Origin of the sequence: Streptomyces luteosporeus (assembly GCF_039532865.1) — a bacterium.
GTDB classification, from domain to species: domain Bacteria; phylum Actinomycetota; class Actinomycetes; order Streptomycetales; family Streptomycetaceae; genus Streptomyces; species Streptomyces luteosporeus.
In genome coordinates this window covers 113,420-154,643 of the sequence record NZ_BAAASL010000017.1, presented here as the reverse complement: position 1 = coordinate 154,643, position 41,224 = coordinate 113,420, and the positions used below count along the sequence as shown (strand labels likewise).

Sequence of the window (41,224 nt, the reverse complement as noted above, 5' to 3'; positions counted from 1 at the left end):
GCCGCGGCGGTTGCCTGGCGGGCCAGGTAGACGCCGCGGCAATCGCCCGGGCCCCCGACCGTGCCGTGGACATCGCGCGGGACGCGGCGCGGATCGCCCGGGACACCGGCTCTGCACGGATGCGCCGGGAGCTCGGACTCCTGCGGCGGGCCGCGCGGTACCACGGCGCCCCGTAAGGGGCGCGGGGAACTGCGCGACAAGCCACGACGCGCCCGCAGACGGAGTGCCGGGCTTCGCCCGGGCGCCGGGGTGGTGCCTCGCCTGCGGGCCGTCGGTGGCCGGTCGCGCAGTTCCCCGCGCCCCTTACGGGGCGCCGTGGTACCGCGCGGCCCGCCGCAGGCTCACCGCAGCGCCGGCAGCACGCGCTCGCCGTACGCGTCGATCGTCGCCTCCTTCGCATCGTGCATCGCGTACACCGCGAACTGGTCCACTCCCAGCTCCCTCAGCGCGCTCAGGCGTTCGATGTGGGCCTCGGCCGGGCCCAGCAGGCAGAAGCGGTCCACGATCTCGTCCGGGACGAAGTCCGTCGACGGGTTCCCGGCGCGGCCGTGGTGGCTGTAGTCGTAGCCCTGGCGTTGCTTGACGTACGCCGTGAGCGCCTCCGGAACCGCTGCCGAGTGCTCGCCGTAGCGGGCGACGAGGTCGGCGACGTGGTTGCCGACCATGCCGCCGAACCAGCGGCACTGTTCGCGGGCGTGGGCGAGGTCGTCACCGATGTAGGCGGGGGCGGCGACGCAGATGGTCAGGGAGGCCGGGTCGCGGCCGGCGTCCGCCGCGGCGGTGCGCACGGCCTTGATCATCCACTCGGTCAGGTAGGGGTCGGCGAGCTGGAGGATGAAGCCGTCGGCCTCGCGTCCGGCCAGGGCCAGCGCCTTGGGCCCGTAAGCGGCCATCCAGACGGGGAGCTTGCCGTCGCGCACCCAGGGGATGCGCAGGGTGCTGCCGCCGACGTCGGTCTCCCGCCCCTCGGCGAGGTCGCGGATGATGCGCATGGAGGTGCTGAGCACGGCGAGGGTGTTGGGCCGGCGCCCGGCGACGCGCATGGCGGAGTCGCCGCGGCCGATGCCGCACACGGTGCGGTTGCCGTACATGTCGTTGAGGGTGGCGAAGGTGGAGGCGGTGACCTCCGGGGTGCGGGTGGAGGGGTTGGTCACCATCGGGCCGACGATCAGGCGCTCGGTGTGCTCCAGGATGCGGCTGTGAATGACGAAGGGCTCCTGCCACAGCACGGCCGAGTCGAACGTCCAGCCGTGCGTGAAGCCGGCGCGTTCGGCGCGGCGCATGAGCTCCACGACGGCGGTGGCGGGCGGGTCGGTCTGCAGGACGAGGCCGAAGTCCACGTGCGGTGTGCTCCTTACATGACGTACTGGCAGGTGGCGCGGGGCAGGTAACGCCCGTGTCCGGCGCGGCCGGTGAACGTGCCGCGGTCGAGGACGACCTCGCCGCGGGAGAGGACGGTCTCCACCCGTCCGGTGATCTGTTTGCCCTCGTAGACCGAGTAGTCGACGTTCATGTGGTGCGTGGCGGCGGAGAGCGTCTGGCGGGCGTGCGGGTCGTAGACGACGACGTCGGCGTCGGCGCCGGGGGCGAGGGTGCCCTTGCGGGGGGCGAGGCCGAACATGCGGGCGGGGGCGGCGCAGGCGAGCTCGATCCAGCGGCGGCGCGTGATGCGGCCTTCGACGACGGCCTGGTGCAGGAGGTCCATCCGGTGCTCCACGCCGGGCAGGCCGTTGGGGATCTTGGAGAAGTCGCCGCGGCCGAGCTCCTTCTGCCCGCTGAAGCAGAACGGGCAGTGGTCGGTGGAGACCACCTGCAAATCGTCGGTGCGCAGGGCCCGCCACAGCGCGGCCTGGTGCTCCTCGGGTCGCAGCGGGGTGGAGCAGACGTACTTGGCCCCCTCGAAGCCGGGCTCGGCGAGCCGGTCGGAGGAGAGGAACAAGTACTGCGGGCAGGTCTCGCCGAAGACGGGCAGGTCCATCGCGCGGGCCCGGGCCAGCTCGGCGACGGCCTCCTGGGCCGAGACGTGCACGACGTACAGGGGGCTGCCGGCGACGCGGGCCAGGGCGATGGCCCGGTGGGTGGCCTCTGCCTCCAGCAGGGCCCTGCGCACCTCGCCGTGGTAGCGGGGGTCGGTGCGGCCGGCGGCCAGGGCCTGTTCGACGAGGACGTCGATGGCGATGCCGTTCTCGGCGTGCATCATGATCAACCCGCCGTTGGCGGCGGCCCGTTGCATGGCGCGCAGGATCTGCCCGTCGTCGCTGTAGAAGACCCCCGGGTAGGCCATGAACAGCTTGAAGGAGGTGCAGCCTTCGGAGACGAGGTGGTCCATCTCCTTGAGCGTGGCCTCGTTGACGTCGGAGAGGATCATGTGGAACGCGTAGTCGATCGCGCACTGGCCCTCGGCCTTGGCGTGCCAGGTGTCGAGCCCCTCGCGCAGGGCCCCGCCGCGCTGCTGCACGGCGAAGTCGACGACGGTGGTGGTGCCGCCCCAGGCGGCGGCGCGGGTGCCGGTGGCGAAGGTGTCGGACGAGGCGGTGCCGCCGAAGGGGAGGTCGAAGTGGGTGTGGGCGTCGACGCCGCCCGGCACGACGTACTTGCCGGTGGCGTCGATGGTGCGCTCGGCCGTCCAGCTCTCGGCGCAGGCGCTGCCGTGGGCCGCCAGGGCGGCGATGCGGCCGTCCTCGACGAGGACGTCGGCGCTCGTCTCCTCGGCGGCGGTGATGACGAGCCCGCCGCGGATGAGGGTGCGGGTCATGATCCGGCCTTCCCGTCGAGGTCCTGCTGGGTGCGGCGCAGGGCCTCGCCCAGGGCCGTCGCGCCCTCCTCGGCCTCGGCCACGGTGAGGGTCAGGGGCGGGGCGATGCGCAGGGCGTTGCCCTCGCGCCCGCCCCGGCCGACGAGCAGACCCAGCTCACGGGTGTGTTCGAGGGCGAGGGAGGCGGCCTCGGCCGAGGGGGTGCCGTCCGGGCCGGCGAGCTCGATGCCGATCATCAGGCCGCGGCCGCGCACCTCCCGGACGACGGGCAGGCCGGCGGTCAGGGCGCGCAGCCGCTCGATCAGCAGGCCGCCGACGCGGCGGGCGTTGCCCTGGAGGTCGTGCTCCAGCAGGTAGGTGAGGTTGGCGAGGCCGGCCGCCATGGTGACGGGGCTGCCGCCGAAGGTGGAGATGGAGTTGGCCCCCAGGCAGTTCATGACCTCGGCGCGGGCGACGACGCCGCCGATGGCCATGCCGTTGCCGATGCCCTTGGCGAAGGTGAGCAGGTCGGGCGGGCCGCTCGCGCCATGGGCCTGCCAGCCCCAGAAGTGGTCCCCGGTGCGGCCCCAGCCGGTCTGGACCTCGTCGCTGATCCACAGGATGCCCCGCTCGGCCAGCACCTCGCGGAAGGCGGCGTACAGCCCGTCGGGCGGGGCGGTGAACCCGCCGACGCCCTGCACCGGTTCGGCGACGAACGCGGCGACGGTGCCGTGCGCCTGCCCGAGGACGTCCTTCAGGTCCGCGACGCAGGCGTCGATGAATCCGGCGTCGCTCAGGTGGGCGTAGGGGCCGCGGCTGCGCACGCCGCCGTGGACGTAGAGCGTCTGCAGCGGCGAGAGGCTGGTGGGCGACCAGGCGCTGTTGCCGGTGATGGCCACGGTGGAGAAGGAACGGCCGTGGTAGCTGTTGCGCAGGGCCAGGATCTGGTTGGAGCGCCGGTGCGTGGTGGCCAGGAGCAGGGCGGCGTCGTTCGCCTCGGTGCCGGAGGTGGTGAAGAAGACCCGGGCGTCGGGGATGCCGGACAGGGCGGCGATGCGCTCGGCCAGCTCGACCATGTGCCGGTCGAGGTAGAGGGTGGAGGTGTGCAGGATGCGCCCGGCCTGTTCGGCGACGGCCTTGGTGACCTCGGGCAGGGCGTGGGCGGTCATGGTGGTCAGGACGCCGCCGAAGAAGTCCAGGTAGCGCCGGCCGTGGGCGTCCCAGACGTGGCGGCCCTCGCCGTGGGTGAGTTCGAGCGGCTCGGCGTAGTACAGGGCGAGCCACTGGGGCATGACGGCCCGGTGCCGGTCGTGGAGCGGGGCGGCGGAGTGCGTCACGGCTGCACCAGCCCTTCGTAGGCGTCGGGCCGGCGGTCCTGGTAGAAGGCCCACTGCCGGCGGACCTCGTCGATCAGGCCCAGGTCGAGGTCGCGCACGACCAGCTCCTCCTTGGTGTCGCTGGCCGGCTCGCCGACGAACTGTCCGCGCGGGTCGACGAAGTAGGAGGTGCCGTAGAAGTCGTTGTCCCCGTACTCCTCGCGGCCGACGCGGTTGATGGCGGCGACGAAGTACTCGTTGGCGACGGCCGCGGCCGGCTGCTCCAGCTGCCACAGGTGGGCGGACAGGCCGCGCGAGGTGGCCGAGGGGTTGTAGACGAGCTGGGCGCCGGCGAGGCCGAGGGCCCGCCAGCCCTCGGGGAAGTGGCGGTCGTAGCAGATGTAGACCCCGATGCGGCCGACGGCCGTGTCGAAGACGGGCCAGCCGAGGTTGCCGGGCCTGAAGTAGTACTTCTCCCAGAACCCCTTGAGCTGGGGGATGTGGTGCTTGCGGTACTTGCCGAGGTAGGTGCCGTCGGCGTCGATGACGGCGGCGGTGTTGTAGAACACGTGCGGCTGCTCGACCTCGAAGACCGGCACGACGATCACCATGCCGGTCTCGCGGGCGAGGTCCTGCATCCGGCGGACGGTCGGCCCGTCGGGCACCGGCTCGGCCCACCGGTAGTGCTCGCTCTCCTGCACCTGGCAGAAGTAGGGGGCGTTGAAGACTTCCTGGAAGCCGATCACGTTGGCGCCCTGCGCCGCGGCGGCACGGGCGTGCTCCTCGTGCTTGGCGATCATGGACTCGGTGTCGCCGGTCCAGGTCGCCTGGACCAGTGCTGCGCGGAGGACGTCGGTCACAAGCAGCTCCTCAGCCGGGGCGTCAGCCGGGCGGGCACGCGGCAAGCGAAGATCCGCGTGTGCAAGCGACCGTAGGACCCGTCACAGCGCGTGGCAAGACCGTCGCAGAACCTGTGGAAAACCTTCGCTGCCGGCCCGTCAACCGGTGAGGGCCACGTAACCCACCATCGCCCCGGCCGTCAGGACGTAGAGCACGAACGCCACCAGTGCGCCGCGGTGGTGGAACCGCTCGGCCACGGCCGGGTCGCCGCCGTGCACCGTCCACCGCCAGGCGAGCACGGTTCCGATCACGGCGACCAGCAGGTAGATGAGGGTGAGCAGGTGCAGGCCGTCGACGAGCGTGAGCCCGTCCGCGCTGGTGACCACCGAGTTAACTTGCTGCATGTTGAGCATGACGACCAGCAGACCGCCGCCGAGCACGCCCAGGCGGCTCTGCAGCGCGTCCAGCCGCTCGGCCATGCCCAGCTCATTGCTGTGCGAAGGCAGCAGGAAGGTGGCCGTGGCCATGAGCAGGACGAGGTAGAGCGGTCCGGTCAGCTTCCAGAAGACGGTGGGGTCCGTGCGCACGACGTCGACCTCGACGCGCACGCGGCTGAAGGTGCTGCCGCCGTCCGACGCGCTGCCGAACTCGCCGAAGCCCGTGGGATAGCGGTGCGGGGCGGCGACCACCCGGTAGCCCGTGACCCGCCAGCCGGGCGGGGCGATGGCGGGGTTGTACGCCGAGTCGTCGCCCACGGTGAACGCGAAGTGCCGCATGTCGTCCCCGGCGGTGACCAGCATCTGGAGGCGGTGCTTGTCGAAGGGGAAGGCCCGCTCGTCCCACCTCTGCCGGAAGGAGCCCTCGATGCGGACCAGGTCCCTGGCGCGGCCCGCCCGGGTGGACAGGAGGGGGTCGCTCTTCTTGGGGTCGTCGGCGTTGGTGAAGGACGCGGTGGGCAAAGGGTCCTGGCTTTTGTCGGCGCACTCCGACCACAGCCACAGCCGCGCTGAGAACCGGTTCTTGACGGCGTCCAGGTCGTACAAGTCACTGAGGTAGGCCCCGAGGGAGCAGCGCACGGGATCCGAGCGCGCGGCACCCGAGCGCGCGGCACCCGGACGCACCGTACGCGCATGTGCGCTGTGGGCACCAGCCGCGAGCCACATCACGCACACAGCCAGCAGGGCCAGGACGGCCGCCCTGCCCGGGCGCCCGGGGCCCCTCCGGCGGGTCGGTCCGGGTGAGACGGCAGCCATATGCCTGTCGTCTCTCCCGGACCGGAGCGGAGGAACCGGTACCGCCGGCCGGTTCGCCCGTGTGGGGGATGGACCTCGCGTGCCCGCCGGTCAGCCGGCCGGCCGCACCACCATGGCCGAGCCGCCGCCCCGGCGGGTGCGCTCGGCCGCGGCGAGCCAGCGGCCGTCGGGCAGCCGCTGGATGCCGGTGGCGGCGCCGATCTCCGGATTCTCCTTGAAGACGTGCCCCTTGGCCTCCAGCCGGCCGCGCAGCGGGCTGTTCCACAGTCCCGGCTCCAGCTCGGTCGCCGCAGCGTTGCGCTGGCTGGCGCGCGGCGCGGCGATGGCGTCGACGAGCGGCATGCCGCGGTCGACGTGGTTCAGCAGGGTCTGCAGCACGGTGGTGATGATCGTGGCGCCGCCCGGTGAGCCGAGGGCGAAGGCCGGCCTGCCGTCGTCCAGGACGATCGTGGGCGCCATCGAGGAGCGGGGCCGCTTGCCGGGCCCGGGCAGGTTGGGGTCGTGGGTGCCGGGGCTGACGGGGGTGAAGGAGAAGTCCGTCAGCTCGTTGTTGAGGAGGAAGCCGCGCCCGGGCACGGTGATGCCGCTGCCGCCGGTCTGCTCCAGGGTGAGGGTGTAGGAGACGACGTTGCCCCACTTGTCGGCCGTCGTCAGGTGGGTGGTGTTCTCCCCCTCGTACGGCGTGGGCGCGGCCGTGCCGTGCGCGTCGCAGCCCGCGTCCGGCCGGCGGGGGTCGCCGGGGGCGAGCGGGCTGGTGAGCACGGCGTCGTCGCGGATGAGGCAGGCGCGCGCGTCGGCGAACCGCTGGGAGGTCAGGCCCCGCACGGGGACGTCCTCGAAGGCGGGGTCGCCCACCCACCGGTTGCGGTCGGCGAAGGCGATGCGGCTGGCTTCGAGGTAGCGGTGCAGGTAGGTGGCCTGGTCCGCGTCCTGGAGGTCGTCGTTCTGAAGGATGTTCAGCGCCTCGGCGACGGTGGTGCCACCGGAGGAGGAGGGCGGCATGCCGTAGACGTCCAGGCCGCGGTAGGAGGCCCGGGTGGGGCTGCGCCGCTCGACGGCGTAGGAGCGCAGGTCCTTCTCCGTCAGGTCGCCGGGGCGCGCGACGCGCCCGGAGCCGGGGGCGACGGGGGGCTTGCGCACGGTGCGCACGAGGTCGCGGCCGATGGCGCCCTTGTAAAGCGCGTCCACGCCCTGCTGCTGGAGCTCCTGGTAGGTGCGGGCGAGGTCGGGGTTGCGCAGGGTCGAGCCGACGGCCGGGGGCCGGCCGCCGGGCAGGAAGATCCGGGCCGTGTCGGGGAAGTCCTTGAAGCGGTCCTGGTTGTCGGCGGTCTGCCGGGCGAAGGTGGCGTCGACGGTGAAGCCGTCGCGGGCCAGGCGCCGGGCGGGTTCGAGGAGCTGGGCGAGCGGGCGGCTGCCCCAGCTGCGCAGGGCGGCCTGCCAGGTGGCGGGCGTGCCCGGGGTGCCGACGCTCAGGCCGCTGGTGACCGCGTCGGCGAACGGCAGGGGCCGGCCGTTCTCCAGGAACAGCTTGTCGGTCGCGCTCAGCGGGGCGCGCTCGCGGCCGTCGATGGTCGCGACCTTGTGGGTGCGGGCGTCGTAGTGGACGAAATAGCCGCCCCCGCCGATGCCGGCCGAGTACGGCTCGGTCACCCCGAGGGCGGCGGCGGTGGCCACGGCCGCGTCGACGGCGTTGCCGCCCTTGCGCAGCACCTCGATGCCGGCGGCGGAGGCGTCGGCGTCCACGCTGGCCACCGCGCCGCCGTAGCCGACGGCGACGGGGGTCTTGGCGGGCGTGCGGTCGGGTGCGGGGGCGGTGCCCGCGGCGGCGGGCACCGCCGCGCCGGCGATCAGTGCGACGGTCGCGATGAGGACCGGCAGTCTCCGGCGCCGGACGAGGGGTCCGGGCCGGCGGGCGGCCGGTCTTGCGAGGGCCGGATCTGCCATGTCTGCCTCCGTTTCGTCGGCATCTTCGTCGGCATCACGCCCGGTGGGGCGGACGGGCCCCGGAGCCTACCGGCACGGCCCGTCCGCCGACAGGTCATCGGCTCAGTGGCCGCGCAGCTCCTTCAGCACCGCGCCGGCCATGGCCTGTTCGCCCTTGGCGTTGGGGTGGAAGGGGGCGGCGGGGCTCTCGGGGTTCGCGCCCTCGATCCAGCGATCCGCTGCCGGGGTGCACACGTCGTGGCCGACGGTGGGGCCGTAGGTGTCGGCGTAGTGGACGTGCGCCGCGCGGGCCTGCTCCTGGAGCATGGTGTTCAGGCGCTGCTCGGTGTCGCGCAGGTAGGGGGCGTCGCCGGCGGCGATGGGCACGGCCGGGAAGCAGGAGGTGCCGCTGTCGGGCATGATCGACGGGTAGCCGACCAGGACGACGTCGGCGTAGGGGGCGCGCTGGTGCACGGCCTGCAGCACGCGGGCGATCCTGGGGGCGGCGTCGTTGATGCGCTGCGCGAGCCGGTCGCCGCCGTCGGGCGCGGTGTACTGCTTCTTGCAGGGCGCTCCGGCGGGGTCGCTCGCCGACAGCTGGGCGCAGGTGCCGATGATCGTGCCGAAGCCGATGTCGTTGCCGCCGATGCCCACGGTGACCAGGCGGGTCCGCTTGCCGAGGGCGTCGAGCTGGGGGGCGTTCTCCCCCTGGGTGCGCCACATGTCGTCGGTCGTCGCGCCGCTGCAGCTGACGTCCTTGAAGGCGGAGACCTTCAGGGCGGCGGCCGTCAGGGAGGGGTAGTTGACGCTGGAGCGGGCGCAGTCGCCGCCGCTCTGCTGGGGGATGCCGGGGCCGGAGGTGTAGGAGTCGCCGAGGGCGACGTAGCGCGCGCCACTGGCGTACCCGGTCGCATCGGCCGCCGTCGCGGGGCCGGTCGCCACCGCCGTCAGGGCCGCTGCCGCACCGAGCGCCGCCAGTACTCTCCCGTTTCGCGCACTGCGTTCGCGCTGTGCCACAAATTGCTCCAAAGGTGAGGGAATCATGCTTGGTTGATGATCGAACCGATCATGCGGGGGTTCAGACTCCCCGCCGGGTTACCGCCTGTCAATCCGGCTACCGATCAGTACGGGGTGGACACCCCACTTTCGGGGCCTCACCCCCCACCACTCCCTAATCCGACTCCCAGATACCAATTAGGTAGAATCGTCGGCGTGCGACTGACCAAGAGCACGGACATCGCCCTGCGCATCGCCATGCGCCTGGCCGTGGCCCGGGACGACGAGGCGCCGACCACCCGCGAGGTGGCGGCTGCGATCGACGTGCCGTACACCCACGCGGCCAAGGTCGTCAGCCGGCTGCAGCACCTGGGCGTCGTCGAGGCCCGCCGGGGCCGCGGCGGCGGTCTGAGCCTGACCACGGCCGGGCGCCTGGGCTCGGTGGGGCGGCTGGTACGGGAGCTGGAGGGCACCGGGGACGTCGTCGGCTGCGAGGACGAACCCCCGTGCCCCCTGCGCGGGGCGTGCCGGCTGCGCGGCGCCCTGCGGGCGGCGCAGGAGGCGTTCTTCGCGACCCTCGACCCGATCACGGTCGAGGAGCTGACGGGCCCGCCGACCGGACCGGTCCTGCTGACCCTGGGCACGGGCCCCGCCCACTGAAACGCCCCCTGAAACGCCTCCCAAAGCACCTCCTGAAGCACCCTCCCCGGGGCGGGAGTTGCACTCACCCTTAAATACGACTCTTGAATACCACTTCAACGGCGTCAAAGGAGCCTCCATGCTGTCCCCGAAGTCGGCCGGCACCGTCCGTGCCACGCTGCCCGCGGTCGCGGGCGCCCTCGGCGAGATCACCTCGCGCTTCTACACCGGCCTGTTCACCGCGCACCCCGAGCTGCAGCGCGACCTGTTCAACCGGGGCAACCAGGCCGTCGGCAGTCAGCAGCAGGCCCTCGCCGGAGCCGTGGCCGGCTTCGCCACCGCGCTTCTGGAGCACCCCGACGAGCGTCCCGACGCGATGCTCTCGCGCATCGCGCACAAGCACGCGTCGCTGGGCATCACCGCCGAGCAGTACGAGGTCGTCCACCACCACCTCTTCGCCGCCATCGTCGACGTCCTGGGCGAGGCCGTCACCGAGGAGGTCGCGGCCGCGTGGGACGAGGTGTACTGGCTGATGGCACGCGCCCTCATCGCGCTCGAGGCCCGGCTGTACGAGGAGGCCGGGCGGGAGGCCGGCGACGTGTGGCTGCCCTGCCGCGTCGTCGCCCGGCACACCGAGACGGCCGACGTGACCACCTTCGTCGTGCGGCCCCTCGGCGACCGCCCGGTGCCCGCGGCCCGGCCGGGGCAGTACGTCTCCGTCCGCGTCGCCCTCCCCGACGGGGCGCGGCAGATACGCCAGTACAGCATCTCCGGCTTCCCGGAGGACGCCCTGCAGTTCTCCGTCAAGCGCGTGGCCGGCGACCCGGCCGGCGAGGTCTCCGGCCACCTGCACACGGCCGTCGAGGTGGGCGACGAGCTCGTGGTGAGCGTCCCCTTCGGCGACGTGACCCTGGCCGACGACGACTCCCCCGTCCTGCTGGCGTCGGCCGGCATCGGCTGCACGCCCATGATCGGAATGCTCGACCATCTCGCCGCCACCGGTGCGCAGCGCCGCATCGTCGTCGTGCACGCCGACCGCAGCGAGTCCACGCACGCCTTCCGGTCCGAGCTGGAGCAGCTCGTCGGCAAGCTGCCCGGCGCCGAGGCCCACGTCTGGTACGAGCACCCGGAGGGCCCGCACCCCGCCGACCGCACGGGCCTGGCCGACCTCTCCCGCATCACCGTCCCCGCGGGCACCACGGCCTACCTGTGCGGCCCGCTGCCCTTCCTGCGCAGCGCCCGGGCGCAGCTGCTGGCGGCGGGCGTGCCCGCGTCCGCCGTCCACTACGAGGTCTTCGGCCCCGACCTGTGGCAGGGCGCCGAGGACTGACCGGGCCGAGGACCGACCCGGGCGCGGGCAACGGCGCGCTCAGCCGCCGAGCGCGCCGCGCACGGCGGCCTCCGCGGCGCTCACCCCGAGCCGCGCCGCCATGTCCAGCGCCCACGCCCCGGCCGCGCGCAGGTGCCGGCGCACCGCGCTCTCGTCCTGGGCACGGGCGCCCTCGGCAGCGGCGCGCACGGCGCGTACCGCAGCGCGCCGGGTCTCGTCGGTGGCCGCCCCGCCCATGGTGACCGCGAGGTCCTCCAGCTCCTCGGCGAGGTGCCGGAAGTCGCCCGGACGCAGCCCGGTGAACTGCTGGAACCGCTCGGCCCGCGCCCCGTCCCCGGCCGCGCCCACGTTGGCGCCGGGGAAGTTGTAGGTGGAGTAGTGGTGCTCCTGGTTCTCGCTCATGCCGATGCTCCCTCCCGCACCGCCGCGGCCGCCGTGGCCTCCGTACCCTCCGTGCGAGTGGACCTCCACCCGCCCCTGGGCACGCAGCTGGGCGGTCAGGCGCTCGATCTCCTGCCACAGTTCGCGCTCGCGCTGGTAGCGCCGCCGGCTGGTCTCCAGCAGCATCTCGATGTTGGACATCTCGAACGGCAGCGAGGCCCGCCCGGTCACCGACAGCCGTGCGCTGAGGTCGGCGCAGGCGGACCACGCCTGTTCGGCGCGCGTCAGGTGCTCGCGGCAGCGCTGCCAGTCGCGCCGCTCACGGGCGACGTCGGCGCGCACCCAGCCCTGCCAGCCCCGCAGGTTGGACAGCTCCATGAGCATCACCCGCCGCTGGAGCGGGGCGCAGCCCTGGGCGATGACGAGGTTCATCCACTCCTCGTACAGGCCGACCGCCTCGCAGATGCACTCCTCGGCGCGGTCGGGGTGGCCGGAGCGCACGTGGTCGAAGAAGCTGGCCAGCTGGAACATCATGTCGGCGTACGCCAGCTGGGCCTCCACCTCCCAGGCCACCTGGCCGGCGGGGGTGCCCGCACCGGGCGGGCCGCCGCCGACGTCCGGGGCGTCGTCGGCGAGCTCGCGCCTGATCTCCTGGTAGGTGGCGCGCACTTGGCGGAAGATCTCGCGCGCCTGCTGGTAGGCGCCGGCGCCCATGGCGAGCACGCCCTGGCAGAAGCCGGCGTCGGTGCCGGACAGCAGGGCCTTGAGCTCGCCGAGTCCGCCGCGGGCCTCCGACTCCTCGGCCAGCTGGCCGAACTGCTCCTGGGCCTGCTCGTACAGGTCGACGGCGCCGCGCAGGTCGCCGGACAGGCGGCGCTGCATGGCCTGGGCCAGCAGGGCCTCGCCCTGGGCGTACACGGCGAGGTCGGCGGCCTCGGTGCGCCATGCGATGAGGTCCGTGCGGTAGTCCGGGGCGACGCGCTCGGGGCGGGCGAGCTCGCGGTCGGCGCGGGCGAGGAGGGTCTCGTTGAGGCGGACGACCTCGGCGAAGCGCTCGGCGGCGCCGTCGGGGTCCAGCTCCTGGAGGAACTGCTGGGCCTGGGTGAGGTAGAGCTCGTCGAGCTCGTCGGCCACGGCGGCGTACTCGCCGAAGGCGTCGTGCCCCAGGCGGTCGGCCAGCTCGAACTGCTTGACGAAGGCTTCGAGTTGCAGGTGATCGGTCCATGGCGTGGTCATGGCTCCCCCGTCGGCAGGAGGCGGCCCCACCGCGGTTCCGCATCCTGCCTACGGTCATCGTAGGCCCGGGGCAAGGGGGAATACCGGGCGTTTTCCCGAAGATATGACGAGCGCGTCCGCACCGCGCCCGTGGAGCCCGCCGCGTCCTACGGATGCGCCCCCGCGCCGGGCATGAGGGTGCCCGGTTCGGCCGGGGCCACCTCCACGGCCTCCGTCTTGACGCTGCGCCGCTGACGCGCGGCCGCCCAGGTGGCCAGGCGCGAGAGCAGCATGCACATCCCGATGTAGATCGGCGAGATGATCATCACTACGGGGATGAACGGCAGGTCGTAGTCGAGGTTCCCGGCGATCAGCTTGCCGGCGTGGAGGAACTCCTCATAGGTGATGAGGAAGCCCAGGGAGGTGTCCTTCAAAGCGACCACGAGCTGGCTGATGATGGTCGGCAGCATCGCGCGCAGCGCCTGGGGCACCAGGACGTAGGCCATCACCTGCGTCTTGCGCATGCCCAGGGAGTACGCCGCCTCGCGCTGCCCGCGGTCGACGGCGCCCACGCCGGTGCGGAAGACCTCGGCGAGGACGGAGCCGTTGTAGAGGGTCAGCCCGGCGACGAGGGCGGGCAGCGGCTGGACCTTGAGGGCCACGAAGATGAAGAAGATCATCACCAGCAGCGGCATCGCCCGGAAGAACTCGACCACGACGGTGGCGGCCCAGCGCACCGCCCGGTGCTCCGACAGCCGCCCGCAGGCCAGCAGCCCGCCGAGGGCGAGGGAGAGCACGGCGGCGAAGCCGAACGCCCGCAGGGTGTTGGCCAGGCCCTCCAGGAGCATCTCCTGAATGCCCTTGTACGTGAACGGCTCCCACTTGGCGGCCGTGAACTGCCCGGTGTCGAACAGCAGGTACACCACCCAGGCCAGCAGCAGGACGATGGCGGCCGAGGCCAGGGTGCCGTAGAGGCGGTGGCGGCGCCGGGCGTGCGGGCCGGGAACGTCGTACAGGGCGGTGGAGGCGGTCATCGGGGCACTCCCCAGCGCTTCTCCAGCACGTTGAACAGCGCGCTGATGGTGAGGGTGACGATCAGGTAGCCGACGGCGATCCAGACGAACGACCACACGACGCTGTAGCCGAGCTCGCTGAGGGGTTTGTAGGTGCCGAGCAGCTCGGTGACGCTGAACGCCCCGGCGATGGCGGAGTTCTTCGCGAGCGCGATGAGCGTCGAGCCGATCGGCGGGATGACGGTGCGGAAGGCCTGGGGCAGGACGACCAGGGCGAGGGTCTGGCCGAAGGTCATGCCCAGGCTGCGGGCGGCCTCGCCCTGCCCGGTGGGCACGGTGTTGATGCCCGAGCGCAGCACCTCGCAGATGAAGGCCGAGGTGTAGCAGCCCAGGGCGAGGACGGCGAAGAGCTGGAAGGGCAGGACGAGACCGAAGCGCGGCAGCCCCAGCATGACGGCGAAGAACAGCAGCGTGAGCGGGGTGTTGCGCAGGACGGCCACCCAGGCGGTGCCGAAGGCGCGCAGGGGGGCGACGGGGGCGACGCGGAAGGAGGCCATGACGCAGCCGAGGGCGAGTGCGAGCAGCGAGGCGTAGACGGTCAGTTCGACGGTGCCCAGCAGGCCGCGGCCGTAGAGGGCGAGGTTGTCGGTGAGGACGTTCAACGGTGCTCCCCTCAGCCCGCCGGGTAGCGGTCGACGGCGGGCGGCTGCGGTGCGGGCACCCCGGACAGCCCGAGGGTGGCGTCGTAGGCCTTCTTCCAGTCGCCGTTGCGCTCGTGTGCGGCGATGGCGTCGTCCAGGGCCAGGCGCAGCGCGGTGTCGCCGCGGGGCACCCCGATGCCGTACGGCTCGGTGGAGAAGGGCCGGCCGGCCAGCTTCAGCTCGTCCGGCGCCTTGGCCGCGTAGCCCATGAGGATGGTGTCGTCGGTGGTGACGGCGTCCACCTGGAGGCTGAGGAGGTTGTCGACGCAGATGGAGTACGTGTCGTAGGCGACGGCGCGGGCCTTGGGGTAGTCGCGCTCGATGCGCTGCAGGGGGGTGGAGCCGGCGGCCGAGCAGACGCGTTTGCCGGCGAGGTCGCCGGGGCCGTCGATGCCCTTCTCGTCCTTGCGGACCAGCAGCGACTGGCCGGCGGTGTAGTAGGGCCCGGCGAAGCCGACCTGCTTCTTGCGCAGGGCGTTGATGGTGTAGGTGCCCACGTAGTAGTCGATCTGGCCGTTCTGCAGGGCCGTCTCGCGGTTGGCGGAGGCGATGGTGCGGAAGGTGATCGTCTTCGGGTCGAAGCCGAGGGAGGCGGCCATCATGCGGGCGATCTCGATGTCGAAGCCGGAGTAGGCGCCGGTGGCGGGGTCCTTCTCGCCCATGTACGGCTGGTCCTCCTTGGCGCCCACGACGAGGTGGCCGCGGCTGCGGGCGCGCCGCCAGGTGGCGGAGTCCGGCAGGGAGAAGCCGGTGGCGACGGTGTAGACGGGCAGCTGCCCGGGCTTCGGGCCCTTGACGGGCGGGCTGCCCTCCTTGCCGCAGCCAGCGGCGCAGAGGGCGGCGAGGGCGAGGAGGGCGGCGAGGGTCAGGCCGGGCAGCAGGCGGGGGCGGGGGCGTGGCATGGGCTTCGCTCACCGCCTCAGTGCTTGAGGATCTTGGAGAGGAAGTCCCTGGCCCGCTCGCTGCTCGGCGCGGTGAAGAAGTCCTCCGGCGGGCGGTCCTCGACGATGCGGCCGTCGGCCATGAAGACGACGCGGTTGGCGGCCGAGCGGGCGAAGCCCATCTCGTGGGTGACGACGACCATCGTCATGCCGTCGCGGGCCAGCTGCTGCATGACCTCCAGCACCTCGTTGATCATCTCGGGGTCGAGGGCCGAGGTCGGCTCGTCGAAGAGCAGTGCCTTGGGCTCCATGGCCAGGGCCCGGGCGATGGCCACGCGCTGCTGCTGGCCGCCCGACAGCTGCGCGGGGTACTTGTCGGCGTGGGCGAGCAGGCCGACGCGTTCGAGCAGTTCGCGCGAGCGCCGGTCGGCCTCCTCGCGGCCGCGGCCGCGCACCTTGACCGGGGCGAGGGAGACGTTGGCGAGGACCGTCCGGTGCGCGAAGAGGTTGAAGGACTGGAAGACCATGCCGACGTCCGCACGCAGCCGGGCGAGCTCCCTGCCCTCCTCCGGCAGGGGCTTGCCGTCGATGGTGACGGTGCCGGAGTCCACCGACTCCAGACGGTTGATCGTGCGGCACAGCGTCGACTTGCCCGAGCCGGAGGGCCCGATGACGACGACCACCTCGCCGCGGCCGACGGTCAGATCGATGTCCTGCAGCACGTGCAGCCTGCCGTAGTACTTGTTGACGTCGCGCAGTTCGATCAATGGCTCGCCGGCCATTTCCGGCCTCCCCGCTCGCTCGGGACCTCGCGGTCGCCGCACCGTAACCGCGGCGCGCCCGGGCCGGTGCCCGCTGACACGCGTGCGCCGCGGGATCGACCCGGATCGGGGGCGGACAGACCGCCATTTGCCCTAGGTACACAGACCGAGCCTGGGTACCTAGCCTGTGTGCTCCGGCCGGGGGACTTCGAGGGGGAAGGGAGCCCGCATGGGCGACAGCAGGCCCGTATATCTGCGCATCGCGGACGACCTGCGCCGACGGATCGACGAGGGCGGGCTGAAGGTGGGCGACCGCATTCCCTCCCGCTCCGAGCTCAAACGCACCTACGGCGCGAGCGACCAGACGGTGGACCGGGCGGTACGGGTGCTGAAGGCCGCCGGCTACGCCGAGGGGCAGTTCGGCCGGGGGGTGTTCGTCACCGACCGGGCGCCGTTGGGCGCGCTGCTGCGCTCCACCGGCGCCGTGGACTCCCCCTTCGCCGCCGAGGTGCGCGGCCTGCGCGGCTACGGCGCCGCCCTCACCTGGGAGGCGTCCTCCAGCGAGACCCCGGCACCGGCGCCCATCGCCGAGCGGCTGGGCATCGCCCCGGGCGAGACGGTGCTGTGCACCCACTACGAGTACCTGGCCAACCGGCACCCGGTGCAGCTCGCCACCAGCTGGGAGCCGCTGTCCATCACCGGCGGCACCGACGTCGTGCTGCCCGAGCGCGGCCCCTACGCCCGGCGCGGGGTGCGCGGCCGCCTCGCCGCCATCGGCATCCGGGTGGTGCGCGCCCGGGAGCTCGTGGGCTCCCGGCCGGCCACCACGCCCGAGGCCGAGGCCCTGGGCTGCGCCGCGGGCCAGTGCGTCACCGTCGTCGAACGCACGCACTTCGACGGGGAGAACCGGGCCGTGGAGACCTCCGACATCGTCGTGCGCGCCGACCGCTGGCGCCTGGAGTACACCATCCCGTTCACCAGCTGACGCTTCGTGGGGGCGTCAGCCCGCCCCCACGGCGGTCTCATCTCTCGGCGAGCTCGGCGTACACCTGCGACAGCTCCGGCGCGCCGTCCTCGGCCCAGGCACGGCCGGTCTCCACGACGTCCGCCTCCAGGCCGTTGGCGAGCCGTACGACGGGCTGCCCGTCGGAACGGATCGACCAGCCGGCGCCGGCGACCGTGCGCACGACCACCGTGCCCAGGTACAGGCCGGCGTCGTTGCCGAGCCAGGGCACCAGCTCCGCGTCGTCGCGCCAGCGCGGCTGCAGCTGGTCCAGCCCCTCCAGGGACGCCGGCGAGTCGTCGAGCACGACCCCGGCCGACTGCGCGTGGGCACGCAGCAGTTCGCACTCCGAGAGCAGCTCCGCCAGACCCTGCGGATCCCGCTCGGCCTGCTCGGGCAGCGGCGCGCCGTGCCGCCTGCGCCAGCCGTCCAGGAAGGGAATGTTCATACCGGACAGGATCCCACCGGCACGGGTGCCCCCACCACCGACTCGGCGACGCCCGGCGTGACCGCGTGGCTTCCTTGACGTTCCCCTGGCGTCTTCTTAGCTTCATCCCGCCACTTGCACGCGCGGGGAACGCTGGGAGGCATGACGCACATGCTCCGGACACCGACGCCCACCACACACCGCCCCCGGCGGCGCAGACGGGCGCTGCTCGCCGGGACGGTGGCGGCGGGCGCGGCCTGCGCGCTCGCCCTGGCCTCCGCGCCCGCGCCGGCCGCCCCCGCCGGGGCCGCGGCCCCGCTGCCGCTGGAGCGGCTCTTCGACAACCGGGGCATCAGCGACGACGACCGGCCGCAGGCGGCCGACCTCGACGGCTCCGGCGGCTCGCTCTCCGCCCAGGACCTCCGGGCCGCCGGCTGGACGCCCGGCCGCACCCTCGTCCTGGACCGTACGGTCCTGCGCTGGCCCGCCACCGCCCCCGGCCGGCCCGACAACGTGCGCGCCGACGGGCAACGGGTGCGCCTCGCCGGGCGCGGCGACGCCCTGACCTTCCTCGTCGCCGGTACGGACGAACGGGCGAGCGGCACCGGCACGATCGCCTACCGCGACGGCTCGGCCGGCCGCTACGCCCTCGCCGCACCCGACTGGCGGCACGGGCCGCTCGCCACCAAGGCCCTGGCCCTGCCGCACCGCAACACCGCCGACGGCACTCGCGCCGGGACCGTGCGGCTGTACGCGGTGACGGTGCCGGTCGTGCGCGGCCGCGAGGTCACCTCCGTCGAACTGCCCGAAGCGCCCGGCCTGCACGTCTTCTCCCTGGCGCTGCGCTCTCCCTCGAACGGGTGGACCGGCAGCTGGGCGACCGCCACGTCCGGGTACTCCGCCGTCGGCCCGTGGACGGACCGCACCCTCCGGCTCATCGTGCACAGCAGCGTGGGCGGCCCGCGCGCCCGGATCCGGCTGGAGAACACCTTCGCCCGGCAACCGGTGCGCATCGGGCACGCCAGCATCGCGCTCCAGGAGCGGGGCGCGGCGGCCGCCCGGCGGCCGGTGTCGCTGACCTTCGGCGGCCGGGCGGGCGCGGACATCCCCGCCGGGGCCCAGCAGTTCAGCGACCCGGTGGGCTTCCGGGTGCCGCCCGACAGCAACCTGCTGGTGAGCATCCACCTGCCCGGCACGGTGCGGACGCTGCCCGTGCACAGCTACAGCAACCAGATCTCGTACCTCACCGCCGACGCCCGCGGCGACCGCACGGCCGACCGCGAGGCCGCGGCGTTCGACCAACCGCTCGACGGCTGGCCCCTGCTGACCGGCGTGGACGTCGCCGGCGGGGCGGGCGCGATCGTGACTTTGGGCGACTCGATCACCGACGGCGAGCGCTCCACGCCGGGCGCCAACGGACGCTGGCCCGACCTGCTGGCCCGGCGGCTGCGCGACCAGCGCGCCGTACCGGCCTACGGGGTGCTCAACCAGGGCATCTCCGGCAACCGCGTGGTGACCGACCGCTACCCCGGGGACGGCGTCAGCACCGTCAGGAGCGGCGTCAGCGCCGGTCACCGCCTGGAGCGGGACGTGCTCGCGCAGACCGCGGCCCGTACCGTCATCGTCTTCGAGGGCGTCAACGACGTGCGCGGCGACACCACGGCGGAGGAGATCATCGACGAGCTGCGGTCCCTCGCGGCCCGCGCCCATGCCCGCGGCCTGCGGGTGCTGGTGGCCACCATCGCGCCCTGCGGCGGCTTCTGGGACTGCACAGCCGAGGCCGAGGCCCGGCGCACCGCCGTCAACCGCCACCTCCGCGCGGCCGGGCGGGCCGGGGACGGGCCGTACGACGGGGTGCTGGACTTCGACGCGGCGGTGCGCGACCCGGAGCACCCCGAACGGATGCTGCCGCGCTACGACGGCGGCGACCACCTGCACCCCGGCAACGCGGGGATGCGGGCGTTCGTCGACTCCATCGACCTGCGTCAGCTGACCTGACGTCAGCTGCTGTCGGGTGCCGTCAGGTGCCGGGCTCTCAGATGTCCAGGTCGACGACGACGGGCGCGTGGTCGGAGGCGCCCTTGCCCTTGCGCTCCTCACGGTCGACGTACGCGTCCTTCGCCGCCGCGGCGAAGGACGCGTTGCCGTAGACGAGGTCGATGCGCATGCCCCGGTTCTTCGGGAAGCACAGCTGGCGGTAGTCCCAGTACGTGTACGGGTGGTCGTACTTCAGCGGGCGCGGGACGACGTCGCTCAGACCCGCGTCGCGCAGGGCGCCCAGTGCGGCACGCTCGGCCGCCGTCACGTGCGTGGAGCCCTCGAAGACGGACCGGTCGTAGACGTCCTCGTCGGTCGGGGCGATGTTGAAGTCGCCCAGCACCGCGAACGGCCGCTCCCCCGCCGCGTCCGTGGCGACCACGTCGCGCAGCGTCTCCAGCCAGTGGAGCTTGTAGCTGTAGTGCGCGTGGCCGACCTCGCGGCCGTTGGGCACGTACACCGACCACAGGCGCACGCCGCCGCAGTCCGCGGAGACCGCCCGCGGCTCCTGCACGCCGTCGTACTCCGGGCCGCCGGGCAGGCCGCGCACCACGTTCTCCAGGCCGACCCGGGAGACCAGCGCCACACCGTTCCACCGGCCGTCCGCGTGGACCGCGGACTCGTAACCGAGCTCGCGCAGCGCGTCGGCGGGGAACTGCTCGGCGCTGCACTTGGTCTCCTGGATGCACAACACGTCCGTACCGCTGCTCTCCAGCCAGGCCAGCAGCCGCGGCAGACGGGCGGTGATCGAGTTCACGTTCCAGGTGGCGATGCGCATGCGGCCACCCTAACGGGAGGCACTGACAACGGGGCGGGCCCGCCCGCGGAGGCTGGACCGTCTCAGAGCTCGACGCTGTGGCCCGGCGCCAGCCGCGCGTGCCCGGCCCCCGCGACGCCCGGCCCGTCGGGGCCCAGCATCCGGTCGTACACCGGCCGCGCCAGATCCGTCAGCAGCGCGTCGTGGATGTCGTAGGCCCGGCGCGGCTTCACCTCGCGGATGTAGTCGATGACCTCGGAGACCTTGTTCCAGGGGGCCATGACCGGAACCATCAGCGTGTCCACCGGCTGCCCCGGCACCGTCAGCGCGTCCCCGGGGTGGAAGACGGAGCCGTCGAGGAGGTACCCGACGTTGGTGACCCGCGGAATGTCCGGGTGGATCACGGCGTGCAGCTGGCCGTGCACCTGGATGTCGAAGCCGGCGGCCGTGAAGGCGTCGCCCTCGCCGACCGTGTGCACCCGGCCCGGGAACGCCGCCGAGACCTGCTCGGCGACGCTGCGCAGCGTCCACAGCTCGGCGGCGGGGTTCGCCTCCAGGGCCGCGCGCAGCCGGCCGGCGTCGAAGTGGTCGAGATGCTCGTGGGTGACCAGGACGGCGTCCGCGCCCACGGCCGCGTCCTCCTCGGTGAAGGCACCCGGGTCGATGACCAGGGTGCGGCCGCCCTTCTCCAGGCGGATGCAGGCGTGACCGTACTTCGTCAGCTTGATCGTCATGGCGCCCATCCTGCTACGCGCCGGCCTCCTCGGCCATGACGCGGCCCACGGCGTCGAACGCCGCGCCGACGGCGGGCAGGCCGCAGTAGGGCGCGGCCTGCAGCAACGTTTCCTCGATCTCCTCGGCCGACACCCCGGCCCGCAGCGCCGCCCGCGCGTACGCCGCCAGCTCACCGGTGTGCCCGCCCACGGCGAGCGCGGTGAGCGTGACGAGGTACCGCGTGCGCCGGTCCAGCCCGGGCCGCGCCCACGGCCCGCCCCGGGCGAACCGCTCGACGAACTCCTCGTACGCCGCCCCGAACGGGCGCGCGCCGACCGCGTCCGGGAGGGCCCCGCGGTCGCCGGGCGCAGCCTGCGGCGGCTGCGCTGCACGATCCGGCTCCGGCCGCCGGACGGCACGGTCATCACCGGGGGCCGCGCCACCGGCCCGCCCGGCCCCGCTCACCGGCGGACCGAGCGGGATCGTCATCCCCGGCCCGGGCCCCGGCACCACCGGGGAGCCGCTCGCCTGCCGCGGCACCGACCCAGGCTCCGGTCCGGCGCCGGCGCCCGTTCGGGAGGCGACCGGAGCCGGCGGCGCCCCCTCCGGGCGGCGGTCCCGGCCGGCGGGCGCCGGTCCGAGGTCCGCCGGGACCGGCTCCGGTCCGGCGACCGGGCCACCGCCCTGCGGCGGACGCTCCCCGCTCACCGGCGGACCGAGCGGGATCGTCGCCCCGGGGCGGGCGAACGGCCCGGCGGCCGCCTCGGCCCGGTCCGTCCCCCGGCCGGCAGCCGTCGCGGAGCCGTCCGCAGACGGACCCGCCTGCGCCCCGGGGAACCCGGTCCCGGACGGCCCGGGCACGACGCCGGCGGCCGGGAAACCGGCAGGGGCGGCGGCCGCCCCTGAGGCGACCGGAGCCGGAGCCGCCCCCTCCGGGCCACGCGCCCGGCCGGCGGGCGCCGGTCCGAAGCCCGCCGGGGCCGGCGTCGAGCCGGAGGCGTCGGCAGGACCGGAGAAGGTCAGGGCAGCGCCGGGCGATCCCGCGTCGGCAGGACCCGCGGGGGGTAGGGAGGCCGCCGCGCCCGGCCCGGTCGGCGCCGGGCGGCGCTGCGCGGAGAAGTGGCGCGTCAGCAGGTCCGTCACCGCGACCGGTTGTTCGACCGGGGCGAGGTGGCGGGCCGCCGGGACGACGGCCAGGCGGGCATCGGGGATGCCGGCGACCAGGGTGCGGGCCTCGGCGGTCGGGGTGACGGGGTCCTGGTCGCCGACGACGACCAGGGTGGGCACCGTGATGCGGGCGAGCGCGTCGCGCGCGTCGTACGCGGCGAGCGCCTCGCAGGCGGCCGCGAAGCTGACGGGGTCGGTCGTGCGCACCATCTGCACGGCCCAGTCGACGATCGCCGGCTGGGCGCCGCTGAAGACGGGGGTGAACCACAGGCCGGGCACCTGGCGGGCGACGGGTTCGAGTCCGCCGTCGCGGACGGCGGCGGCGCGCAGGCCGGTGTCGGGGGCCGCCTCGAAGCGGGCGGCGGAGCCGGTCAGGGCCAGGGCGTGCAGCCGGTGCGGGTGACGCAGGGCGAGGTCGGTGCCGATGGCGCCGGACAGACAGGCGCCAGCGTAGGAGAAGCGGCCGACGCCGAGGGTGTCGAGGGTGGTGAGCAGCCGGTCGGTGAGGTCGCCGACGGTGGCGGCGGGTTCGGCGGGGGCGCCGCCGTGGCCGGGCAGGTCGAAGCGGACGACGCGCCAGCGGCGGGACAGCTCGGGGACCTGCCGGTCCCACATGTGCCATGTCGTACCGAGGGCCGGGCCCAGGACCAGGACCGGGGCGTCGTGTGGCCCGTCACAGCGGTATTGCAGGGTGTTCGCCGGTGTCTCGCTCACCCGCCAGACCCTCTCATCTGTCACAGGCGCCCCTATAACGGGGGGTGGCAGAGCCCGAGCTGGCCAGGTTGAAGACCTCGCGGGCGGCATATCGCTTGAGGCATCGGATGATCTTCCGACGGGTTTCCCCCTCCTGGGTGCGGCGTTCGTAGTACGCCTGGGTGCGCGGATCGTGGCGCAGCCGGGTGAACACGATGCGGTGAAGAGCGGCATTCGCCTGCCGGTCGCCACCACGGTTGAGCCGGCGCGAGCTCCGGCCGCCCGAGGAGTACTCGATGGGGCTGACTCCGCACAGGGCGGCGAAAGACGCCTCGGTGCTCAGCCGCTCGGGATGGTTGGCCATGGTGATCAGGAGCGTGACGCCGGAGTCCGGGCCGGACAGTCGCTCCCGCAGGGCCGGGTCGGCTACGACCCGGACGGCCTTGAGCTGGTTGATCGCCTGGGTGCGGGCCTTGACCGCGGAATCCTTGGCGAGTTTGAACATCCGGGCGCTCTGCACCGGACCTCACCGGTCTTGGCGCGGGCGGGGGCGCGACCGCTCAGCACGGCCCGCGCGGCGGCCTGTGCGTCGAGCGGGTCCGGCTTCCCGAGCAGACGGCGGGCCGGGCGGTCGGGCCGGTTCACCTCGAACACCGCGACTTGCTGTGCCAGCAGGTAGCGCGACAGGCCCGCGCCGAAGGTACCGGTCCCTTCCCTCTCCCCCCGGCCTGCCGCCCCGTCCCTGACTTGCGGTCCCAGACGAGGAGTGGGCGGTAGCCGACCGCCGCGGCCAAAAAACTTGGTGCCCAAGACCTTGACCAACGGGCGGACGGCTGCGGCCACAGAACCTTGCCGTGCGTGTCCACGCCAGGACGACCTCGCCCTATGCGGGCGGGCTTGTGCTGGTGGAAGAGATGCTGCGCTGTCTCCAGACATAGTGCGCTCTGGACCGTGTCCGTGGCCGAAATCAGGCTGGGAAAAGGGACACCGCGATGCCCTCCGGATGGCCGTCACGAGCGGTTCGCAACGTGGTATCCACCGGGATAGTCGAGTCGGTCAGGACCCTTCAGCTGACCAGTTGAGAAACGGTGGCGCCCACACCATCCGCCCGGCCGACCTGGCTGTCAGGGCCCTGGGTCATGATGCAGACGCGTCCCAGGGGAGTGGGCCGCGGTCTACTGTTTCCAGGGGGTTGGGGATGGGCGCGGGTGCGGAGCCGGACGGTTCGTCCAGGTCCGGCGAGGAGTGGGACCGGTTCCTGCGCGAGTCGGTGGCGGGTACCGTCGACGCGCCCAAGGAGCCGTCGGCGCGGGCCCGTGACGTGGCAAAGCGGCTGCGCACGGATCCCTGCCGCGGCATGGAGGGCTGGCGCAGCTACACGCCCAGGCGGCGCACGGGCTGGTACGTGGTCGGGGCGCTGGCCTCGCTGCTGCTGGTTGTGGCGCTCGTGCCGGGGCAGTTGATGGACCTGTTCGCCGGCCCCGACTCCCCACCCCTGGCGGCCGCGACCGCCCGCCCGGCCCAGGCGCCCCCGGCAGGGGAATCCCAACACCCCACTACGGACGAGCCGTTCCGCGGTTCGCCGGCGGCGAGCTGGGCGGACCGAGCGACGGGGATCACCATGCCGACGGCGCGGGCGGTCGGCTGGATGAGCGCGGCCGAGGTCGAGCGGGCCCTCGCCCGCAGCCGGGACTTCCTCGTCGCTGCCAGCCTGGACCGCGGGGTGCTGCGAGGCGAGCACCCCGACAAGCGATCGCACTGATCAACCCGCGCCAGAAAGATGTCCAGGACCTTTTGAACACCGCTTTTCCGCACCCCGAGCGAGAAGAACGACCCCCTCCTCCTCTTCAGCCGCCTCCAGCCCTCCCGCACCCGCCTGGTCGGCGACGTCGTGAAGATCCGGGGCCGGCTCACCTACCGGGAGGGCGAGCGCGGCGCGCTCCAAGTGACCGCCGACGTCACCTTCGTCTACCCGGTCACTCGCGCGGACACGGGCGGCGACGACGAGATCGTGCGCACGATCGTCCGACGCGAGCTGGTCCTGAGCTGGGACGACCCCTCCAAGGTAAGCACCAAGCCGGGCACGTTCTCGATCGTCTCGTACAAGTACGACATGACCAACGGCGGCTGCGGCGCCCCCGCGGGCTACTTCACCCCACCCTTCGGCTCGGACCGCCGGGCGGACGGAGCCGGCAAGGAGGTCGATCCGTACGACCGCAGCACGCCGGTCGGCCGGGGCGAGCCCTCCGGCGAAAGCTTGAGCAGGGCGACGTTGCGCTCCGGGTGGACGATCACATCAGTGGCCTCGACGACGGCACCGGTGGTGCCCGTGGTCGGATCCGCGCGGCCGACGGTAACGGTGGAGGAGGAGGCGGGCGTTGCGGTGAGCACGATCGCGGTGGCCGCAGCGACTGCGGCGGCGGCCGGGACCCGCAGGCGACGGGAACGACGGGAAAGCATCAAGGAATGTCTCTCGGGAGAGCGCGTACCTGGTCTGCGTGGTCGCGGTCGTTGCTGACGAGCCGACACGACCGGAGGTGGTGACCGGTCAGCCGGTAACGCGGATTGGACCAGGTTGCGCGCGATATTCGACCGGGGACTGCAACGCGATCCTTGCGCGGCGCACGTGGAGAGTGTGCCAGTCCAGTCGGGTTACGGGGCGATCGACCCAGATGACTTCCGCCCCGTCGAACTCGAGGGCGATCATCACGATCCCGGACGGATCGGTCGAACGGGCATAGGATCCGGTGGACCGGAACTTCGTCGCGAGTGCACCGAACCGCTGCTGCGTTCCCAACTTCACGCACATGAAGGCCTGGTCGGGAGTCGCCCACGTCGCATTCGTCGTGGACACCTTTCCCCGCCGGACCGCCGGCTGGCCAGCCCGCCACCTCGAAGGAAGTCCAGGCTCGTGCTGGGCGCTCTGAGGATGGCCCTGTGGCAGCGCCTCTACCAGCGTGGCAAGTTGATACAGCACGCGGACGCCGGGTCGTCATACAGGATCTTCTGGCTCGCCGAGCGCTTGGACGGCGCCGGCATCATAGCCTCGATCGGCAGCGTGGGCGACGCCCACAGCAACGCCCTGATGGTATCGATCACCGGGCTGTTCAAGACCGAGCTCGTGAAACCGGGCGCCCCAGGAAGGCGTTTCGCCAGCGGTGCGGGCGCCCGGGGCGCGTGTGCGCTACTTGGAGGTCTTGATCTCAAGCAGCATGAAGTCGCGGCCCTGCTTGTCGGCGGTCTCACCCACGGCGGTCCAGGCGTTCTTGTCGACCGGGAAAGTCTTGCGCTCGGTACCGGTGGACATCTCGACCTGCGCAGCGTAATTGTTTCCCTTGACTCCGAAGACGGCCGGGATCTCCAAGCTCAGGTATCCCTTGTCCCCAGTGACGCGGAAGCACACCTTCTCGTTCTGGTGCGAGAAGACCTCCATCAACTCCGGCGCGCCTGTGCATTCGGCCAGGAGTATGTGCCCGTCTCCTTTCTTGAGCTTTATCTTCTGCTCGGCGAGGATTTTTTCGGCGTTCGGGTATTCGAAGGTTTCGACGGCGTAAGGCGGACCCTCATCGGCGACTGCTTTTGCTGCGATGGGTTTCGTGGCGGATCCGCCAGCCACACCGCCCGCGGCTGCGATCCAGGTCAGAGCTCCCGCAGCCACAACTGCACCGGCGATTCGCCGGATTACACTACGTGCCTTCATTTTCATCCTTAGCGTCGAGCCAAAGTTTTCGCGACCATGCGTAAGCACGCGGCGAAAGAAGGGGTGTACCCGACTTCTCAGCCCCGGTCACGACCGCCCGATGCCATCGAGATGGAAATGCAGCGACATCGGGCACTTACTGGCGATCTTTCAAATGAAATCAAGCCATGCGTCATTCAACCAAGAGAACAAATAGCCACATGCGGGACATATTCCCCGTCGAATAAGTGACTTGCGTCACATCGCGGAATGGTTGCAGCGATTTTGCGAAAACTTGAGGGCGGGATTCAGCCATCTTTCGGGCACGGCGCCGGTTGGGTTCCGGCCAGGTATGTTCCGGGCGTGTGCGCTGCATAAGGTCGGGACATCGCCGTTCCGGTGAAATATTCCCGGGCAAAGATCCGGCCTCGACCTCGAGGAATCGGAACTAGAGAGGTTCTTCCGTGCAGGAAACGTTTTGGAGCCGGCGCCGTTTCGCCACCGCCCTCGCGGCGGGTGCAGCCGCCGTATCAGCCCCCCTGCTGTTCACCACACCCGTACGGGCAGCCACCCGCGCCACCGCCCCGGCCGGCGACGCACTGGCGCTACCGGACACGGACCGGGCCAAGGCCGTCCAGGCATGGATTCTGGGAGGACGTGCGGTCAAGGAGGCGGCTGCCTACGCACTCGCCGGCACCGACCAGGAGGTGACGACCTTCCTCACCGAGCAGTTGCCGAAGGCCACGCGGATCGACAACCGTGTCGCCGCGTTCACCTACCTGGGCTTCGGAGGCAAGAGCGTTCGAAGGGACGTGAGCGCCGCCCTCAGCAATGGGGACGAGGCGATATCCGCGTTCGTCAAGGACGGCTTCCGCTCGTCGGTCACGGAGGACATGCGGGTCTCGACCCTCTCCGTCATGGCCAACGGCGGAAAGAGCGTCAAGCGAGACGGCAACGCCGCGCTGAGCGCCGGCACCGACCAGGCACTGGAGCAGTTCCTGCTCACCGGCCAGTACAGCGCCAGGCTGGAGGATATGCGGGCAGAGATCATACGTAGCCTCGCCACGGCCGGCCCGGAGCTCAAGAAGTACGCGAACCGCGCCCTGAGCGGGACTGCGGACGACGTGCAGTGGTACCTCGACACCGGGCAGCACATCGCGCGGGCACGAGACCAGGAGGCCGCCACCATCGCGCAGCTGGTCGCCGTCGTGGAGCGTGAGAGCACGCGCGCCCGGGAGCAGACCGATCTGGCCGTCGAAGCCTCGGAGCGGGCGACGACAGCCGCCGGCAAGGCCAAGGAGAAGGCCGAAACGGCTGCGGCCGAAGCCGAGAAGGCACGGGATGATGTCCGGAGGTCCGCCGAGGCGGCCCGCCAGGCCGCCACCGCAGCCAGCGGCGCCGCGTCCGCCGCTCGAACGGCCATTCGCGCCTCCTCCGCCGCGGTCCAGGCGTCCCAGCGGGCGTCCTGGGCAGCCGCGGCGGCCTCCCAGGCAGCAGCAGCAGCTGGTTCGGCGGCCACCCGCGCCTACAACGCCGCGATCGCCGCGTCGAAGGACGCGACGAGGACCAGCGAGGCGAAGGATGCCGCCGTCGCCGCCCGCGACGCTGCCGCGAAGGCATACTCCGCTGCCAAGGCGGCCGATGACGCAGCCGTCGCATCCGAGCAGTCCGCGAACGCCGGCCTGGCCGCCGCCGACGCGGCCCGTGACGCCGCAGCCGCGGCCAAGGCCTCCGCCCAGGCGGCCGAGGCCTCCGGCGTCGCCCAGGACGAGGCGGCCGAAGCCCAGCGCCAGGCCGCGATTGCCTCCACCGCTGCCAATCAGGCGACCAACGCCGCCTCCACGGCCCAGGCACTGGCCTCGACCGCCGCGCGGGCCGCTCGTGCCGCGAACACCTCGGCCAAGTCCGCCGCCAGACATGCCGAGAAGGCCGCCGACGCCGCCGAAGAGGCCGTCAAGTACGCCGGCCAAGCCATCGACTTCGCGAACAAGTCGACCGCCCATGCCAACGAGGCGGTCGAAGCGGCCAACCTCGCGACGCAGGCCGTCGCCGACGCGCTGACCGTGGAGAAGAACGCCCGCGCAGCCGAGGCGGCCGCGCTGGCAGCCGACAAGCTGGAGGGCATGAAGGAAGCCGCGCAGCTCGCCCAGCTGGACAAGAGCGAACGCGCGGCCGCCCTGAACAAGCGGACCCAGGCACAGCAGACCGCCCAGGCCACCAAGGACCTCATAGCCAGGGCGGAGCAGGCCCTCGGTAACGGCGAACTCACCGTCGCCGCCGCCCTCGGCCGCCGAGCGGCCGTCGCGCTGCTGGACTCCAAGGGCATCTGGACCCGTCAGGCCGCCCGCTTCGCACTCGCCGGATCCGACTACGACGTCCACACCTGGATCGACATCGACCGGCAGGTCGCCGAGTCCCAGGACAACCGCGAGACCATCCTCTTCATCGCCCAGGTCTCCGAGCCGGCCGTCGCGAAGGCCGCGGTTCAGGCCCTCGCCGGCGGCGTCCCCGCGGAAGGGGACTTCAACACCTCCGGCGTCATCAAGTCACGTTCCGAGGACAACAGAGTCAACATCCTGAAGATCCTGAACGAAAAGCCCGGCAAGGCCGTCACCAAAGCCGCCAACAACGCGCTCAACACCAACACGCCGGAAGCCCTCCAGAAGTTCTTCGACGAGGATCTGGCCAAGGCCGTCGAAGAGGACGACGCCGTCGCGACCATGAATGTCATCGCCAACGGTGACGCCTACTCCAAGGCCTACGCCGAGGTGGCCATGGAGGGCCCCGCATGGATGCGCCGGAACTTCGTCCAATCAGTCCGGCATCGAGCCGCCCAGCTCGACTACGACTCCCTCAGCCACGCTGCCGCCATGCAGGCGACCATCGCGGCGGCGGCCAAGATCGCCCAGGAGGCGCAGCGAGACGCGGCGCTCGCCTCCCAGGTCGCAGCAGTGGCCCGGGATGCCGGCCAGCAGGCTCAGGAGTGGGCGCAGAAGGCGTTGGACTCAGCGAAACGGGCCGCTGACTACAAGGAGCAGGCCCGCCAGCACGCGGACGCGGCGGACAAGTCCGCCGCCGACGCCCAGGCCTCGGCGAACAAGGCCAAGGACGCCGCCGCCACCGCTCAAAGCGCCTCCCGCGCGGCGAACCACTCCGCGAACCGCGCCATCGACGCGGCCCGCAGCGCACAGGCCTCCGCCTACAGTGCCCAAGCCTCCGCCGCCGACGCCCACCAAGCCGAACTCGCCGCAGGCCGGGACGCCAAGACCGCTGCCAAGGCTGCCGCCGAGGCGCGCCAGATCGCAGCGGACAAGCGAACGGCGGAAGTGAAGGAAGCCGCGCGCCTCGCCGCCGAGCAGGCACAGAAGGACCGGGACGCCAACCGCAACCCCTCCGACACGACGAACAACGACACGGTCAACCCCAGGGGAAGCCAACCCGGCAAGGACGAAGGGTGGAAAGATGCCAAGTCGTGGGCTGACACCGCCGACAAGGTGAGCACCGCCGCAGGACTCCTGGCGACAGGGTTCGCCGTGTCGTGCGTCTTCTTCCCGGCAGCACCCGTTCTCGGCGGCATCGCCGCCGTCTGCCTCGGCGTCTCTGTCGCCGCCGCTGGAGTCAGCGCAATCGCCACCGGAATCGAATACGGCTTCACCAGCGGCGAATTCGCTTACTCCGCCGGCCGCGCGGCACTGGGGCTCCTCACCCGCGGCGGCGGACGGGCAGCCACCGCTGTGGCCAAGCCCGTCGTCCGAACCGTGGAAAAGGCCGCCGGGGCTGCATCCAAGATGCTCTACGAGCTCGTCTCCTGACCGCCGATCCCTCAGCCTCCAGTCCCCGACCACGGATCAGGTCCAACGGATCGGCCGCTGACAAATCGTTCCGTCAGATCATGGCAATCACCGCTGGATTGCAATTGCGGCAGATAGTCAGTAATGGGCTAATTGCCAGGGACATTTCACTGGGTACATCTTCTCACCCCGGGCGACAGAGGCGATCCAGGTCAATTGATCGCGCAGTAAGTCGGATACCGCTCGGGGCGACTCCCTACAGAGAGAAGACATGATTTCACCACGCAGGAGACGAATACTTCCCGGTCTCCTCCTCGTTCTGGGCCTCACCGCGACCGGCACCGCCGCCGCCGACGGCCAGGTCCTCGCCCCGGCCTCCGCCGGCAAGGCACCGGCGGCGGAGGCGTCCCCCCGCAAGTCGAGCAGTGTCGACCCGAACCGTCTGACCGGTGTCCCCGGCCCAAGCAAGACCCGGCCCGCTACGGTGACTCCCCGGGAGAAGTGTGAGCCCACGCCCGCCGGCTCCCAGGAGCGCAAGGCGGGAGCCGCGCAGGCCTGCGTCACCACGATCGCCACGCCGGCGCCCCCGGCCGGGCGGCAGGCCCGCGCCGCAGCGCAGCCGATGGCCGCAGCTGCCGCCGCCGACACGGGCAGCTGTGCGATCGCGCCCCCCAGGACGTGGTATTACAACCGGTTCACCTACTGCGTCCAAGGCCTGACCGTGCTGTACACGCTCAAGGACAGCAACGGCAAGGTGATCGGCACTGGAACGCTGGACATTTCGAGCAGCGCCGTCCTGCCCGCCCAGGGCACGACTTGGAGCGAATTCGTCAGGGTGACCATGACCGATGCGACCGGTGCCGTCAAAGCCCTGAATGTGAGGTTCAAGCCTGCCTGCTCGGCCGGTTGCAAGGTCACCAAGTCTCCCCGGTGGACGGGTAAGACCATAATCAAGGACCAGGTCCTCTCCGGCGATGTGGGCTACGAATCCACCCCGGCTCCTGGCGCGAAGGTCGACTTCACGACGTCGTACGAGTTGTACGTGACGTCTCCCGGCGCCCAGATCGTCGACCCGAGCGCCTCCTGGAGCAACCCGGAGAAGATCCGCTGCGACGACGCCGTGCGGGACACGACCACCGGCGCGTCCGACCCCGGCTGCGTCGTGCCCAGCATCATGCCGGTCGTCAGGATGAGCGACCAGCCGAACCCGCAGGGCGCGGGCGCCGCGGCGGCCGGCTACCTGTGGGCCCAGAGCAACCTCGCCGGCTGGGGACGCGACAAGCCGCTGACCCGGGCAAAGGGTGACGTAGCCGGCCGGAGCGCTCGGACCTGCGGAACTTTCCAGACCCGCACGGACCTCGTCGCGACCGACATTTGCGGCGAGTTCCCCTTCGCGGAAACCCGTGAAGGAGGAATCGACGGCGCTCAGTGCGCCGAGATCCTCCCCCGTCACAGCACCCGCGGGGGCTGGGTCACCGATGTGCTGGACGGCGGCACGAGCAGCCCTTGCGTGCGCGCCCACGTCCCGCTTGCGGACAAGCAGGCTGCCGATGCTCAGCTCGCCGAAGGCTTCGCGAGCCAGCGAGTGGTGGAGGACGACCAGTTCAAGGTAGAGATATCCGGCTCCATCGCCGAGCCACAGGCCGTCTGCCGCCAGAGCGCTCCCGCCGGATCGGTCCCTTCCGGCAACGGGTGGATCAAGAACACCACCGAACCGGTCCCGCACGTCAACAAGACCACCACCCCACAGGGGCCGGCCGGTACTCGGGCGTCCACGGCGCAGGCTTGCTTGGGCACCACGCTTGGAGACGGTTCCGATGCGAAGGGAGACATCACCGGCTGGGCGGACGCCGAACTGTTCCGCCAGGCCAACTCGACCACAGCGGGACTCGCCCGGTGTCACCTGATCCCCAACATCCTCGGTGGCAAGGGTGGAACGAATGACGGCGGACCGGACAATCTCTTCCCCTGCTGGCAGTCGGGGACGAACACCGGAACGCCCAGCATGCGAACCTACGAGGCCGTGGTCCAAAAGGCGGTGAGAAAGGTCAAGGACGGCGGCATCCTCGGGCCGAATGACGCGATCTTCTACCAGGTGACGCCGGACTACCGGAGCAGCGACAGCACGATTCCGCAGGGGGTCACGATGAGCGCTAGGGTCGAGCGGTCGGACGGAACGTCGCAGCCGCTGTTCCCCGACGTCTACATCACCAATACCCAGAAGAACACGGGCCTGCTGAACCTCGGAAACTAACCCCACCTGATTCGCGCCATCGGGAGCCAGAATGAGCCGTACCACCCCGCCGCGGCCGGTTGACGTCACCGCGATCCTCCCTCAACTGGCCCCGCTGGCACGTCCGGCGATCCGGTTGCATCCCCGCCCCGGGTCCCCGTCACCGCACGACAGTTCGGTCGGCGGGCCGCTGCTGTGGCCCGCCGACGAGCCGTGGCCGCACTGCAACGAGTCACACAACCAGATGGACGACCTGTACGAGGCGTACGAGGTGTACGCCAGCCAGGACTACGAGTGGCACGACGGCCCAAACCCCATGGTGCCCGTGGCCCAGCTGTACGTGCGCGACATACCGCTGCTGCGACCGCCCGGACAGGCCGACCTGCTCCAAGTGCTCTGGTGCCCATTCGAACATGAGCCGGACAACAAACCTCCGACTGCACTGTTCTGGCGGTCCTCCACCGAGGTCACCGGCCACCTCGCCGCCCCACCCGGCCCCTTCGCCGTGGAGTACGACGGCTATATACCCCGACCGTGCGTGCTCGCACCGGAGCCGATCACCGAGTACCCCAACCCCATGGAACTGAGCAAGGAGCTGCAACAGCAGCTGAAGGACTGGAGCAACTGGCAGGCAGCCGGATCCGCCGTGGACAGCTCCTGGGCCCCCTACCCCGATTCGTTCTACGACAGCCAGCTGTCCGTCGCCCCGGGCTGGAAGGCCGGCGGCTGGCCCCCGTGGGGCCTCACCGATCCGATCGCCTGCTCCTGCATCGCCTGTGGCGCCAAGATGGCCCCGCTGCTGACCATCGCCTCGAAGGAATGGGACAGCAGCAACACGGGTTGGGTCCCGTACGAGGATCAAGCCCTCACCTCCCTCGACGACGCCCGGGTGGCGAACCCGCCCAAGGTCCAGGTCTCCAGGGGAAACCACCTGCAGCTCTACGTCTGCCCGGAGTCCCCGGATCACCCGCACACGTCCCTGATCCAGTGAGTTCGCCTCCGCACTGAGCAGCCCGGCCGCCGTACGGACGCCACATCTCGGCAGTTCCCGTCGGCGCCGGTTCGGTGCGGCAGCGCCCCGACGGGAGGGGCTTGGACAAGCCTTCCCGTGGGTGGGCCTACTCGGATCACCGTGAGGGGGTTGTCACACCCGCCTGCTGTCACCGGTCAGGTCCGCCACACGTGCCCGCGCGGGAATCAGCATGCACGACGTGCTGCCGACGCGCACCACGCGGCGCCGGCAGACACCGGCCCAGCAGTCGGTGTCACCGTCGGCGCCCGGCAGCGGGGGCCAGACCTCCGGAAAGGTACTGCCCCCACTCGATGAAGTTCGCCCCTCCCGGCCGAAAGGCGCCCGCGTCCTCGCCGAGCAAGCACTAGATGTCGGCAAAGTACGGACCTGCCTGTAGGCACACCGCCTCGCGGTCCTTCCGCCGGGCCCCGCCGTTCCGGCTGATGTCGCGCCGCAGCCACGAGCGGGAGCACACCGCGTACTGGCTGAACGTTGAAACGTACGCCAGCACCCGGCGACACCGCCCGCCACGGTTGCCCTTGCACGTCGGAATGCGTTCGTCGGAATGCGTTCGTCGGAATGCGTTGCTCCGCTCGCGCGTTGGTGATCACTGACAGCAACATCCCCTTCCCTGACGGTCAGGGCCGGACGAAAGGCGGACGATGCGGGCAGTCATTCACCACGGGCAGCCGGGGACGAGCGGACTACGGCCGGCGGAGGTCGCCGATCCGGAACCACGCACGGGTTGGGTGAGGGTGCGCCTGCGTGCCGCCGGACTGAACCACCGTGACCTGTTCCTCATGGACGAGCGCACCGGCGCCGAAGCCCCGTTCGTCCCCGGTTCCGACGGTGCCGGGATCGTCGACGCGGTCGGGGAGGGGGTGAGCGGGGTCCGGGAAGGCGACGAGGTCCTGATCAACCCGGCACTGGGCTGGGAGCACGCCCACGACACTCCCGTTGTACCGGAGATCCTGGGCGGGCCGGCCGACGGCACTCTCGCCGAATGTGTCGTGGTGCCCGCCTGCAACCTCGCCCGCAAGCCGGCCCATCTGTCATGGCCGGAAGCTGCGGCGCTCCCCATGGGGGCGCTCACCGCCTACCGGGCGGTGTTCACACGAGGCGGGCTCAGGCGCGGGGAGCATCTGCTCGTGCCCGGCGTGGGAGGCGGCGTCGGAGGATGGGCGCTGCTCCTGGGCAAGGCCGCCGGCGCGCGGGTCACCGTGACGTCGCGGAAGGCGGACAAGCGGGACCATGCCGTGCGCCTCGGGGCCGACCGGGCGCTGGACACTGCGGCGGACTGGGCCGCCGAGCTCGGCGGCGCATCGGTGGACCTGGTGGTGGACGGGGTGGGTCCCGCGGTCTTCGGCCAGTACCCCAAGGTGTTGCGCCCCGGCGGGCGCGTCGTCCTCTTCGGCGCCACGACCGGCACGGACCTCCATGTGCCCCTGAGGGAGCTCTTCTTCCACCAGTTCAGCCTGCTGGGTACGTCCATGGGCAGCGCCGAGGAGTTCCGGCAGATGCTCGCTTTCGTCGAGCAGCACCGCATCCGTCCGGTGGTGGACAGCGTGTACACGCTGGAGAACGTGGCGGAGGCGTACGAACAGATGGTGGCAGGAACGCAGTTCGGCAACATCGTCGTCGTGCCCTGAGCGCTGACGTACGCGGCCTGCGCCGGAGCGGGGGTCTCCGGCGCAGGCAGTTCGTGGGGGTCGGCAGGGTGTCAGTCGGTGGCGTCCTGCAGAACGGGCGCGGGCGAGGCCGGCAGAACGGCGTCCTTGGTGCTGGAGCGTACGGCGGTGACCTGGAGCAGCAGGGCGAGGAAGCCGACCCCGGCCGCGCACAGCGGCAGGACGGCCCCGCTCCATCCGACGGAGAAGGCGAGACCGCCGAGTCCCGACCCCACCGCGCTTCCCAGGTAGAGCGCCGATTCGTTGAGGGCCACGGCGACAGGGCCGCCGCGCTCCCCCCGCGCCACCAGCAGGTCGTTCTGCTGCGGGACCTGCAGGGCCCAGCCCACGGCGCCCCAGACGGCGATGGGCAGCAGGGCGAGGAGCGGGTGCAGCGAGGCGGCGGGGCGCAGGACCAGCAGGGCCACGGTGAGCAGCGCCAGGATGCCGACGACCAGCGTGTAGGGGCGGCGCACCCGGTCGACGAGCGGTCCGATGAGGAAGCTGCCGATGACGCCGCCGATGCCCCATGCCCACAGGTAGGGGGTGATGCTGTCGACGCTGCCCATGGCACCGGTGGCCATGACCGGCGCGATGTACGTGTACAGGCCGAGGCTGGCGACGGCGGCCAGGAACGAGACCCCGACGATGGAGGCGACCCGGCGGTCGGTGACGACCTGGACGCGCTGGCGCAGGGTGACCGAGGTGGCGGCGGGCAGGGCCGGGAGGCGCACCGCGAGTCCGGCGAAGGAGACGAGGCCGATGGCGGACACCAGCCACAGCGTCGAACGCCATCCGACGTGCTCGGCGATCAGAACGCCGATGGGCACGCCGATGACGGTGCCGGAGCTCATACCTCCCATGATCACCGCGAGGGCTCGGCCGCGGCGCTTGTCGTCGACGAGCGAGGCGGCCGCGGAGGCGGCGAGTGCCAGGTAGAGGCCGGCTCCCACGCCGGCGAGGGCACGGGTGAGCAGCAGGACGCCGAGCGTGCCGGCGAGGGCGCTGCCCGCGTTGGCCAGGGCGAAGACGGCGAGGGAGGCGAGCAGACCCAGCCGGACGCGTGATGCGGACAGGAGGGTGGCGAAGATCGGGGACGCGATGGCGTAGGCGAGGGTGAAGGTGGTGACCATCTGCCCCGTGGCCGACACGGAGGCGTGGAAGTCGTCCGCGATGACCGGCAGGAGGCCTGCGGTGACGTAGGCGTCGAGGCCGAGCGCGAAGGCTCCGAGCCCCAGGAGATAAACGAGTTTCACTGGGTCCCCATTGTTCGATGGTCGTGGGACATTCATACCTAGTGCGTGCACGGCTGCGGCGGCAACTGCGGCGGAGCGTTTTCAGCCGTTCTCCGTCCTGCCCGGGTGTGCGATTGTTGGGCAATGCGCCACTACTTCCACCCGGACATCGACGCCATCGCCCTGCCCGCCGTGCTGTTCGCGCTGAGCGACGCGACCCGGCTCGGCATCGCGGTCGCGCTGGCGGACGGCAGTGAGCGCACCGCCGGGGAACTGGGCAGCGGCATCGCCAAGTCGACGATGACCCACCACTTGAAGATCCTCCGGGAAGCAGGGGTCCTGTACGTCCGCTCGGAGGGGACCCGCTGCTACAACTCGCTGCGGCTGGCCGACCTGGAGAGCCGGTTCCCGGGACTGCTCCGGCAGTTGCTGGGTCTGGCCGTCAAGGACGGCTACGCTCCGGCCGACGCCCGCCGCCGGGGCGAGGTGTGACGACGGGCGCCGGCCGCGCACAGCGGTGAACCGCTCAGCGTGCGGGGCGGTCCACCGGTGCAGTGCTCACAGATGCAGTGCTCACGGATCCGGCGCTCACAGATCCAGTGCGACGTCGTAGGCGGACAGCCACGCGTTCACACCGAGCGCCATCTCCAGCCCCGAGCGGTCGTACTGCGCACTCATCTCGCCCATCGGGCTGGCCAGCAGCCCGCGGACGGTGGCCTGGTCGAGCAGCGGCAGCACCGGCGACGAGGAGTCCTCCATCACCGCGGTCAGCTCCTGGCGCAGTCCCCGCTCGTACGCCGGGTCCTGCGTCGTCGGGTAGGGGCTCTTGACCCGCTGCACGATCGACTCCGGCAGCAGGTCCTTCCCCGCCGCCCGCAGCAGGCTCTTCTCGCGGCCGTCGAAGGACTTCATCTCCCACGGCACGTTGAACACGTACTCGACGAGCCGGTGGTCGCAGAACGGAACCCGGACCTCCAGGCCGACGGCCATGCTCATCCGGTCCTTGCGGTCCAGGAGGGTCTGGACGAAACGCGTGAGGTTGACGTAGCTCATCTCGCGCATCCGCCGGTCCACCGCATTCTCGCCCGGCAGTCGCGGCGTCTCGCCGACCGCCTGCGCGTAGCTGTCCCGCAGGAACTCCTGCATGCCGAGCTTCTGCATCAGCCCGGGGTCGAACAGCGTCTTGCCGTCGAAGTACTTGCCGGTCGCGGAGGTGAGCCAGGGGAACGTCTGCGCCTCCACCGCTTCGGAGTCGAAGAACCAGCGGTACCCGCCGAACACCTCGTCGGCCGATTCCCCGGACAGGGCCACGGTCGAACGGGCCCGTACGGCCTGGAACAGCCGGTACAGCGACGGCCACATGTCGCCCCAGTAGGCCGGCGGCAGGTCCAGGGCCCTGAGCACCTTGGCGCGCAGCTCCGGATCCGCCAGTTCCGCGCTGTTGAGCACGATCTCGCTGTGGTCGGCACCGATGTGCTGCACCAGGTCACGCACGAACGGCGCGTCGGAGGTGCCGCGTACGGGGTCCTCGACGAAGCCCGCGCCGTGGTCGGCGAAGTCCACGGAGAAGGACCGGACGGGTCCCTCGCCCCGCTCGCCCAGCTTCCGGTGCGCCAGGGCGGTGATGATCGAGGAGTCCAGTCCTCCGGAGAGCAGCGAGCACAGCGGGACGTCGGCGACGACCTGGCGGCCGACGATGTCGTCGAGCAGCCCGCGCACCGTGGAGACGGTGGTGTCCAGATCGTCCGTGTGCTCGCGCGCCTCCAGGGCCCAGTACGTCCGCTTGGCCAGGCCCGACCGGGAGATGCGCACCAGCTGACCGGGACGCACCTCGAACATGCCGGAGAAGATGCCCTGTTCCGGCGTCTTGACCATTTCCAGGATCTCGCGCAGCCCCTCGGCGCTCACCTTCCGCGGCACTGCCGGATGGGCGAGGATCGCCTTCGGCTCGGAGCCGAAGACGACACCGTCCGGCGTCGGGAAGTAGTAGAGCGGCTTGACGCCCATCCGGTCGCGGATCAGCAGGAGTGCCTGCTCGCGGGTGTCCCACACGGCGAAGGCGTACATGCCGTTGAGCCGGTCCGCGAGACCCTCTCCCCACTCCAGGTACCCGCGCAGCACGACCTCGGTGTCGCTGCGGGTGCGGAAGCGGTGTCCGCGGGCGACGAGTTCGGTGCGCAGTTCCTGGAAGTTGTAGACCTCACCGCTGTAGGTGAGGCAGGCCAGCACACGGCCGTCCTCCTCGGCGACCATGGGCTGGCGGCCGCCGTCGAGGTCGATGATGGAAAGCCTGCGATGACCGAGCGCGGCATGCTCGTCGGCCCACATGCCCTCGGCGTCCGGGCCACGGCAGGCCATGGTCCGCGTGACGGCTTCAAGGGTCCCGCGTTCCTGACGAACGTCGCGGGCGAAGTCCACCCAGCCGGCTATTCCGCACATGTGGTTCTCCTCGGTGAATAACGCTGATGGTCGGTGAGTTGTGGAAATGAGTCGAAGGCCCGGTCAGCCCAGGCGTTCCCAGTCGGTTTCCTGGAGAACGGTGCGACCGGCCGGGAAATACGTCACCGGAGCGGTGGTGCGGGCCTGTTGCTCCATGGTGTTCAGCAGCCGCTGCAGGGCCAGGGCGTCCTGCAGGCCGGGGAACGGCTGCGCGGGCTTCTCGCCCCGGGCCACGAAGCGCGCCACGTCCGCCGCCATCCGGCCCAGCTTGACCACGGTGGCGGCCTCTTCGGGCACCGGCCGGGAGCTGGTGTCGAGTTCGTGGATCACGACGTCGCCCTCGGAGGTGCGGCGCCACACGCGCAACCGGTCGGCATCCCACTCGGGCGTGTCGAAAACGAGGCCGGCGTACTCCAGCTCACCGGCCGGGGAACGGAAGACGAAGTCGACCTCGCGTTTGCGGGTGATGTTCACGAAACTGCTGTAGCCGGTGACGGTACCGGGGCCGAGGCGGGCCGACAGCGCGACGCTGTCGAGCACCTCGGGTCCCGAGACCGAGAAGTCGGAGCGGGTGCCGAGTACGGTGTCCAGCTCCAGCTCGTGGCCGTGACCGGCGATCCAGCCGACGAGGTCCAGCGGGTGGATGATCTCGCTGGGGACCCCGCTGGTGGGCCGGTGGTCGTTGATGCGGTCCTTGCCCCAGGTGAAGTGCGCCCGCACCAGCTGCAGATCGTGCTCCCGCACATGGTCGCGCAACCACACCGTGGCCTCGGAGTAACGTTCCACGAGATCCATGCAGAACCCGTGGGTCCGTGCGAGCGCGGCATCCACCGCCGTCAGGTCGTCGCGCGAGGTGATAAGCGGCTTCTCGGCCACCACGAAACCCTCGTAGCCGGCCAGCTGGGTGAGCACGTCGGCGTGGGCCTCGTCCGGGACGGTGACGACGACCACGTCCGGCCGGAAATCGTCGAGCCCTTCCCGCACGGAGGCGTAGTACGGAATCCGCGGGTCCCGTCGGCGCCGCCCCACGTGGGCGAACTCCACCGGCAGCCCGGTGTTCCGGAAGGCCATGCGGAAACGGGTGCCGGCGTATCCGAGCCCTACGATCAGAATTTTCACGGTCTATCCACCTCGCACATCAAGGGCCAGCAGATCCTCGCCGGTCGGCAGGAATCCGAGTTTCCGGTAGAGCGGCGCCCCGTCGGCCGTGGTCTGCAGCACGACGCCGGACGCTCCCTGGCCGCGCAACCAGGCAAGGACGTGGTCCATCACCCGGGCGCCCAGGCCGTGGCGTCGCCACCGGGGTTCGACCACGACCGTCTGCACCCACCCCACCCGCCCGTTGAGGCTGTGGGCCGTGGGTGCCCGCTCGTCCAGCACGGCGATCGCGCAGGCGGCCAGCGCCTCTGCCTCGCCGATGACCGCGACGTGCACCCGCTCGCCGGGCCCGGTCAGGTGCCGGTGGAGCCATGCGCGATAGGCGTGCCGCCAGGCCGCGTCCTCCGCCGGGTCACGCGCCACGTAGTGGCCGTCGCCGGCGCTGAGCAGATACCCGCGCAACCGGACCAGCTCGTCGATGTCCTCGGTGGTCGCCGGCCGGGGCCGTAAGTCTGGCTGGGCAATCACGGGACCGGACTCTATGGCCGTTCGCGCCGCAAGTGAAATGAATTCGGTGCGCGGCCTATACAGGAACTGAATAACTGGCCGCGGTGACGCCGCCACCTCGGCTTATCCGGCCGGTCGATCAATCGGCCGCAACGGTATTTCTCTTCGGGATGCGGCATGGCTACGTTCGTGGCGTCCAGTACTGCTGATTCTCCCACCGGAGGTCCCATGTTCGGGTACATCGACTTCTTCTCCGCCGAGATCGAAAAGCTGAAGGAACGCGGCGGCTACCGGACATTCCTCGAGGTCGCGCGCATGGCCGGGGAATTCCCGGCCGCCCTCAAGCACGGTCCCGGCGACGGGCGCAGGATCAGTGTCTGGTGCAGTAACGACTACCTGGGCATGGGGCAGCACCCCCTCGTCCTCGCGGCCATGAAACAGGCCGTCGACGAAACCGGGGCGGGCAGTGGCGGTTCGCGCAACATTTCCGGCAACCACCGCTACCACGTGGAGCTGGAACGTGAGCTGGCCGACCTGCACGGCATGGAGTCGGCACTGATCTTTCCCTCGGGCTATGTGGCGAACGACGCCGCACTCACCGTCCTGGCCGGTCGTCTGCCCGGCTGCGTGGTCTTCTCCGACGAGCTCAACCACGCCTCGATGATTGCCGGCATCCGGCACAGTGGCGCGGAGAAGCACGTCTTCCGCCACAACGACATGGAGCACCTGGAGGAATTGCTGGCGGGCACCGACCCGGCCCTGCCCAAGATCATTGCGCTGGA

At 71.6% G+C, this 41,224-nt stretch carries 31 protein-coding genes and 4 pseudogenes (1 of these 35 only partly in view); 11 read left to right on the top strand and 24 right to left on the bottom strand.

What is annotated here, in order from left to right; all coding sequences use genetic code 11:
• Positions 1–341: 341 nt before the first annotated feature.
• The 7 genes from ABD361_RS22210 to ABD361_RS22180 form a co-directional block, all read right to left on the bottom strand.
• The gene (locus ABD361_RS22210) at positions 342–1,340 is read right to left on the bottom strand and encodes a TIGR03842 family LLM class F420-dependent oxidoreductase (RefSeq protein WP_344437226.1); all 999 of its coding nucleotides are present in this window, start codon (positions 1,338–1,340) and stop codon (positions 342–344) included.
• 14 nt (positions 1,341–1,354) lie between these two features.
• Positions 1,355–2,755 carry a dihydropyrimidinase gene (gene hydA, locus ABD361_RS22205; protein ID WP_425583288.1) on the bottom strand — a complete coding sequence of 467 codons (1,401 nt, stop codon included), beginning with the start codon at positions 2,753–2,755 and terminating at the stop codon, positions 1,355–1,357.
• Positions 2,752–4,026 carry an aspartate aminotransferase family protein gene (locus ABD361_RS22200; RefSeq protein WP_344437243.1) on the bottom strand — a complete coding sequence of 425 codons (1,275 nt, stop codon included), beginning with the start codon at positions 4,024–4,026 and terminating at the stop codon, positions 2,752–2,754. Before ABD361_RS22200 ends, hydA begins: the two co-directional genes overlap by 4 nt.
• A 41-nt stretch (positions 4,027–4,067) precedes the next feature.
• Positions 4,068–4,910 (bottom strand): nitrilase-related carbon-nitrogen hydrolase, encoded by an 843-nt coding sequence (locus ABD361_RS22195; RefSeq protein ID WP_344437225.1) that lies wholly within the window; start codon positions 4,908–4,910, stop codon positions 4,068–4,070.
• A gap of 138 nt (positions 4,911–5,048) precedes the next feature.
• Positions 5,049–5,933 carry a ligand-gated ion channel gene (locus ABD361_RS22190; protein ID WP_344437224.1) on the bottom strand — a complete coding sequence of 295 codons (885 nt, stop codon included), beginning with the start codon at positions 5,931–5,933 and terminating at the stop codon, positions 5,049–5,051.
• Between the two features lie 300 nt (positions 5,934–6,233).
• Positions 6,234–8,087, bottom strand: a complete 1,854-nt coding sequence (gene ggt, locus ABD361_RS22185) for a gamma-glutamyltransferase (protein ID WP_344437223.1) — start codon at positions 8,085–8,087, stop codon at positions 6,234–6,236.
• 102 nt (positions 8,088–8,189) lie between these two features.
• Entirely contained in the window at positions 8,190–9,083 is an 894-nt protein-coding gene (locus ABD361_RS22180; RefSeq protein ID WP_344437222.1) for an SGNH/GDSL hydrolase family protein, read from the bottom strand.
• A gap of 195 nt (positions 9,084–9,278) precedes the next feature.
• Here ABD361_RS22180 and ABD361_RS22175 point away from each other — a divergent pair, with 195 nt between their 5' ends.
• Entirely contained in the window at positions 9,279–9,722 is a 444-nt protein-coding gene (locus tag ABD361_RS22175) for an RrF2 family transcriptional regulator (RefSeq protein WP_344437221.1), read from the top strand.
• Between the two features lie 118 nt (positions 9,723–9,840).
• Positions 9,841–11,031, top strand: a complete 1,191-nt coding sequence (locus ABD361_RS22170; protein ID WP_344437220.1) for a globin domain-containing protein — start codon at positions 9,841–9,843, stop codon at positions 11,029–11,031.
• Positions 11,032–11,070: 39 nt separating this feature from the next.
• Here the strand turns inward: ABD361_RS22170 and ABD361_RS22165 are convergent, their stop codons facing one another.
• The 5 genes from ABD361_RS22165 to ABD361_RS22145 form a co-directional block, all read right to left on the bottom strand.
• Positions 11,071–12,648 carry a hypothetical protein gene (locus ABD361_RS22165; protein ID WP_344437219.1) on the bottom strand — a complete coding sequence of 526 codons (1,578 nt, stop codon included), beginning with the start codon at positions 12,646–12,648 and terminating at the stop codon, positions 11,071–11,073.
• A 146-nt stretch (positions 12,649–12,794) separates the two neighbouring features.
• Positions 12,795–13,661 (bottom strand): amino acid ABC transporter permease, encoded by an 867-nt coding sequence (locus ABD361_RS22160; RefSeq protein WP_344437218.1) that lies wholly within the window; start codon positions 13,659–13,661, stop codon positions 12,795–12,797.
• The gene (locus tag ABD361_RS22155; RefSeq protein WP_344437217.1) at positions 13,658–14,302 is read right to left on the bottom strand and encodes an amino acid ABC transporter permease; all 645 of its coding nucleotides are present in this window, start codon (positions 14,300–14,302) and stop codon (positions 13,658–13,660) included. Before ABD361_RS22155 ends, ABD361_RS22160 begins: the two co-directional genes overlap by 4 nt.
• Positions 14,303–14,313: 11 nt before the next feature.
• The gene (locus ABD361_RS22150; RefSeq protein ID WP_344437216.1) at positions 14,314–15,243 is read right to left on the bottom strand and encodes a glutamate ABC transporter substrate-binding protein; all 930 of its coding nucleotides are present in this window, start codon (positions 15,241–15,243) and stop codon (positions 14,314–14,316) included.
• Between the two features lie 17 nt (positions 15,244–15,260).
• Complete coding sequence (locus ABD361_RS22145) at positions 15,261–16,004, bottom strand: amino acid ABC transporter ATP-binding protein (RefSeq protein WP_344437215.1); 744 nt, start codon at positions 16,002–16,004, stop codon at positions 15,261–15,263.
• 208 nt (positions 16,005–16,212) lie between these two features.
• On the opposite strand from ABD361_RS22145, the gene ABD361_RS22140 reads away from it, so the two are divergent.
• Positions 16,213–16,968, top strand: coding sequence for a GntR family transcriptional regulator (locus tag ABD361_RS22140; RefSeq protein ID WP_344437214.1), 756 nt, complete (start codon positions 16,213–16,215; stop codon positions 16,966–16,968).
• A gap of 37 nt (positions 16,969–17,005) precedes the next feature.
• Here the strand turns inward: ABD361_RS22140 and ABD361_RS22135 are convergent, their stop codons facing one another.
• Positions 17,006–17,434 carry a DUF6278 family protein gene (locus ABD361_RS22135; protein ID WP_344437213.1) on the bottom strand — a complete coding sequence of 143 codons (429 nt, stop codon included), beginning with the start codon at positions 17,432–17,434 and terminating at the stop codon, positions 17,006–17,008.
• Between the two features lie 150 nt (positions 17,435–17,584).
• On the opposite strand from ABD361_RS22135, the gene ABD361_RS22130 reads away from it, so the two are divergent.
• Positions 17,585–19,411, top strand: a complete 1,827-nt coding sequence (locus ABD361_RS22130) for an SGNH/GDSL hydrolase family protein (RefSeq protein ID WP_344437242.1) — start codon at positions 17,585–17,587, stop codon at positions 19,409–19,411.
• A gap of 37 nt (positions 19,412–19,448) precedes the next feature.
• Here the strand turns inward: ABD361_RS22130 and ABD361_RS22125 are convergent, their stop codons facing one another.
• From ABD361_RS22125 to ABD361_RS30730, 5 genes and pseudogenes are all read right to left on the bottom strand, one after another.
• On the bottom strand, positions 19,449–20,228 hold the full coding sequence (locus tag ABD361_RS22125) for an exodeoxyribonuclease III (protein WP_344437212.1): 780 nt from the start codon (positions 20,226–20,228) through the stop codon (positions 19,449–19,451).
• A gap of 62 nt (positions 20,229–20,290) precedes the next feature.
• On the bottom strand, positions 20,291–20,935 hold the full coding sequence (locus tag ABD361_RS22120; RefSeq protein ID WP_344437241.1) for an MBL fold metallo-hydrolase: 645 nt from the start codon (positions 20,933–20,935) through the stop codon (positions 20,291–20,293).
• Between the two features lie 19 nt (positions 20,936–20,954).
• Positions 20,955–21,218 (bottom strand): annotated as a pseudogene (locus tag ABD361_RS30735) (carboxymuconolactone decarboxylase family protein); the annotation flags it as partial.
• Between the two features lie 735 nt (positions 21,219–21,953).
• Positions 21,954–22,802, bottom strand: a pseudogene (locus tag ABD361_RS22110) (alpha/beta fold hydrolase); the annotation flags it as partial.
• A 13-nt stretch (positions 22,803–22,815) separates the two neighbouring features.
• Positions 22,816–23,581 (bottom strand): annotated as a pseudogene (locus ABD361_RS30730) (transposase); the annotation flags it as partial.
• A gap of 398 nt (positions 23,582–23,979) precedes the next feature.
• On the opposite strand from ABD361_RS30730, the pseudogene ABD361_RS22100 reads away from it, so the two are divergent.
• Positions 23,980–25,053 (top strand): annotated as a pseudogene (locus ABD361_RS22100) (hypothetical protein); the annotation flags it as partial.
• A gap of 276 nt (positions 25,054–25,329) precedes the next feature.
• Here ABD361_RS22100 and ABD361_RS22095 read toward each other — a convergent pair.
• Together ABD361_RS22095 and ABD361_RS22090 are read right to left on the bottom strand one after the other, a co-directional pair.
• On the bottom strand, positions 25,330–25,635 hold the full coding sequence (locus ABD361_RS22095) for a hypothetical protein (RefSeq protein WP_344437211.1): 306 nt from the start codon (positions 25,633–25,635) through the stop codon (positions 25,330–25,332).
• Positions 25,636–25,965: 330 nt separating this feature from the next.
• The gene (locus ABD361_RS22090) at positions 25,966–26,481 is read right to left on the bottom strand and encodes a hypothetical protein (RefSeq protein ID WP_344437210.1); all 516 of its coding nucleotides are present in this window, start codon (positions 26,479–26,481) and stop codon (positions 25,966–25,968) included.
• 443 nt (positions 26,482–26,924) lie between these two features.
• Here ABD361_RS22090 and ABD361_RS22085 point away from each other — a divergent pair, with 443 nt between their 5' ends.
• The 4 genes from ABD361_RS22085 (at position 26,925) to ABD361_RS22070 (ending at position 35,145) form a co-directional block, all read left to right on the top strand.
• Entirely contained in the window at positions 26,925–30,272 is a 3,348-nt protein-coding gene (locus tag ABD361_RS22085; RefSeq protein WP_344437209.1) for an ALF repeat-containing protein, read from the top strand.
• A gap of 250 nt (positions 30,273–30,522) precedes the next feature.
• The gene (locus ABD361_RS22080; protein ID WP_344437207.1) at positions 30,523–32,505 is read left to right on the top strand and encodes a DNA/RNA non-specific endonuclease; all 1,983 of its coding nucleotides are present in this window, start codon (positions 30,523–30,525) and stop codon (positions 32,503–32,505) included.
• A 31-nt stretch (positions 32,506–32,536) separates the two neighbouring features.
• Complete coding sequence (locus ABD361_RS22075) at positions 32,537–33,475, top strand: YwqG family protein (RefSeq protein WP_344437205.1); 939 nt, start codon at positions 32,537–32,539, stop codon at positions 33,473–33,475.
• Between the two features lie 683 nt (positions 33,476–34,158).
• Positions 34,159–35,145: a zinc-binding dehydrogenase gene (locus tag ABD361_RS22070; protein WP_425583287.1), complete on the top strand. Its 987-nt coding sequence runs from the start codon at positions 34,159–34,161 to the stop codon at positions 35,143–35,145.
• Positions 35,146–35,216: 71 nt separating this feature from the next.
• Here the strand turns inward: ABD361_RS22070 and ABD361_RS22065 are convergent, their stop codons facing one another.
• Positions 35,217–36,419 carry an MFS transporter gene (locus ABD361_RS22065; RefSeq protein WP_344437203.1) on the bottom strand — a complete coding sequence of 401 codons (1,203 nt, stop codon included), beginning with the start codon at positions 36,417–36,419 and terminating at the stop codon, positions 35,217–35,219.
• A gap of 123 nt (positions 36,420–36,542) precedes the next feature.
• Here ABD361_RS22065 and ABD361_RS22060 point away from each other — a divergent pair, with 123 nt between their 5' ends.
• The gene (locus ABD361_RS22060; protein ID WP_344437202.1) at positions 36,543–36,890 is read left to right on the top strand and encodes an ArsR/SmtB family transcription factor; all 348 of its coding nucleotides are present in this window, start codon (positions 36,543–36,545) and stop codon (positions 36,888–36,890) included.
• Positions 36,891–36,986: 96 nt separating this feature from the next.
• On the opposite strand, the gene asnB is transcribed toward ABD361_RS22060, so the two are convergent.
• The 3 genes from asnB to ABD361_RS22045 form a co-directional block, all read right to left on the bottom strand.
• A complete protein-coding gene (gene asnB / locus ABD361_RS22055; RefSeq protein ID WP_344437201.1) occupies positions 36,987–38,837 on the bottom strand; it encodes an asparagine synthase (glutamine-hydrolyzing) in 1,851 nt (616 codons plus the stop codon).
• Positions 38,838–38,900: 63 nt separating this feature from the next.
• The gene (locus ABD361_RS22050; protein WP_344437200.1) at positions 38,901–39,956 is read right to left on the bottom strand and encodes a Gfo/Idh/MocA family oxidoreductase; all 1,056 of its coding nucleotides are present in this window, start codon (positions 39,954–39,956) and stop codon (positions 38,901–38,903) included.
• A 3-nt stretch (positions 39,957–39,959) separates the two neighbouring features.
• Positions 39,960–40,463, bottom strand: coding sequence for a GNAT family N-acetyltransferase (locus tag ABD361_RS22045; RefSeq protein WP_344437199.1), 504 nt, complete (start codon positions 40,461–40,463; stop codon positions 39,960–39,962).
• Positions 40,464–40,670: 207 nt separating this feature from the next.
• Here ABD361_RS22045 and hemA point away from each other — a divergent pair, with 207 nt between their 5' ends.
• Positions 40,671–41,224 carry the start of a 5-aminolevulinate synthase gene (gene hemA, locus ABD361_RS22040; protein WP_344437198.1) on the top strand. Its footprint extends 676 nt past the window's final position, so only the first 554 of its 1,230 coding nucleotides appear in the window; it begins with the start codon at positions 40,671–40,673; the stop codon falls past the right edge of the window.

Excerpts from the sequence above, each read along its gene's own strand:
- ABD361_RS22135 (WP_344437213.1), bottom strand. The coding sequence starts at position 17,434 with ATGAACATTCCCTTCCTGGACGGCTGGCGCAGGCGGCACGGCGCGCCG.
- hydA (WP_425583288.1), bottom strand. The coding sequence starts at position 2,755 with ATGACCCGCACCCTCATCCGCGGCGGGCTCGTCATCACCGCCGCCGAG.
- ABD361_RS22090 (WP_344437210.1), bottom strand. The coding sequence starts at position 26,481 with ATGAAGGCACGTAGTGTAATCCGGCGAATCGCCGGTGCAGTTGTGGCT.
- ABD361_RS22170 (WP_344437220.1), top strand. The coding sequence starts at position 9,841 with ATGCTGTCCCCGAAGTCGGCCGGCACCGTCCGTGCCACGCTGCCCGCG.
- ggt (WP_344437223.1), bottom strand. The coding sequence starts at position 8,087 with ATGGCAGATCCGGCCCTCGCAAGACCGGCCGCCCGCCGGCCCGGACCC.
- ABD361_RS22165 (WP_344437219.1), bottom strand. The coding sequence starts at position 12,648 with ATGACCACGCCATGGACCGATCACCTGCAACTCGAAGCCTTCGTCAAG.
- ABD361_RS22070 (WP_425583287.1), top strand. The coding sequence starts at position 34,159 with ATGCGGGCAGTCATTCACCACGGGCAGCCGGGGACGAGCGGACTACGG.
- ABD361_RS22075 (WP_344437205.1), top strand. The coding sequence starts at position 32,537 with ATGAGCCGTACCACCCCGCCGCGGCCGGTTGACGTCACCGCGATCCTC.
- asnB (WP_344437201.1), bottom strand. The coding sequence starts at position 38,837 with ATGTGCGGAATAGCCGGCTGGGTGGACTTCGCCCGCGACGTTCGTCAG.
- ABD361_RS22060 (WP_344437202.1), top strand. The coding sequence starts at position 36,543 with ATGCGCCACTACTTCCACCCGGACATCGACGCCATCGCCCTGCCCGCC.
- ABD361_RS22200 (WP_344437243.1), bottom strand. The coding sequence starts at position 4,026 with ATGCCCCAGTGGCTCGCCCTGTACTACGCCGAGCCGCTCGAACTCACC.
- ABD361_RS22150 (WP_344437216.1), bottom strand. The coding sequence starts at position 15,243 with ATGCCACGCCCCCGCCCCCGCCTGCTGCCCGGCCTGACCCTCGCCGCC.
- ABD361_RS22130 (WP_344437242.1), top strand. The coding sequence starts at position 17,585 with ATGCTCCGGACACCGACGCCCACCACACACCGCCCCCGGCGGCGCAGA.
- ABD361_RS22145 (WP_344437215.1), bottom strand. The coding sequence starts at position 16,004 with ATGGCCGGCGAGCCATTGATCGAACTGCGCGACGTCAACAAGTACTAC.
- ABD361_RS22125 (WP_344437212.1), bottom strand. The coding sequence starts at position 20,228 with ATGCGCATCGCCACCTGGAACGTGAACTCGATCACCGCCCGTCTGCCG.
- ABD361_RS22080 (WP_344437207.1), top strand. The coding sequence starts at position 30,523 with ATGATTTCACCACGCAGGAGACGAATACTTCCCGGTCTCCTCCTCGTT.
- ABD361_RS22140 (WP_344437214.1), top strand. The coding sequence starts at position 16,213 with ATGGGCGACAGCAGGCCCGTATATCTGCGCATCGCGGACGACCTGCGC.
- ABD361_RS22160 (WP_344437218.1), bottom strand. The coding sequence starts at position 13,661 with ATGACCGCCTCCACCGCCCTGTACGACGTTCCCGGCCCGCACGCCCGG.